This window comes from Eubacterium sp. 3_1_31 (assembly GCF_964249515.1).
In the GTDB taxonomy this organism is placed as follows: Bacteria; Bacillota_I; Bacilli_A; order Erysipelotrichales; family Erysipelotrichaceae; genus Longicatena; species Longicatena caecimuris.
In genome coordinates, this window is record NZ_CAXUBY010000016.1 from 1 (window position 1) to 57,671 (window position 57,671).

The 57,671-nt window shown below is 44.4% G+C and carries 58 protein-coding genes and 2 pseudogenes (1 of these 60 running past the window's edge); 55 read left to right on the forward strand and 5 right to left on the reverse strand.

Annotated features, from left to right (window positions below; genetic code table 11):
- Positions 1-86 precede the first annotated feature (86 nt).
- A complete protein-coding gene (locus ACESSZ_RS08070) occupies positions 87-770 on the forward strand; it encodes a transaldolase family protein (RefSeq protein WP_008689601.1) in 684 nt (227 codons plus the stop codon).
- Between the two features lie 64 nt (positions 771-834).
- Here ACESSZ_RS08070 and ACESSZ_RS08075 read toward each other — a convergent pair whose 3' ends face one another.
- From ACESSZ_RS08075 to ACESSZ_RS08085, 3 genes are all read right to left on the reverse strand, one after another.
- Positions 835-1,908, reverse strand: a complete 1,074-nt coding sequence (locus ACESSZ_RS08075) for a hypothetical protein (RefSeq protein ID WP_499842737.1) — start codon at positions 1,906-1,908, stop codon at positions 835-837.
- A 91-nt stretch (positions 1,909-1,999) separates the two neighbouring features.
- The gene (locus tag ACESSZ_RS08080; protein WP_331866659.1) at positions 2,000-2,134 is read right to left on the reverse strand and encodes a hypothetical protein; all 135 of its coding nucleotides are present in this window, start codon (positions 2,132-2,134) and stop codon (positions 2,000-2,002) included.
- A 114-nt stretch (positions 2,135-2,248) separates the two neighbouring features.
- Positions 2,249-3,193, reverse strand: coding sequence for a magnesium transporter CorA family protein (locus tag ACESSZ_RS08085; RefSeq protein WP_008689599.1), 945 nt, complete (start codon positions 3,191-3,193; stop codon positions 2,249-2,251).
- A gap of 471 nt (positions 3,194-3,664) precedes the next feature.
- Between ACESSZ_RS08085 and ACESSZ_RS08090 the strand changes: the two genes are divergently transcribed.
- Entirely contained in the window at positions 3,665-4,138 is a 474-nt protein-coding gene (locus ACESSZ_RS08090) for a GNAT family N-acetyltransferase (RefSeq protein ID WP_008978775.1), read from the forward strand.
- A gap of 71 nt (positions 4,139-4,209) precedes the next feature.
- Here the strand turns inward: ACESSZ_RS08090 and ACESSZ_RS08095 are convergent, their stop codons facing one another.
- Positions 4,210-4,746 carry a DJ-1/PfpI family protein gene (locus tag ACESSZ_RS08095; protein ID WP_331866658.1) on the reverse strand — a complete coding sequence of 179 codons (537 nt, stop codon included), beginning with the start codon at positions 4,744-4,746 and terminating at the stop codon, positions 4,210-4,212.
- 231 nt (positions 4,747-4,977) lie between these two features.
- On the opposite strand from ACESSZ_RS08095, the gene ACESSZ_RS08100 reads away from it, so the two are divergent.
- From ACESSZ_RS08100 to ACESSZ_RS08230, 27 genes and pseudogenes are all read left to right on the forward strand, one after another.
- On the forward strand, positions 4,978-6,324 hold the full coding sequence (locus tag ACESSZ_RS08100) for an alanine/glycine:cation symporter family protein (protein WP_008689593.1): 1,347 nt from the start codon (positions 4,978-4,980) through the stop codon (positions 6,322-6,324).
- Complete coding sequence (locus tag ACESSZ_RS08105; protein ID WP_008689591.1) at positions 6,325-7,464, forward strand: glycerate kinase family protein; 1,140 nt, start codon at positions 6,325-6,327, stop codon at positions 7,462-7,464.
- Positions 7,465-7,638: 174 nt separating this feature from the next.
- Complete coding sequence (locus tag ACESSZ_RS08110) at positions 7,639-8,508, forward strand: hypothetical protein (protein WP_331866657.1); 870 nt, start codon at positions 7,639-7,641, stop codon at positions 8,506-8,508.
- Between the two features lie 263 nt (positions 8,509-8,771).
- The gene (locus tag ACESSZ_RS08115; protein WP_008978771.1) at positions 8,772-9,131 is read left to right on the forward strand and encodes an ArsR/SmtB family transcription factor; all 360 of its coding nucleotides are present in this window, start codon (positions 8,772-8,774) and stop codon (positions 9,129-9,131) included.
- Positions 9,131-9,727, forward strand: a complete 597-nt coding sequence (locus ACESSZ_RS08120; RefSeq protein WP_008689586.1) for a class I SAM-dependent methyltransferase — start codon at positions 9,131-9,133, stop codon at positions 9,725-9,727. Before ACESSZ_RS08115 ends, ACESSZ_RS08120 begins: the two co-directional genes overlap by 1 nt.
- 14 nt (positions 9,728-9,741) lie before the next feature.
- The gene (locus ACESSZ_RS08125; protein WP_008689584.1) at positions 9,742-12,216 is read left to right on the forward strand and encodes a heavy metal translocating P-type ATPase; all 2,475 of its coding nucleotides are present in this window, start codon (positions 9,742-9,744) and stop codon (positions 12,214-12,216) included.
- 214 nt (positions 12,217-12,430) lie between these two features.
- A complete protein-coding gene (locus ACESSZ_RS08130; RefSeq protein WP_008689582.1) occupies positions 12,431-12,880 on the forward strand; it encodes a hypothetical protein in 450 nt (149 codons plus the stop codon).
- 152 nt (positions 12,881-13,032) lie between these two features.
- Positions 13,033-14,055 carry an alpha-hydroxy-acid oxidizing protein gene (locus ACESSZ_RS08135; protein ID WP_008689580.1) on the forward strand — a complete coding sequence of 341 codons (1,023 nt, stop codon included), beginning with the start codon at positions 13,033-13,035 and terminating at the stop codon, positions 14,053-14,055.
- Positions 14,056-14,069: 14 nt separating this feature from the next.
- Entirely contained in the window at positions 14,070-14,459 is a 390-nt protein-coding gene (locus ACESSZ_RS08140; protein WP_008689579.1) for an inorganic diphosphatase, read from the forward strand.
- Positions 14,460-14,574: 115 nt separating this feature from the next.
- Positions 14,575-15,054, forward strand: coding sequence for a DUF4358 domain-containing protein (locus tag ACESSZ_RS08145; RefSeq protein WP_026006697.1), 480 nt, complete (start codon positions 14,575-14,577; stop codon positions 15,052-15,054).
- 9 nt (positions 15,055-15,063) lie between these two features.
- On the forward strand, positions 15,064-15,882 hold the full coding sequence (locus ACESSZ_RS08150) for a YihY/virulence factor BrkB family protein (RefSeq protein ID WP_008689575.1): 819 nt from the start codon (positions 15,064-15,066) through the stop codon (positions 15,880-15,882).
- Positions 15,883-15,899: 17 nt separating this feature from the next.
- On the forward strand, positions 15,900-17,216 hold the full coding sequence (rlmD, locus tag ACESSZ_RS08155; RefSeq protein ID WP_499842738.1) for a 23S rRNA (uracil(1939)-C(5))-methyltransferase RlmD: 1,317 nt from the start codon (positions 15,900-15,902) through the stop codon (positions 17,214-17,216).
- 285 nt (positions 17,217-17,501) lie between these two features.
- A complete protein-coding gene (locus tag ACESSZ_RS08160) occupies positions 17,502-17,969 on the forward strand; it encodes a DUF6075 family protein (protein WP_096241087.1) in 468 nt (155 codons plus the stop codon).
- Complete coding sequence (locus ACESSZ_RS08165) at positions 17,956-18,120, forward strand: hypothetical protein (protein WP_004612805.1); 165 nt, start codon at positions 17,956-17,958, stop codon at positions 18,118-18,120. The genes ACESSZ_RS08160 and ACESSZ_RS08165 overlap by 14 nt, the downstream gene beginning before the upstream one ends.
- A gap of 15 nt (positions 18,121-18,135) precedes the next feature.
- Complete coding sequence (locus ACESSZ_RS08170) at positions 18,136-18,912, forward strand: ParA family protein (RefSeq protein ID WP_117802099.1); 777 nt, start codon at positions 18,136-18,138, stop codon at positions 18,910-18,912.
- Positions 18,905-19,810, forward strand: a complete 906-nt coding sequence (locus tag ACESSZ_RS08175) for a ParB/RepB/Spo0J family partition protein (protein ID WP_173725876.1) — start codon at positions 18,905-18,907, stop codon at positions 19,808-19,810. Before ACESSZ_RS08170 ends, ACESSZ_RS08175 begins: the two co-directional genes overlap by 8 nt.
- Positions 19,791-20,966 carry a replication initiator protein A gene (locus ACESSZ_RS08180; protein WP_096241084.1) on the forward strand — a complete coding sequence of 392 codons (1,176 nt, stop codon included), beginning with the start codon at positions 19,791-19,793 and terminating at the stop codon, positions 20,964-20,966. Before ACESSZ_RS08175 ends, ACESSZ_RS08180 begins: the two co-directional genes overlap by 20 nt.
- Before the next feature lie 6 nt (positions 20,967-20,972).
- Positions 20,973-21,311 carry a DUF6050 family protein gene (locus tag ACESSZ_RS08185; RefSeq protein WP_096241083.1) on the forward strand — a complete coding sequence of 113 codons (339 nt, stop codon included), beginning with the start codon at positions 20,973-20,975 and terminating at the stop codon, positions 21,309-21,311.
- Between the two features lie 109 nt (positions 21,312-21,420).
- Positions 21,421-21,777 (forward strand): helix-turn-helix domain-containing protein, encoded by a 357-nt coding sequence (locus ACESSZ_RS08190; RefSeq protein WP_096241082.1) that lies wholly within the window; start codon positions 21,421-21,423, stop codon positions 21,775-21,777.
- A 445-nt stretch (positions 21,778-22,222) separates the two neighbouring features.
- Positions 22,223-22,858, forward strand: coding sequence for a sigma-70 family RNA polymerase sigma factor (locus ACESSZ_RS08195; protein ID WP_096241081.1), 636 nt, complete (start codon positions 22,223-22,225; stop codon positions 22,856-22,858).
- Positions 22,859-22,861: 3 nt separating this feature from the next.
- Positions 22,862-23,284, forward strand: a complete 423-nt coding sequence (locus tag ACESSZ_RS08200; RefSeq protein WP_096241080.1) for an RNA polymerase sigma factor — start codon at positions 22,862-22,864, stop codon at positions 23,282-23,284.
- A 445-nt stretch (positions 23,285-23,729) separates the two neighbouring features.
- Entirely contained in the window at positions 23,730-29,675 is a 5,946-nt protein-coding gene (locus ACESSZ_RS08205) for a SpaA isopeptide-forming pilin-related protein (protein WP_499842739.1), read from the forward strand.
- A 102-nt stretch (positions 29,676-29,777) separates the two neighbouring features.
- Entirely contained in the window at positions 29,778-29,930 is a 153-nt protein-coding gene (locus ACESSZ_RS08210) for a hypothetical protein (RefSeq protein ID WP_004612794.1), read from the forward strand.
- 39 nt (positions 29,931-29,969) lie between these two features.
- Entirely contained in the window at positions 29,970-30,497 is a 528-nt protein-coding gene (locus tag ACESSZ_RS08215; RefSeq protein WP_004612793.1) for a PcfB family protein, read from the forward strand.
- 89 nt (positions 30,498-30,586) lie between these two features.
- Positions 30,587-31,516 (forward strand): annotated as a pseudogene (locus ACESSZ_RS08220) (type IV secretory system conjugative DNA transfer family protein); the annotation flags it as partial.
- A 92-nt stretch (positions 31,517-31,608) separates the two neighbouring features.
- Entirely contained in the window at positions 31,609-33,489 is a 1,881-nt protein-coding gene (locus tag ACESSZ_RS08225; protein ID WP_499842740.1) for a DUF4368 domain-containing protein, read from the forward strand.
- Positions 33,490-33,515: 26 nt separating this feature from the next.
- Positions 33,516-33,872, forward strand: coding sequence for a TnpV protein (locus tag ACESSZ_RS08230; protein WP_412264803.1), 357 nt, complete (start codon positions 33,516-33,518; stop codon positions 33,870-33,872).
- 61 nt (positions 33,873-33,933) lie between these two features.
- On the opposite strand, the gene ACESSZ_RS08235 is transcribed toward ACESSZ_RS08230, so the two are convergent.
- Entirely contained in the window at positions 33,934-34,908 is a 975-nt protein-coding gene (locus ACESSZ_RS08235) for a helix-turn-helix transcriptional regulator (protein WP_417341930.1), read from the reverse strand.
- 242 nt (positions 34,909-35,150) lie between these two features.
- Between ACESSZ_RS08235 and ACESSZ_RS08240 the strand changes: the two genes are divergently transcribed.
- From ACESSZ_RS08240 to ACESSZ_RS08365, 26 genes and pseudogenes are all read left to right on the forward strand, one after another.
- Positions 35,151-36,902 carry an ABC transporter ATP-binding protein gene (locus tag ACESSZ_RS08240; protein ID WP_412264808.1) on the forward strand — a complete coding sequence of 584 codons (1,752 nt, stop codon included), beginning with the start codon at positions 35,151-35,153 and terminating at the stop codon, positions 36,900-36,902.
- Entirely contained in the window at positions 36,903-38,636 is a 1,734-nt protein-coding gene (locus ACESSZ_RS08245; protein ID WP_412264811.1) for an ABC transporter ATP-binding protein, read from the forward strand.
- Between the two features lie 22 nt (positions 38,637-38,658).
- A complete protein-coding gene (locus ACESSZ_RS08250; RefSeq protein WP_499842747.1) occupies positions 38,659-39,213 on the forward strand; it encodes a manganese efflux pump MntP in 555 nt (184 codons plus the stop codon).
- Positions 39,214-39,240: 27 nt separating this feature from the next.
- Positions 39,241-39,468 (forward strand): FeoA family protein, encoded by a 228-nt coding sequence (locus ACESSZ_RS08255; RefSeq protein WP_173703697.1) that lies wholly within the window; start codon positions 39,241-39,243, stop codon positions 39,466-39,468.
- On the forward strand, positions 39,468-41,492 hold the full coding sequence (gene feoB / locus ACESSZ_RS08260) for a ferrous iron transport protein B (RefSeq protein WP_412264817.1): 2,025 nt from the start codon (positions 39,468-39,470) through the stop codon (positions 41,490-41,492). The genes ACESSZ_RS08255 and feoB overlap by 1 nt, the downstream gene beginning before the upstream one ends.
- Before the next feature lie 15 nt (positions 41,493-41,507).
- Positions 41,508-41,747 carry a FeoC-like transcriptional regulator gene (locus tag ACESSZ_RS08265; protein ID WP_412264819.1) on the forward strand — a complete coding sequence of 80 codons (240 nt, stop codon included), beginning with the start codon at positions 41,508-41,510 and terminating at the stop codon, positions 41,745-41,747.
- 10 nt (positions 41,748-41,757) lie between these two features.
- Entirely contained in the window at positions 41,758-42,129 is a 372-nt protein-coding gene (locus ACESSZ_RS08270) for a metal-dependent transcriptional regulator (protein WP_499842741.1), read from the forward strand.
- A 480-nt stretch (positions 42,130-42,609) separates the two neighbouring features.
- The gene (locus tag ACESSZ_RS08275) at positions 42,610-43,023 is read left to right on the forward strand and encodes an RNA polymerase sigma factor (protein ID WP_072851883.1); all 414 of its coding nucleotides are present in this window, start codon (positions 42,610-42,612) and stop codon (positions 43,021-43,023) included.
- Between the two features lie 102 nt (positions 43,024-43,125).
- Positions 43,126-43,578 (forward strand): RNA polymerase subunit sigma-24, encoded by a 453-nt coding sequence (locus tag ACESSZ_RS08280; RefSeq protein WP_087290561.1) that lies wholly within the window; start codon positions 43,126-43,128, stop codon positions 43,576-43,578.
- Positions 43,579-43,588: 10 nt separating this feature from the next.
- Positions 43,589-44,050, forward strand: coding sequence for an RNA polymerase sigma factor (locus ACESSZ_RS08285; protein WP_418713552.1), 462 nt, complete (start codon positions 43,589-43,591; stop codon positions 44,048-44,050).
- On the forward strand, positions 44,047-44,586 hold the full coding sequence (locus ACESSZ_RS08290) for an RNA polymerase sigma factor (RefSeq protein ID WP_499842742.1): 540 nt from the start codon (positions 44,047-44,049) through the stop codon (positions 44,584-44,586). Before ACESSZ_RS08285 ends, ACESSZ_RS08290 begins: the two co-directional genes overlap by 4 nt.
- Positions 44,526-44,822 carry a DUF3847 domain-containing protein gene (locus ACESSZ_RS08295; protein ID WP_087290567.1) on the forward strand — a complete coding sequence of 99 codons (297 nt, stop codon included), beginning with the start codon at positions 44,526-44,528 and terminating at the stop codon, positions 44,820-44,822. Before ACESSZ_RS08290 ends, ACESSZ_RS08295 begins: the two co-directional genes overlap by 61 nt.
- Before the next feature lie 187 nt (positions 44,823-45,009).
- On the forward strand, positions 45,010-46,455 hold the full coding sequence (mobQ, locus tag ACESSZ_RS08300) for a MobQ family relaxase (RefSeq protein ID WP_499842743.1): 1,446 nt from the start codon (positions 45,010-45,012) through the stop codon (positions 46,453-46,455).
- Between the two features lie 98 nt (positions 46,456-46,553).
- On the forward strand, positions 46,554-46,730 hold the full coding sequence (locus ACESSZ_RS08305) for a hypothetical protein (protein WP_164706778.1): 177 nt from the start codon (positions 46,554-46,556) through the stop codon (positions 46,728-46,730).
- Positions 46,711-47,109 (forward strand): cysteine-rich VLP domain-containing protein, encoded by a 399-nt coding sequence (locus ACESSZ_RS08310; RefSeq protein WP_102268791.1) that lies wholly within the window; start codon positions 46,711-46,713, stop codon positions 47,107-47,109. Before ACESSZ_RS08305 ends, ACESSZ_RS08310 begins: the two co-directional genes overlap by 20 nt.
- Positions 47,110-47,222: 113 nt before the next feature.
- Positions 47,223-47,975, forward strand: coding sequence for a phage replisome organizer N-terminal domain-containing protein (locus tag ACESSZ_RS08315; RefSeq protein WP_499842744.1), 753 nt, complete (start codon positions 47,223-47,225; stop codon positions 47,973-47,975).
- Entirely contained in the window at positions 47,972-48,835 is an 864-nt protein-coding gene (locus ACESSZ_RS08320; protein WP_499842745.1) for an ATP-binding protein, read from the forward strand. Before ACESSZ_RS08315 ends, ACESSZ_RS08320 begins: the two co-directional genes overlap by 4 nt.
- A gap of 65 nt (positions 48,836-48,900) precedes the next feature.
- Entirely contained in the window at positions 48,901-49,071 is a 171-nt protein-coding gene (locus ACESSZ_RS08325; protein ID WP_499842748.1) for a transposon-encoded TnpW family protein, read from the forward strand.
- 78 nt (positions 49,072-49,149) lie between these two features.
- Positions 49,150-49,515, forward strand: coding sequence for a hypothetical protein (locus tag ACESSZ_RS08330; RefSeq protein ID WP_006574342.1), 366 nt, complete (start codon positions 49,150-49,152; stop codon positions 49,513-49,515).
- 87 nt (positions 49,516-49,602) lie between these two features.
- Positions 49,603-50,490, forward strand: a pseudogene (locus ACESSZ_RS08335) (VirD4-like conjugal transfer protein, CD1115 family); the annotation flags it as partial.
- Positions 50,491-50,625: 135 nt separating this feature from the next.
- Complete coding sequence (locus tag ACESSZ_RS08340; RefSeq protein ID WP_005338487.1) at positions 50,626-50,841, forward strand: Maff2 family mobile element protein; 216 nt, start codon at positions 50,626-50,628, stop codon at positions 50,839-50,841.
- 23 nt (positions 50,842-50,864) lie between these two features.
- Entirely contained in the window at positions 50,865-51,734 is an 870-nt protein-coding gene (locus ACESSZ_RS08345) for a VirB6/TrbL-like conjugal transfer protein, CD1112 family (RefSeq protein ID WP_004612759.1), read from the forward strand.
- A gap of 17 nt (positions 51,735-51,751) precedes the next feature.
- The gene (locus ACESSZ_RS08350) at positions 51,752-52,126 is read left to right on the forward strand and encodes a PrgI family protein (RefSeq protein WP_118198039.1); all 375 of its coding nucleotides are present in this window, start codon (positions 51,752-51,754) and stop codon (positions 52,124-52,126) included.
- Positions 52,104-54,923, forward strand: a complete 2,820-nt coding sequence (locus ACESSZ_RS08355) for a VirB4-like conjugal transfer ATPase, CD1110 family (RefSeq protein ID WP_499842746.1) — start codon at positions 52,104-52,106, stop codon at positions 54,921-54,923. The genes ACESSZ_RS08350 and ACESSZ_RS08355 overlap by 23 nt, the downstream gene beginning before the upstream one ends.
- A gap of 95 nt (positions 54,924-55,018) precedes the next feature.
- A complete protein-coding gene (locus tag ACESSZ_RS08360) occupies positions 55,019-55,330 on the forward strand; it encodes a hypothetical protein (protein WP_096241066.1) in 312 nt (103 codons plus the stop codon).
- A gap of 32 nt (positions 55,331-55,362) precedes the next feature.
- Positions 55,363-57,671: the 5' portion of a C40 family peptidase gene (locus tag ACESSZ_RS08365; protein WP_117718949.1), read on the forward strand. The gene runs 163 nt beyond the window's last position; only the first 2,309 of its 2,472 coding nucleotides appear in the window; it begins with the start codon at positions 55,363-55,365; the stop codon falls past the right edge of the window.

Consider the following 57,671-nt stretch of genomic DNA (forward strand, 5'->3'; position numbering starts at 1 on the left):
TATATAGCTTAATGAATTCCCAAGAAAGGAAGATATTATTTAATTACCTGTTTCTTGGGTAATTAAATAATACAAGAGAAAATAACATGAAAATTTTAGTAGATAACGCAGATCTTAAGGAGATTAAAAAGATTTATGAGGTATATCCGGTAGATGGGGTCACTTGCAATCCTACCATTTTGAAAAAGACTGGACGCAATCCATTTGAGGTATTGAAAGAAATTCGTGCTTTCATTGGGAAAGATGCGGATTTACATGTACAAGTCATTTCCGCCAAAGCAGAGGATATGGTGGTAGAGGCGCATAAGATTCAGGAAGTGCTTGGGGAAAATACCTTTATTAAAGTGCCGGTGATACCGGAAGGCTTAAAGGCAATTCGTCTGTTGGCCAAAGAAGGTGCAAATGTAACAGGAACAGCTATTTATAATCAAATGCAGGGATATTTGGCAGGGAAAGCCGGTGCTGCCTATGTAGCACCATATGTCAATCGTATTGATAATCTTGGCAGCAATGGTATTCAGGTTGCTAAAGATATTCATGATATGCTGAAGAAGGCCGGTTTAAAAACAGAATTACTAGCCGCAAGCTTTAAAAATTCCCAACAGGTGCTGGAATTGGCGAAGTATGGGTTAGGAGCTAGTACGATTGCTCCGGATGTTATTGAAGGCTTGATTAAAGTAGATGCCGCAAGAATTGCTGTTGATGTCTTTACAAAAGACTTTGAAGCATTGTGTGGAGAAGACAGTACGATGCTGGATGCGGCTAAATAAAAAGATAAGAAAAATACCTACTGTGTAACCAATATGGCAGTAGGTATTTTTTATCTAAAGTTATTTATAAATCATCGTTTTGTTCATGCGTATCTTTTGAATAGGTTTTTCCATCAACGTTAATTTCTGTATCAAACGTGATGTGGGAAACTCCGTAGGAGGGATAGGTTTGTACCAAAGCATCTGGGAAACTGTTTCCTGCTTGATACGTAGTGAACTCACGGTAAGGATAAACGAATGCATCATTGCGATATAGGATGTCTATATGCAATAGGCACTTTTCCTGATAGGGCGAGTCGTATTGCATGATAAAATAACTCTTACGTTTGTTTCCTTTTTTGAAAGAGAAGGATTCATCATCATAAATTTCACTGGCATAATGGTGTTTGTTCTCTTGATAGAGCTGTACATACTTAACCATGGTGTTATCTTCTTCCAGTTTCTGCATCGTCAATTGTGCTTTCATCATGGCAGTATGTGTCGTTGGCAACTGTTTCCAATCGATGAATCCTAAGATCATGATCGCACCATCCGTACTTCTAGCAGTCACACTGATGAAAGGAAATGCAGGCAGCTCACCATAATGGATTTTTGTGGTTTTTACTTTGAAGTTCGTTGCCGTATTCAGAACAAGGGCATCTTCATTGCATAATTCTGCAGCAATAGCTTGTGGCATGCCTTTCTTGATTAGCGCTTTTTGTACTTGGGTAGAAGCTGGTGTTACTTCTTCATAGGACACGGTTTCATAGGTCATAAACATTTTGGTCATTCCATACACTCCAATGGCGAGAACGCTTGTGTAAATAAGAGCGATGGCGAAAAAGGAAACATGAGGTTGTTCTGTTTCTATTTGGATATCGGCGTTCAATAATTGATGAATGGAGTGAAACAGCTGATATGCTATATAAATAAGCAATCCCAATCCTATGATGATGGCAATAATTCCAAATAGAAGAAAGAAATAACTTAGTAATACGAAAAGGATATAGAGCAGATAAGCAATCCGTACGTTCTTCATAGGGTAGCGTTGTGTTAGCTGCGCATCGATATAAAGTGATTCTATCGCCTTTGAAAACTGTTGGATAAAATATACTTGTAACGCGATGGATACGATGGATAGCAGTAAGATACCATCCATATAAGGAGTAGCAGCTAAGCTTGTTTGTATTAGAAAGAGAATGGCCAATCCAATCTCGCTGAAAAAGGCATGCTGAAAGTATGCATTGTGTCTATGTAATGTCCATAGATGGTAGGTCATAAGACCTATACCGATCAATGGTAGCAAATTGCACCGTAAACATCGTTAAGCATAAGCCTACAACAATGCGTCGCAGAATGTGTGTCGTATGTTGTTGATTTTCCATAATTTGATTCCCCCTTGCGCTTTATTGTAGCATATATGATTTTATTTCCATATATGGCTTAAAATATCTAAAGATGTCGCATAAAAAATCCCATAGATGACTATGGGCGTATGTTTAATGGAACATATCTTTTTTCTTAAAGATAAAGGTGGCAATGACACAGGCAATAATGGCGACTAAGGTAGGGAACCACCATTGTGGAATTGGCAAACCTTCTACATTCATACCATAAAAACTGAAGATAATGTTTGGTATCGCCATGACGATGGTAATAACGGTTAATACTTTCATAACAATATTTAGGTTATTAGAGATGACGGAAGCGAAGGCATCCATCGTTCCTGATAGAATACCGGAATAAATATTACACATCTCGATTGCCTGATGGATTTCAATCATCACATCTTCTAGGATGTCCTGATCTTCTTCATATAGTTTGATCAGCTTTCCACGCATGATCTTATTGAGCGTAACTTCATCTGATTTTAAAGAAGTCGAGAAGTAAACAAGAGATTTTTCTAAGCCCAACATTTGAATCAATTCTTTATTTTTCATAGATTGGTGAAGATTACGTTCTGTTCTTGAAGATACGCGATCAATCTGACGCAGATAGATTAGGAAACGCTGTGAAATCTTCAACAGCAGCAATAATAAGAAACGCGTTTTAAGATCTGTATTCATCCCTTTAATACGACCTTTTGCCATATCTTCGATATTGAGATTATCATATAAAGAGATTGTTACGATACAACCCTTCATAATGATAACACCAAGTGGTAAGGTTGTATAAAGCAATGTATTTTCATCTGTATTTTCATCTTCATCAGCATTAGGATAATCGACAATGACAAGCGTTTGTCCTTCGTCTTCATCATGATCGATATGAGAACTTTCTTCTTCATCCAAACTCGCTTTGACGAATTCAGGGAGAACACCAATTTCTTGAATTAAATAATCACATTCTTCTTGGGTAGGCGCAATAGCGCTGATCCAGCATCCTTTTTCTGGTTTGTCGATTTTTTTGGTCATCGTGCCAAAAGTTTTGTAAAATTCAATCATACGTACCTCCTTTTTACAGGAGGCTGGTTTGTATACTGCCTCCTGTTATGTGTTTTCTTATCTTATTTTGACATGGGCTTTCCGGCTCTGGAGACATATACAACACCTTCTTTCTTCTTAGCTTGTTTATTATAGCACAGTTCGTTTCACTTGTGAGTGTCCTACATAACTTTTTTTATAATTTATATCCTATTTTAAAGGATAACCATGATAACCCAGCTGATTTCGTAATTTGTGTTTTCTTTTTCTATATGGTAAACTTAATAAAACAAAGCGATAAGCTAATTTGGAGGCGATATTTTCGATGGTGGATATTTCTGCTGTCGGCAACGGTAAATGGATAACGAGAATAGGGCATAAGGATGAATCATCCATTTTTATGTTACCTAATTTTGTCCTTGCCGTTAGGATTTTTATGCTTGCGGCACAAGGAGTGCTGTTTTTTTATGTTTATTGAAAGGAATGAAAAAAATGCGAGAAATACGTTTATTAAACATGGATGAAAAAGCGGATATCAAAACTATCTTATTAGCGTTACCTGATTGGTTTGGTCTTCCGGATTCTTTAGAAAGTTATGTAGTAGAAAGTCAAAAGCTTACTGTCCTTGGTTGTTTTGAGGAAACAAAGCTGATTGGTTTTATCACCTTAAAGCCAACGAGCGAGAAAACTTTAGAACTGTATGTGCTCGGGATTTTGCCAACCTATCATCGTCAGGGAATTGGCAACACCATGATGCAAGCGGTAGTGGCCTATGCAAAGACGCATGGTTATTATTATCTTCAGGTGAAAACATTGGCACCTGAGGCAAAAGATGAATATTATTTAAGAACCTATGCCTTTTATCGTTCGCTTAATTTTGTGGATGTAGAGGTATTACCATTATGGGATGAATGGAATCCCTGTCAAATGATGATTTGTAAAACGGAAGAAGTTACTTGTAAATAGGAAAAAAGCATATGGCTAGCGTCATTTGACAGCAATCACATATGCTTTTTATTTAGGATAATGAAAGTCTTTTAATAATAATAGATTTCGTTTTTTACTGCTTCGGCCTTTTCTTTACCTGCTAGCTTTTCAATGATAGCAAACGCAAAGTCAATTACAGCTGCTGCACTTCTTCCGGTGATCAGATTGCCATCCGTTACGGTATATTGATCTACATACGTGCCACCGAAATCTTCATTCATGCTAGTAAAGCAGGTGTAGTTTTTACCTTTTAAATACCCTTGACGGCCTAATATGGTCGGTGCTGCACAAATAGCGGCAACAACTTTATCTGCATCCATGAAGGTTTTTAAAATAGCCATGACGTTATCATTGGCTTCTAATTTCTGATAATGTGGTCCTCCAGGGAAGAACAAAACGTCATATGCATTCGGATCGATCGTATCCAGATCTAACAGATTGCTCATCGTGATATGGAAACGTCCGCATGCTTCTTTTGCGGATACGGCACTGATATCCATGTCAATTCCTGCTCTTCTTAATAAAGCAATGGTTCCTACAGCTTCTAATTCTTCATAACCATCCGTTAAAATACATAACACTCTCATAAAAATGCCTCCTTTTTTCAACATCATTATACGCCTATTTTTCATCAAGTGGGCAGTAAATGCATCTTTTATCAAAGAAGCACAGAGTACTATCTATCTGATGCAGGATAAGCAAATCATTTTCAAGAAAGAAACAGGGATATGCATAGCATAAAAAGGTCGTAAGCTGCCATCACGTCATCATTTTTCGTTTCACAAAGGAATACACTATAGCATAGGTGAGGTGTGGCTATGAACAAGCTTATGTACATCAATCAAGTGCTGAATGGCTTTGTCTGGGGCAAATATATGATTTTCTTTTTATTGTTTACAGGTATATGGCTGATGATCGTGACAAATTTTTTACCTTTTCGTAAGATCAAACTGATATTTCATAAGACCCTTGGGGCTTTAAAGAAAACCAATGCCCAAGAAGGTATTACACCTTTTCAAGCAGTATCGACAGCTTTAGCCGGTACATTGGGTGTTGGCAGTGTCGTAGGGGTTACCACTGCTTTGACCATGGGAGGACCAGGTGCCTTATTTTGGATGCTCATCAGTGCCATCCCCGGTATGATGAGCAAGTATGCAGAGATTGTCTTGGCAATTCACTATCGTGAAAGAAGTGAAGACGGCAGTTATATCGGAGGTCCGATGACGACGCTGGAACATGGCTTGCATCTGCGATTTTTTGGTGTTTTATTTGCTGTATTTTGTGTGTTTGCCTCTTTTGGGATAGGTAATCTGACACCGGCTAATACGATTGCCCACACCTTGCAAACGTATCTGCCTCTTTCCCCTATGCTTATCGGTATTGTATTGGCATTGATCATCGGCATCATCATGCTAGGCAAGGCGAAAGGAATTATGCGTTTTAATGAAATAATCATTCCCATCATTTCGATTGGCTATGTGCTGGCTTGTATCTATTTACTGCTTCTGCATATGGATGAATTGCCACATGTCTTCACGCTCATCTTTGATGATGCCTTTGATTTCATGAGCGCGGCCGGAGGTATCAGTGGCTTTGCCATTTCCCGGGCAATGCATTATGGCATATCGCGCGGCGTATTTTCTAATGAGGCTGGTATGGGAAGCTCTCCCTTATCACATGCCGCTGTTGTAAATGTGAATGCAGTAGAACAGGGCTTTTGGGGCATATTTGAAGTATTCTTTGATACGATTATCGTCTGTACATTGACAGGTCTTGTCGTTTTATCCAGTGATGCATGGGGCCAAAGTCTGGAAGGTGTTGCCTTGACCGTAGCTTGCTTTGAAGAAGGGTTTGGTTCTTTTGGTGGTATGCTGTTTGCCATTGCCATCATATCCTTTGCTTTACCTTCAATCTTAGGATGGTACTATTATGCAATCACCTGTCTTCATTATTTATTCAAAACACGTATCATGATTGTTTGCTATTCACTGCTCTTTCTTGTTTTGTTAATATATGGCTGTGGTATGGAACTGGGCTTTGTTTGGGAAGTCGCAGATACCTTAAATGGTCTTATGGCCATACCAAATCTGATTTCACTAGTGCTTTTATATAAAACTGTGGTAAAATTAACGAAAGAATACTTGCGCGTTCATAGGAGTGATTAGATGAAGATAGTAATTGCCTGTGATTCCTACAAAGGATGTATGACTTCACGACAGGTAGCCACACAAATTGAAAAGGGTATCCACCGTCTGGATACCTCTATTGAAACGGTATCCTACGTGATTGGTGATGGGGGAGAAGGTACGGTTGCGGCTTTTCATGAAACCTGTCATGGCATAAAACAGCCGGTACAGACCAGTGATGCGTATGGTAAAAAAATCATGAGCGAGTATACCATCATTGAAGATGGCCGTTGTGCGGTGATTGAAGTGGCGAATATTATCGGCTTGAATATGCATGAAAGAGAGCGCAGAGCACCATTTTTTGGCAGTAGTTTCGGTGTTGGTACGGTTATTTTGGATGCTGTAGCAAAAGGCTGTAAAAAAATCATCATTGGCTTGGGAGGCAGTGCTACCAATGATGGCGGTATGGGGCTGTTACAAAGCTTAGGCGCGCGTTTCTATGATATGAATCATAAATATTTATCTCCGCAAGCGATGAATCTGGAAAAGATTCGTTATATTGATTTGAATCGTTTAAATAAATTAGAAGGTATTGAATTGATTGCGGCTTGTGATGTGAAAAATCATTTGTTGGGGGAAAATGGGGCAACTTATGTTTTTGGGAAACAAAAGGGCTTTTTTCCTAATCAAATCAAAAAGGTGGATATGGCGATGCAGAATTATCGCGATCAGCTTTATCGTTATACCCATGTGGATATTGATACTTTTGAAGGCGGTGGAGCTGCCGGAGGAATTGGTGCTGTATTGATAGGCATTTTGCAGGCGAAGATGATGCCGGGCATTGAGTTGTTAATGAGTTATAGTGACATTGAAGATCAGATACAAGATTGTGATCTGGTCATCACCGGAGAAGGACAAAGTGATCGTCAGACGATGTATGGCAAAGTGCCGGCTGGTATTTTGAAAGTGGCCAAAAAACATGATAAGCCAATTATTTGTATCAGTGGAGCCTTAGGCATTGGTTATATGGATCTATATGAGTTAGGCTTTGTTGGTATTTATAGCATTGCCGATCGTGCCATGACGTTCCAACAAGCTTTAGAAAATGCACCCGAAAAATTAGAATTAGCTGCATATGGCATTATGCGGACAATTTGGTATTTTAAAAATCATTCTTGAATAGAGAAGGTATAAGCAAATAATGAAAGGACTCTTATGAAAATACGGAAATGGCTGATGGTCATTGGCAGCTTACTATGTAGTCTATTGCTTCTTATATAGGGAGTACAATACTTCTTTCATGATCATCTATCTTCCTATGAGATAACAGATCTAAGTAAAAAGGAGCAGCGATTGCTTAAGACTTTTTATGCGAATGATCATATCGTCAAAGGGGAATTGTTTGATATTGCATACGATTATTTTTATACATATGATGATTATCAAATAACATTGTTGAAAAAAGTGGATGGAACTATCCATGATCTGACAATTTCTGTCTTTGCTTATCAGCAAGACAAAGAAACTATCAAAGTGATGGGTCGTTATCCTTTAAATCAAGTATTTCAAGATGATCTCATGCAGGATATTATGCAAACACCACATGTCTGGAAGATGAAGGACAGAAGCCTGTTTGATGTCGCTAATCGACACATGAGTAATCGTATCAAGGTAGTAATTGCATATCGTGATGGTAAAGAACAATTTATGCTGGAAGCACCACACATAGCAATAAAGCAGCTTGTAAAGCGAAAGATAGAAAACGGACAACCATTGCAAAACAGCTATTTTCAAAACAAAGAGAAATTATTAAAAGGCGATACTGTTTGGGATAATGAATATACAGATATGTATAAGTATTTGATAGGATTGTTTTATTCATCATTTCCAACCTATCAAAAAGAATTGGATGTGATCTTTCCCCGCTATCAAAAAGAGCGCGAAGAAGATTGTTTGCGCCTCTTGCAGTTGGCTTTGATCACGGATGAACAATACGCAAATAGCGTAAAGTATTATGATGATATTAACAGTACCCAAACCAAGCGTTGGATCTTGCAGAAATTAGACTCGATGGAGCCTATCATACGCCAAGCGTATACAGAACAATCGACGAATGAAGATACATTATGTTTTCTATTAGAACTGAAACAGCAGGTGTATGAAAGATTAAACGATCAAAAGAAAGCCAAAGCGTATGCGAACGAACTGGCAACCTTAAAGTAAACTGGTTGAATGCAGAAAAAACGTTGTATAATATTATGGTAAAAAACAGGAAGTAGGATAATCATTCACGCTCTGCTTGTGATGTTCTACTTCTTTTTTTATCCATCACGAAGCAATGGAAGGATGAGAAAGAAGTCTTTTCGATTCATCGAACTCCTTCAATTTTCATAAAAAGTGTTTACAAGCATAGAAAAATGACATATAATAGGTTTGCAAAATATATGAACAATTGTTCATATGTTAGAAAGTTGAGGATGCATGTGATGGCAAAAGAAAAACTAGAATGTGAAGAACGGCAAATCCATGAAGATGTCATTGCCAGAATCAAAGCGGACATGCTGAGTGTGGAAACGGGGAATGAATTATCTGCCTTGTTTAAAATGTTTGCGGATCCCACCAGATTAAAGATATTAGGTATGTTATTTAAAGAAGAGCTTTGTGTTTGTGATATTGCTTTTCTTTTAGATATGACACATTCCGCAGTATCACATCAGCTATCGGTCTTACGGCAGAATCGTTTAATTAAATATCGCAGAAGCGGGAAAAATGTTTTCTATTCTTTAGATGATGCACATATCCAACAAATCTATGATGCAGGTTTAGCGCATATCTTAGAACATTAATGCTAAATACAATTGGAAAACAATTCGCCCATCCCAATGGCATATGTGGCAGGTTAGCAACTAAAGTAATGAATCTTATGAATCATAAGATGTATGATATGGTACTCATGCATCTGCAAACTACAGAAGCAAGAACGATTTTAGATGTTGGCTTTGGCAATGCGCAAGTACTTAAAAAAGCATTGCGTCTTCATTCTGGCACATACTATGGAGTAGAGATCAGTGAAACAATGATTAAAAAAGCCCGGCAGGATAAAGCTTTGCAAGGCACGGAACTAGTATATGGAAAGGTCGAAGAACTGCCGTTTCAAGATGAAATGTTTGCGTATCAATATAGTATCAATACGATATATTTTTGGGAAAGTCTGGATCAAGGGTTTCAGGAACTATATCGCTGTGGAAAACCTGACAGCATTTGTGTGATTGCTTTTTATTCAGCATCCTGGCTGAAACGCAAACGAAGGCTGTTTCCCATGTTTCATTGTTATGAAAAAGAAACGATCCTACAGAGCATGGAAAGTAATGGTTTTACAAAGGAATCCCTATTAACAATGGGGAAAGACAAGGGGTATTGTCTAATCGCGCGTCGTAAATAAAGGAGGTAGAGAGAATGCAGAAGATTTATGTCTTAGAAGGCTTGGATTGTGCAAATTGCGCAATGAAAATAGAGCGACAAGTAGCAAAAGTTAAGGGGGTACAAGAGACCAATGTGGATTTTGTCACAAAGAAGTTATATGTAGAGTATGAAGATGCGACAATAGAGGAAGCAATCCTTTCTACAGTGACAAGCATTGAACCTGAGGTTGTACCACGTGAAGTTAAGCAAAAGAAATCGATGGAAAATAAATCGCAGAAACATGTACATGCACAGGAAGACAGCTGTTGCGAACATGCACATTCTCATGACGAGGAACATGAACATCATCATGATCATGATGGTTGTTCTTGTACACATGCACATGTAGAAGAAGTACGGGAACTGCAAGGGGCAGACAAGTTGTATCTTACAGGGTTAGATTGTGCAAACTGTGCGGCCAAAATAGAACGCCATGTAGCGGGCATGGAAAATGTAGCTGATGCCAGCTTGAACTTTTCAAATGGGATCTTATTTGTTCAGATGAAAGATAAGATGAAAAAAGAAGAAACGCTGATGAAAATCATGGAGGTAATACCAACCTTAGAAGATGGCGTTCTTGTGGAAAAAGAAAAAAAGGTGCAAGAAATGGAACCCCAATATAGTATGTTTTCTTTTCGCAACAATGCTCAACTGTATAGTGGAATTTTCCTTTTTCTTGTAGGACTTTTCTTTCATGAAACAGCTTATAGCGTATGGATTTTTCTGGCAGCCTTTGTGTTTGCCGGTGGTAAAGTTGTTATCACAGCTATGCGTAATGTGTTAAAAGGTGAAGTGTTTGATGAAAATTTTTTGATGAGTATAGCAACCATTGGCGCCTTTGCGATACAGGATTATGAAGAAGCTGTTGCGGTTATGATTTTTTATGAAATCGGTGAGATGTTTCAATCCTATGCCGTAAATCGTTCTCGAAAATCCATATCTTCCTTAATGAATATTCGCGCCGATTATGCAAATGTGCTTGATGGAGAGCAGGAAATCAAAAAAACACCGGAAGATGTCAAAATCGGTGAGCTCATCCTTGTGAAACCGGGAGAACGCGTACCATTGGATGGGATAATTATAAAAGGAAGCAGTGCGTTGGACACGTCAGCATTAACCGGAGAAAGTATGCCTCGCGATGTCCATATAGATGATGAAGTGTTGGCTGGGGTTGTCAATTTAAGTGGTGTATTGACCATGAAGGTTACCAAACCATATGGGGAATCAACGGTATCTCGTATTTTAGAGCTAGTGGAAAATGCCAGCAGTAAAAAAGCACCAATGGAGAAATTCATCACCAAATTTGCCAGAGTCTATACACCAAGTGTTGTTGCTTTAGCAGTTGCTTTGGCGATATTGCCTCCTTTGTTTAGCAATCAAATTCATGTTATGGATATGCTGGAAAGTGCTTTGACATTTCTGGTTGTCTCTTGTCCTTGCGCATTAGTAGTATCCATTCCATTAGGCTTATTTGCCGGAATCGGTGCTGCCAGTAAACAGGGAATCTTGATAAAAGGTGGTAATTATTTAGAAGCATTGCAGAATATTGATACTGTGGTATTTGATAAGACGGGAACGCTGACCAAAGGTGTTTTTCGCGTTGTAAAGGTCGATGCACAGCAAGGCAGTAAAGAAGCATTGCTGCAACTGGCGGCATATGGTGAATATCATTCTTCTCATCCTATTGCCCTGTCTATCAAAGAAGCTTATGGAAAAACGATAGATGCATCTTGTCTAGAACATTATGAAGAAGTTGCCGGTAACGGCATACAGGTTACCATTCATGGAGAGAAGGTATTGTTAGGTAATGAGAAACTGATGCGGACACATGGCATATCGACCGTTCCATGTCCGACACCGGGCACCATCATTCACATAGCGAAAGAAAATGTGTATCTTGGCTATGTGCTGATCAATGATGAAATGAAAGAAACAAGTAAACAAGCAATTCAGGAACTAAAACGAAATGGGGTCAAACGCTGTATCATGTTAAGTGGAGATCGCAAAGAAGTTGGCGAACATGTGGCAAAAGAATTAGCATTGGATGAAGTGCATATGCAATTGTTGCCAGCGGATAAAGTAGCACGAGTTGAGGAATTGCTGCAACAAGAGGATGCCAAACATAAACTGGCATTTGTCGGTGATGGTATGAATGATGCGCCTGTGTTGGCCCGTGCGGATGTCGGTGTTGCTATGGGTGGTATCGGAAGTGATGCAGCCATAGAAGCAGCGGATATCGTGTTAATGAAAGATGATCCACTTGCTTTAAGTGAAGCAATTCGGATTGCCCGTAAAACGATGTATGTACTATGGCAAAATATCGTTTTCTCTTTGGGTGTTAAAGGAATTGTATTAGTACTGGCAGCTCTTGGTATTGCCAATATGTGGATGGGCGTTTTTGCGGATGTTGGTGTCACCTTGCTTGCTGTCTTAAATTCGATGCGGATATTACGTATGAAAAAGAAATAAGAAAGCAATATGAAAGATGTAATCAAAAAAACAGATTGCATCTTTTTCCTTTATCCAAAGCAGCAGGATGCAAAAGATTAAAGGAAAAATGTTATTCCTTGGAAGATGATGTAACTATTTGTAATATTCTATGTGAAATTATGGAAAAGATTGCAAGAGGGAATTGATTTTTGTTATAATGGGGTTTCCATTTATATGTAATTGAGGTGATGATATGAAAAAAGTTATCATATGTTTGTTTACCTTCGCCTTGGTGATGACAGGATGTGTCAGCACAACATCGAAAAAAACCAATTCTGAAAGCAAGGTTATAGAAATTGGTGTGGATGATGCCATCGCAAAAATACAGAAAAAGCAAAGCTTTGTCTTGTTGGTAACCCGTAAGCAATGTGAATATTGTGAAGCTATGCTAGAAATGCTTAAGGATACCATAAACGATCATAACTTGGTCATTTATGATACGATCATGCGAGATGATACAGTGGAGCATCTAAATGAGGATGTGGATAAGTTAAAGGCATATCTGGATCGTCCGGATCAGACACCGCATTATTATTACATCAAGAATGGCGAAGTTGCGGATGCGCAAAAAGGCTACACCCAATTTCAACCGGATCGATTTTGGGAGTGGGTCGCTAAGAACGATTTAGAGGGTATGAAATAGTGTGCAATAAGAAAGATACGCATTTTAGATGATATGAAATGAAAGAAACTGTGAAAATTTTCTAAAACTATTGATAATTTCTTTCATCACCAGTATAATATATAAGAATACGTAATGAGATCCTTTTTGATTTTAGAAAGTGATGTGTGAAGATGAAGACATGGAATGAGGTTTATGCAAACGCAAAATCACAGTGTGCCAAATGTCGATGCTGTCCTGTTTGTGATGGCAGAGCCTGTCGCGGTGAAACTCCGGGTCCCGGCGGAAAGGGCAGTGGCAGCGCCTTTGTGCGAAATAGTGAAATGCTGAAAAAGATTTTGATTCAGATGGATACAATTACTTCCAATGAAGAAATTGATACAGCTTCCGATTTTTTCGGACATCCGGTAGCTTTACCGGTGTATGCAGCACCAATCAGCGGTATTGAACAAAATTATGGCGCTAAGATGCGTGATGATGATTATACCAGAGAACTGGTTGAGGGTTGTCTGCAGGCAAATACATTAGCATTCACCGGTGATGGTATGCATGATGAAATGTTTAAAGGACCAATGGAAATTGTAAAACAACACAATGGATATGGTATCCCGACCATCAAACCATGGCAATATGAGCATATGAAATGGCGCATTGAACTGGCAAATGAAGGAAATGCATTGGCCATTGCTTCCGATATTGATGCCAGTGGTCTTTCTAACTTGCGAAACAGTGTGACGCCCGTTGGTTTTAAAAGCGTAGAGGATTTAAAGGAAATAAAAGCCATGTGCAAGGTGCCCTTTATTTTAAAAGGCATTCTCAGCGTAGCGGGAGCGCGCAAAGCTTTGGCAGCTGGGGCAGATGGAATCATCGTTTCAAATCATGGTGGACGTGTTTTAGACGATAGTCCAAGTGGTATTGAAATGTTGGAAGAAATCGTAAACGTTGTGGATGGACGTATGAAAGTCTTTGTGGATGGTGCATTCCGTAGCGGTAATGATGTCTTTAAAGCATTGGCATTAGGAGCTGACGGTGTTCTGATTGGCCGCCCTGCATCACAAGCAGTGATCGGCGGCATGGCAGAAGGTATCCGCATTTATATGGAAAAGATTCAGCTTGAATTAAAAGAAGCAATGGCAATGTCCGGTTGCAAGAGCATTCAGGATATTACCAGAGATAAAGTTATAGTTACATTTTAAATAGGAGGACGACTATGAGTTCATTTGAGAATAATGCCTTTTTCTGGCAAAAATTAGATACCTTGTATCTATCAAGCAAACTGGTCATTGACCGCCCACGCAACACTTGTCATTACAAGTATAGCAATATGATTTACCCTGTTGATTATGGATATTTAAATGATACAACAGGTTCTGATCAAGCACCGATTGATGTATTTAAGGGCAGTGAAAAAAGCAATCTGGTACAGGCAGTTGTTATTAGTGCCGATATCCTGAAAAAGGATTGTGAAGTAAAATTATTGATTGGCTGCAATGAAGAAGAGGAACATGATATTTTAGAGTTCCTGAATCAGACAGAGTTCCAAAAAGCGGTATTGATTCGCAGAGGAAACGATGTTCCAGAATGGGCCGTTAACGATTAAGCTGACATGTTCAGCTTCTTTTTTTGTTAAAAATGAAAGCGCAATAAGAAAGCGTCATCCCTTGAAAGGTATGGATAAAAACCTGATTTCATATACTGAAGCAGGAGGGATGCATATGAAAAAGATCATTTGTTTATGGCTTTGTCTTTTTGTTCTATGCGCGTGTACAAAACCAGGAAGTTTTGAAGATGGGAATATAGATATGGAAAAAGTCATAGAGGAAATAAATGAAGAGATTGCGGATGGTCATTGGAAGATGGGATTGTTACAGGATGAAGCGCTAAGCTTACAGGAAGTAGAGAAGCAATATCATATGGATATGACACAAATCAAGGATTGCCGTGTTCAACAGGCACTTATTCCGGCACAATTGAGTGAGGTAGCCCTGTTTTTAGCCAAGCCCCAGGCAGATACCATGCTGAAAAAAGCTATTCAAGAACATAAAGAAGATTTGAAGCAGCGCTATGCGGGGATACTCATGGATGGGAATACGCTAATAGATTCGGCATTGCAAGGGCGCATTGGGCAATATTATTATTTTGTTCTTGGTGAAGACGCAAAAAAGGTGGTACACTATATGCAGGAGATAAAGTAGGTGTGAGCTATGTACAAAATAAAATGTTTGTATCGTGAATTCACTTCCTTTGAAGGGAGCCTTTTTAAATACTCGCTCTCTTTTTCTCTTTTATTAGCACTGGCTCCATCTTTGCTGATATTTGCATTGATGTTTAAATTCGCTTATCTTGATGATACGATCATTCTCAACTTTATCATGAATTTTATACCGGATGGCAACTTGGAAACGATCAATCAGCTGTTTCAGTTTTTTACGAGTAAGGATTATAGTATCTTATCCTTTATCGTTACGATGTGTGTTTCCTTTTATCTGGCAAGTCGCAGTATTTTTTCTTTTCTTTTGATTAGCGCATCTCATGAAGAAGTCGATGTTCCAAAATGGTCGATTCGTATTAAATCAGTCGTACTCTTTGTCAATCTGGCGATTATTATTGTAGCTGCCATTTTTATTGCGACAAACTTTTTAGAATTTCTCCCTCTGATTTCTTCTTTGATCATGCTGATGTTCTTCTATATGATGTATCGGGCATTAAGTTTTCGCCGTCATGATTGGAGCTTTGGGTTATTGGGGGCAATGTTTTCGACGATTTGTATTATGGGATTGGCCACGTTATTTGTAACAATTGTAAAATATTTTACATCTTATCAAGACGTGTACGGACCATTGGCATCCCTTGTCACATTGTTGTTGGCAATTTATCTGATTTCCTGTATCATATACTTCGGATTCTGTTTGAATTTGGTGATGGAAGAAACATATGGTCGTGAAGCAGAATTGCCAATGAAAAATGAACGCATCTTTCACTGGGCACGAACCATCAGTGATAAAATAAAAGAAAAGCTATAGGAAATAGAGGTAAACATATGAAAGTAGTAATTAAAAAAACGGGAATCAATGGGGAAGGTATCGGCTACATTGACCGATTGCCGGTATTTGTAGCAGGGGCATTGGTTGATGAAGAGGTTGATATTCGTGTGGTAGAGCGTAAAAAGCGTTATGCCATTGGAGAAGTAAACCGCATTATAAAGAAAAGTAAGGACCGTATACAACCGAAATGTCGTATGCAGCATATCTGTGGAGGCTGTCCTTTGATGATCGCTCGCTATCCACGGCAATTGGAATATAAAAAAGATGTGTTGAAACAGTCTTTGATCAAATATGCACAGGTAAATCCAAGAAAAATACAGAATGTCTTACCGAGTGCAGATATATTTGGCTATCGCAATCAATTTAAGATGCCTTGCGCGATGGAAGAGAAGCGTTTGGGAAGCGGATTGTTTATGCCCAATTCAAATTATTTTATTGATATCCGCCGTTGTTTTGTACATGAAGATGAATTAGAAAAAATGCGCGCACGTATTATGGATATATTAAACGCTGATGGCTATCTTGGCTATGATCACCATCAGAAAAGTGGGATTCGTAATCTAGTCGTACGAGGATTTGACAATCGCTATCAATGTACGATCATTACCGGAGAAGATGAATTGTTGCCTCAGACAATTGATAAGCTGATGCGCTTACCGGGCATGTACAGCTTGTGGCAAAGCATACATACGATTAAGAAAACACCGGAAATTTTTGGTCCGAAAATGATTTTTCTGGCAGGGGAGAAATTATTGCCCTTGCATCTGGATGGTTTGGATTTGGAAATTTCACCTCGTTCATTCTTTCAGTTAAACACCAAACAGGCAATTCAGCTATATCGCACCATTGCGTCCATGATTTCAGGCAATTATGAATTCATCGTTGAAGCTTATAGTGGAATCGGTGCCATTTCTTTATACCTTAAGGATAAAGCAAAAGAAATCATCGGCATTGAAAGCATTAAGGATGCTGTTGTAAATGCGAATCGCAATGCGAAAAAGAATGGCTGTGCACATGTGTCTTTTGTGTGTGATGATGCGGCCAATAAGCTTGTCTATTTATCGAAAAAGCGTACAATTGACGTATTGGTTGTCGATCCGCCGCGCAGTGGATTGGATGATGCGATGTTGGAATGCATCTTGCGCAGCAAAATTAAAGAAATCGTCTACGTGTCTTGTAATGCAGCAACGCTTGGGAAAAATTTGGCAGTATTGCAGAGTTGTTATCATGTGGAAAAAGTAGTACCGATTGATATGTTCCCACATACTCCTCATGTGGAGACTGTGGTGGGACTACAAAGGAAAGATATCTAGAAATCCTTGAATTTACGCACTTTGTAGAGTTTTTCAGTTTCAACAAAATCGGTGAAAATCACAAGGAAAAGTTGCTTGTGCAGAGAGTCACCGTTGTGGTTGCCTTAGACCTCGGTACGGGGAACACAAAAAATCCTGAATATGAAAGTGAATAGTGGACTATCAGATATTTGATAGATTATAGGGATACTTGTTAAAAGCGGGTGTCCCTATTTTTTATGGGGCATTCCAGAAATGGAGTGTCTTTTTATACCAAAATATTAAAAATTCAGGAGGAAAATGAAAATGACAAACACAGCGTTAAGAGCAGAGAATAGCAATTCTCGCACAATTACTTTCAAGAGCAGGGAACACGAAAAATTTTATGAGGAATATCTGAAAAAATGCAGATATCAGGATGTCTACCATCGGGCTTTGGTTTATTGCCTGGGTATCGACAGAGACACAAGAAATAATGTGAATAAAATCTATAATTTTAAAACTGGATGTGTAAAAACGGAATGCCTGCTGGAAGGATGGCAGACTAGTGGAAGTTTACGGATTGTCCGTATGGCATTTAACCTTTACTGTAATGGAACACCAAGTGTCGGAGATTATGAGGCAGAGGAAGATCAGTTAAAAGAGTGTCAGTATTATACCGTAGAAGATCTGTTTTGCTGCGGATATGCCCGGTATTTTTGGGAAGCCATTAAAATCCGTTATCCAGAGTATTGTTTTTACAAAGACTGGGAGGATATGTATGCTGAAAATTAGATTACAGGGTACTTTAAAGGATATTCAATGGTTTCGTCGTATTTTGGAAAAGCATAAAGAATTGGATGTCCTGGAAGTATCTGATGCTTATGCAAATAAAGGAACAAGTAAATATTTTCGTGTTTATGTAGAAGTAGAAGAAAAACAGTAAATCGGAGGAAAGTATATGTGTAAAGTAATTGCTATTGCAAATCAGAAGGGCGGAGTAGCCAAAACAACGACAACCATCAATCTGGGAGCCGGACTGACAAAGAATGGGAAAAAAGTAGTGCTGGTAGATGCAGATCCGCAGGGACATCTGACAATGGGACTGGGATTTCCAAAAAATCTCAAAGTGACTTTAAAGAGTATGATGGAAAATATCATCATGGGACTGGAGTTTGATCCAAAGGAAGCAGTCTTGCACCATGAAGAAGGGATGGATCTGATTCCGTCCAATAAATTGCTTGCCGGAATGGATATGTCCTTATTTACTGTTGAGGATAGGGAAAAAGTACTGAAAGAGTATCTGGAACTATTGAAAGATGAATATGATTATATTCTGATTGACTGTATGCCATCATTGGGAATGCTGACAATCAATGCGTTGAGTGCAGCGGACAGTGTATTGATTCCGGTACAGCCACAATATTATGCGGCAGATGGACTTATGGAATTACTGAAAGTGGTAAAAGGAATCCATCAGAGGTTTAATCCGGAATTGCAGATAGAAGGTATTTTGTTCACAATGGATAATTGCCGTTACAATAATGCAAAGAGAAACAAACAGGCAATTAAAACTACATATGGAAATGACATTAAGATTTTTGAGCAGACGATTCCGAGAACGGAAAGTCTTGCAGAAACAGCATCTGAAGGTGTAAGTATATTTGCTTATGATGGAAAAAGCAAAGGGGCAGACAGTTACAGAGAACTGGTTCAGGAGGTGTTGAAACATGCGTAGACCGAAAAAAGAGATTCAGCTTACCTCTTATGATGAGTTACTGGGATTAGAAGAATCACCGGAAAAGAGTATGAACCAGGTTGTGGAAATAGAACTGGAAAAGCTCTATCCTTTTAAAAATCATCCATTTCGTGTGAGCGATGATGAAAAAATGGATGAGACAGTAGAGAGTATTAAAAACTACGGTGTTTTAAATCCTGCTCTGGTAAGACCCCGATCAGAAGGTGGATATGAACTGATTTCAGGTCACAGGAGAAAAAGAGGCTGTGAACTGTGTGGCAAAACAACTATGCCGGTCCTTGTCCGAAACTATACAGATGATGAAGCTGTCATAATTATGGTCGATTCCAACATTCAGCGTGAAAATATTCTGCCAAGTGAAAAGGCTCATGCCTATAAGATGAAATATGACGCTATGAAACATCAGGGAAGTAAAGGCGAAAAATATACGGCAGATATGGTTGGTGAAACAGCCGGGGACAGTGGAAGAACCGTGCAGAGATATATTCGTCTGGCTTCATTATCAGATGGATTATTGGAATATGTGGACGATAATAAAATCCCTATGATTGTGGGTGAAAAATTGTCTTATCTGAAACCACAGGAACAGGAATGGCTTCTGGAAGGAATTGTCAACAGTAATATCTTTCCGACAAAACAACAGGCAGAACAATTAAAGGAATGCAGTGCAAATGGAAAATTAACTCAGGGTTATATCTATGCCGTTTTATTGAAAAAAGAAAACAGTAAAATCAATGTAACAATTCCGGCAAAAAAAATCGGCAATTATTTTCCAGAGACATATTCTAAAGAACAGATAGAAGAAGTTATTTTTATGCTTTTGGATAAGTGGAAAGAAAACAGAGAAGGAGTAGCAGATGCAGAAGATACAGTTTGATTATTTTACGGGAATGGAAGCGGAACAATACAGCTTTTATCGTGTCCCGAAAGTGCTGTTTACAGAATCATGCTTTAAAGCTCTTTCTTGTGAAGCAAAGGTATTATACGGCCTGATGCTGGACCGTATGAGCCTGAGTATTAAGAACCGCTGGCTGGATTCAGAGGACAGAGTATATATTATTTTCACGGTGGAAGAAATTGCAGAGCTGATGAACTGTGGAACCCAAAAGGCAGTGAAGCTGGTAAAAGAGCTGGACAGTAATAATGGGATTGGACTGATTGAAAAGAAACGTTTGGGACTGGGAAAGCCTAATGTTATTTATGTGAAAAATTTTATGCTCAGAGAAGTGCCAGACCAAAAGCCGATGGATAGCTGTGCAGATTTGCAATCAGAGCAGAAAAATCATAGAAAATGTGCAGATCTGCAATCTGAGCAGGGAAACCATGAAGAATGTGCAAATCTGCAATCAGAAGCTGAGAATAGGGAAAAAACAGGCACTTTTCTGAATTGTGAAAATCATCATTCAGGAGTAGTGAAATCCACAATTCAGGATTGTGTGGAATCACAATTACAGAATGGTGAAAATCACAATTCAGGAATGATGAAAACCACAAATCAAGAATTTTCAGAATCACAATTCCAAAATGGTGAAAATCATCATTCAAGAATAGTGGAAATCACAAAACCAGAATATCCGAAATCACAATCTAATAATACTGATATTAACAAGACTGATATTAGTGAAACTGAGATAAATCAATCCTATCCAATCATATCAGGTAATCTGAAAAAGAAAAGGGATGTGATGGAGGAGATGCGGACATATCGGGAAGTGATTCATGAAAATATAGATTATCAATATCATGCCAGAGAAGATGTGGATGAACTGGTAGAACTGATGATTGAAGTTATGATGATGCCGGAGGACAGTATGATTCGGATTGCAGGGACAGAAAAGCCAGTTGCTTTGGTGAAAAGCAGGTTTATGAAGCTGAATTATTCACATATCGAATATGTGCTGTTTTGTCTGAATCGAAATACGACCAAGGTTGGAAACATTAAAGCATATCTTTTGACTGCCCTGTATAATGCCCCGGCAACGATAAACAGCTATTATCAGGCAGAGGTTAATCACGATATGTATGGAGGATAAAGGAACATGAGAAATATGATAAAAAAAGTTATTGTTCCAGCACTGGTGATTGTTGTATTGTTTGCAGTGTTGAGACCGCTTTGTATCCAGGATGGGAAGTGCAATTATTTATTGCTGTTGCTACTGATGGGGATACCATTCGGAATTGGAAAAATGTGTGTCTGGATGGTTCCAAGAGGGTTTGACCTTGGAGGAACACTGGCAGTATGGACAATGAATTTTCTGATCGGAGGATTGATAGGAAGTGTCGTTCTTCTGGCAATGGTTGGACAGGCAATCATTTATCTTAGTGTTTTCTTGCTCACAGTTATTACAGGAATACATAAAATACCGAGAATAAAATGAAATAGATCTTTTGAAAAGCAGCTAAGACAAAATTAGCTGCTTTTTTTCTGGAAACTTTGCGACACAATGTCGTAAAGCTGGGATAAATTGCAGGAAAGGAGACACCGTATTGAGCAATCGTGCAATTTCCACAGAACTTATTGAATTGGGAGAACGGATCAGAAAACGCAGGCAGGAAATGAAGTTGTCACAGGAATCTTTTGCGGAAAAAGCAGGTATCAGTGTCAATACGGTCAGCAGGATAGAAGGAGGGCAAACGGCAATGTCTGTTGAGATTTTCAGGAAGATGATTGAGATCCTGGAAACAGATGCCAATATCCTGATGGGAAAAGAGGGGGACGATGCAGAAAAAAGAAAGCAGTTTGAGGAAGTATTTTATCGTATTCAGAAGATGGAATGGAAAGAGCAGAAAATTATCATGCAGACAATAGATTCACTGATAGAAAGTTTTAATGAGTACAGGTGAAATTTCACCATATATGGGGTGTAAAACAAAAAAACTCCCCATATATGCTAAGGATAATAGTTTTTTGTGCTGTTAAAATAGCAAACAGAGAGAAAGAGACAGAAACAAGGAAGGGAGATAGGATTGATGACCAGACAAGAAAATTTAATCTATCGGAAGCAGTGTCCCTATGATGCAATGGGAGACTATTCTGTTTTAATGGAAAATGAAAAGAACATAAAAACGGAAAGAAATGCAAAGAAGTCTGACCGGGACATCAGACGGAAAATAAAATAGAGGATGCTGTAAATTAGCAGAAAGGGCAGTAAGGAAGTTTCAGGCTCTCGTTAAAAAAAACGGGTGTGCCGGAAGCTGTTTTTTACTGCCCTTTTGCCAGTAGATCAGTAATAATCCTATCCTTTCTGCTGATGGGCACCTGTTGCCAGCAGGCAGAAGGGTGGTAATCATGCTGACATTGCAGGAATTGAAACAGGTTGTAGGTAACAGGGAAGAAAGAAGAAAGGTTCCGTCCGCCAGGTATTTAAGAGAAAACGATGTGGCAGTTGTAAAGCAGAGACTGATAGATGGTGCGGAAATTATTGCGTATCAGACAGGATATGTTTTCTATTGCGTGGGTGATTATGGAACGGTTTTTCCTTTATTTACCTGTCGAGATTATGTATATGAAGCAGGAAGAAAAATAACAGTTGTTAAGGAAGATTTTTTTGATAATCAGCCCTGGTATGTGCGGTTGATATTAGAAGGTGAAGATCGGCTGTGCAGGAACAGGGAGGTACGAGAACATAATAATTGCATTTCATACAGCCATATTTCAGAAGGCTGGTGTGAATTGGTGGATAAAAGGCAGAATGTACTTGAAAAACTGATCATAGAAGAAGCTATTGGAGAATTCATGGATCTGCTGACTGACCGGCAGAGACAGGTGATCCATCAAATTTATTTTCAGCAGCGTACACAAAGAGAAGTGTCACGGGTGTTTGGAATTACAGAACCGGCAGTATCAAAATGTATTTCACAGGCAAAGCAGAAAATGAGAAGAAATGCAGGCAGACTGATCGGAGTGCTTCAGAAGGGAGAATAAAAGATGCGTGGTAAAAAACCAAAGGAAAGACAACGGTATGTGCTGCGTGTAAATGAAACTCTCATAGAAGTTACCAGAGACGTATATCTGGCATGGTACCAGTCAAGAAGAAAAGAAAGATACCAGCTTGAAAAAATGCAGAAAAATGGTGTGTGCGGAATAGAAAAAGTAGGGGAAACGAGTTACAACAGTTATTTGCATATATTATCACCAGAAGAAATAGTCATCAGGGTGTCAGAAATACAAGAGCTGCAGGAAGCACTGAAATATTTGTCAGAAGAAGAAATGGAATTGATAAGATTATTATTTTTTGAAGAGTACACAGTTAAAAAAACAGCACAGTATTTCGGGTGTTGTACAAAGACAATCAGAAACAGGAAAAACAAAGTATTGCAGAAACTAAAAGACAGGCTGGAAACTTTGTAAGTTTTTGCTGTTTCAAAAAAATTTTATAAAAAAATTTCAAACAGGTTAATTTTTGCCCTTTCACACATGCGGTTAGTGGAGGGGCAAATGTCTATTTTAATTCAAAACAATAAATTCCCCCCTAAAAGTGAACCTTGACAATTTCATATCAGCAGCAAGAGGATACCTGAATTTCCCAGCTACGCATCTGGCGGCGGGCATTCGGTGACAACGTGAAGGGCAATGGATGAGAGGCACCCTTGGCAGGAATGATTACGAATTACCTCTTGCGGCTTAAATAGCTCAATCCTGTTTTTATTTAAAAGTCAATCCAAGACATAAGGGAGGTGGTTCCTATGATTGATTCATGCAGGTGTAAGCCTGAACGAAAGTGGAGTAAATTATCGAAGAAAGAGAGGACTCAGTCAAAATGAAAATGCGATTTAAAAGATTCTTGTCAGGATTTATGGCAGTTGCAACTTTGGCGTCTGTTATCGTTCAACCAGTCACGGTTTCTGCTTCTGAATTAGAACCAGAGCCAACTTCATTTGAACAGCAATATCCGGAACTGCAGGATGTGCAGGATACTCTTGATAAAGATGAAATTGTGGAAGCAAAGGATATTGAGATTCCCTATGGAGAAGAATTTGAGGTGGAAGTCGATCTGTCCGGTATAGAGGGCGTGAATGAAAAAAAGGTGAAAGTTTTATTCCATGAAGCAAAGAGTGAAGCCGGTACAGATTTTGACGCACATACACCGGATACCTACAAAGCTGTCTATGCAGTAGATCCAGTCAGCGGTCACCCAGCTTACAGAGTAAGCAGAAACATTACGGTAAAAGAGCCAGAAACAGAAGAACAGACAAAGAGTTCTTCTGAAAATACAGTTGGTGAAGGAAATGCCGGTGAAACAGAAGATTCCGGTAATGCGGAGGAAGATGCTGATTCGGACAGGGCAAAAGAGATTGTGACTGATCTTACAGATGGACAGGAAGTAACAACAGATGAAGAATCTGGTCTGACTGTTTCAGAAGTAATGGATCAGGCAGAAAATGAAGGAATTGACTTGTATGAGATGGAGCCGGGTGAAACAGTGACATTTATGGCGGCAGCAGGAAATGCAAGAAGTTCACAACAGGTTTCAGTGACAAGAGGTGCCGAATACCGATATGCGGATTATGGTTATGGAACTTATCTGACGTATCAGTATACCGTAAAATTCGGTAATGTGTCCGCCACAGCTTATTGTGTACAGCCGTCCAAACCGGGACCTGGTACGGGAACATATACAATTAATAAGGTTGGGGATGGCAAAGCACTGGCTAAAGTATGCTACTATGGCACAAAAGCCTCTGGCGATGATGGATTTTTTACAGAAGAAAATGGCTATGGAAACCTGAGTGCAGGAGCCAGATTTATTCTGGTACATCTTGCTGCGTCATATGCGAATGGCAGTTCCGATGCTTTTTCTGGTGCAAACACTACTGCACAGAATCTTGCGAAAAAACTTTATAATTATTGTATTTCTCAGCCAGATATTCCGGATGTGGCAATGTCTTTTTCAGATGCAGATGTGACAGCTTATGTAGATGGCAACAGCCAGAGAACAAAGGAAATCACTTTTAAAGCAGATGAACTGCAGAGTATCACAATGAAACTCCCAAGTGGTGTGAAACTCCATAACGTGACAACCGGAAAGACAAGCAAAGCTGGCGAAGCAGTGGAAATCAGTGGTGGAACCAAGTTTTACTTATCTGCACCTCTTACACAGGTACAGGATGTCGCAGGAAACTGGTCTGCAACGATGAAAGGCAGTGTAACAAAAGATTATTCTGCGTATAAGATCAGTACCGGATCTAGTTCACAGGACCTGGCACTGGTATTTGGTGAAGGTGTGGATGATGAAAAATATGTGGACTTCAAAGTAACATGGGTACAGTACGCAAGTGTTAAGGTGATTAAAAGAGATGCAAAAGCAGACGCAAAGCTGGCAGGTGCCGTGTTTGGTTTATACAGTGATGCAAACTGTACAAATTTGATCACAAAGTTACCGGCAACTGATGCGAATGGGGAAGCGTCCGTACAGATCATTAAGACACAGAATACCGTATATCTGAAAGAGATTACAGCTCCGACAGGATACCGTATCAATGCAACTGCCTACAACGTAAAACTGGAAGTCAGCAAAACAGCAACTGTGACTGTTCCGGATGAAGAACAGATGGGCCAGCTGACTGTTTATAAAGAAGGTCAGGTTCTGACAGGTGCAGATGTCACCGAGAATGGAACAACATTTAAGTATGAGAAACGCAGACAGAAAGGTGCGATTTATGATGTGTATGCCGGGGCAGATATTAAAACTGCTTATGGTGCCAAGGTTTACAGCAAGGGTGATCTGGTCAAAGAGAATCTGACAACAGACTCGAATGGGGCAGTCATTCTGAAAAATCTGCATCTTGGTACATATATCGTCAAAGAAAAACAGGCTCCGACCGGATTTTATAATGCCGGGGAAGAAAAGTCTGTCACTCTTTCTTATGCAGGACAGAATGTAGATGTTGTTTTTTCTGAGACAACCTTTACGAATGACAGACAGAAAGCAGAAGTGATTGTGACAAAGCAGGATAAGGATACAGAAAATCCTCTGGATGGAGGAATTTTTGGACTTTATGCAGCCAGTGACATTAAAAATGCAGATGGAACGGTTGTTGTAAAGAAAGGCACTCTGATTGAGAAAGTGACAACTGGAAATGATGGAATGGCGAAGTTTACCGCAGACCTGCCGCTGGGATTTTCCTATGATGTAAAGGAAGTACAGGCTCCGGAAGGCTATCTGAGAAATGCGGATGATGTCTATACGTTTACTTTTTCTTATACAAACGATAAGGAAGCGAAACTGACATTTAAGCATACCTTCAGAAACGAGCGTGTGATAGCAAAGATTTCCTTACAGAAGCAGGACAAAGAAACAAAGAAGGCTGTTCCACAGGGAGATGCTACTTTAGAAAAGGCAGTCTATGGACTGTATGCCCGTGAGGATATTGTCCATCCGGATGGAGCAACTGGTGTGATCTACAAAGCAGGCGAGCAGGTTGCCACTCTCACAACAGATAAGAATGGACAGGCTTCCGTAGATGGATTATACCTTGGTAATTACTATGTAAAAGAGATTACTCCGCCAACGGGTTACCTGGCAGATGAAGAAGAACATGATCTGGTCTGCAACTACGAGGGTGATCTTGTAGCGGAAGTGAAGCGTGACTGTCTGTCTCTGGAACAGGTGATGAAGCAGCCATTTGAGATTATCAAGGCAGCGAACAACGGAAAGACAGATGCCGATTTACTGAAAGGTGCAGGATTTACCGCTTATCTGGTATCATCCCTGACAGTAAAAGAAGATGGCAGCTATGACTTTGATTCTGTCAAGCCGGTAGTGATAGGGGAAAATGGTGCAACAGAGATCTTTACGGATGAGAAAGGGTATGCCCGCAGTATTGCACTTCCTTATGGAACTTACATCGTCCGTGAAACAACCACGCCACATAATTACACTCCGGTCAATGATTTCATCGTGCAGATTACGGAAAATCATCCGACTACACCGCAGGTATGGAGAGTGCTGCTTGACAAAGAGTTTGAAGCAAAGCTGAAGATCATCAAACAGGACGATGAGACAAAGAAAGCAGTGCTTCAGAAGAATACAGAGTTTAAGATTTTTAACCTGGATACAGAAAAGTATGTGGAACAGGTAACAACCTATCCGACGACGGTAAAACACAAATCTTATTTTACAGATGAGCAGGGATACTTAATCCTTCCACAGAATCTGAAAATTGGACATTACCGTATTGAGGAAGTGAACGCACCTTATGGATATACGCTCAATGAGAATTACTATGAGGTGAATGTAGATTCCAATACAGCATATCAGATGGACGGAACTTCCGGCGATGTGATCATCGAGATTGCATACGAGAATCATCCGGTTAAGGGAGAACTGAACATCGTAAAACAGGGTAAGGTCTTAAATGGTTATAAAGATGACTTTACTTATCAGAAAGAAACTCTGGAGGGAGCAGTCTTTGAGATGTATGCTGCAGAAGATATTTATACAGCAGACTTCCAGAAAGATGATAACGGAAACCGTATCCTGGAGTATGCTTCCGGGGAACTGGTAGGAACTGTTACCACGGATAAGGATGGAAAGGCACAGATCACCGACCTTCCACTTGGAACCTATAAGATTGTTGAAAAGACAGCACCAGAGGGCTTTGTGTTAAACGAAGAAGCACAGACAGTAACATTTGAATACAAAGACCAGAAAACACCAGTCATCGAGCAGACAGCAACTTTTGAGAATGACCGTCAGAAAGTGGAAGTGTCCGTAGTAAAACAGGATGCAGAGACAGAAACGGTTGTGGCAGGTGCAGAGTTTGGCATCTATGCAAAAGAAGATATTCTGACACATGAAGAAGTGATTGTGAAGGCAGATACCTTACTTGGAAAAGCAGTCAGTGGGGAAGATGGAAGGGCAGTATTTGACGTTGACCTTCCATTTGGTACTTACTATATCAAAGAACTTGCAGCTCCGGCAGGGTATGTCTCTTCTTTTGAGACTTTGGAAGTGACTGCCAAATATCAGGGACAGGATGTGAAAGTGGTAGAGCTGGAATCTGTATTTAAGAACCAGCCGACAAAAGTAACCTTTACGAAGTCCGATATTACGACAGGCGTGGAACTTTCCGGGGCAACGCTTACGGTGCTTGATAAGGATGGAAATGTGGTAGATACATGGAAGTCTGTAAAGGGTGAGGAACATCTGATTGAAAGACTCACAGCCGGGGAGACGTATACCCTTCGTGAAGAAATGGCTCCTTATGGCTATCTGATGGCGGAAGAAGTTTCTTTTACTGTGGACGATACTGCCGAGATCCAGAAGGTAGAGATGAAAGATGCAGTGCCAACCGGAACACTTATCATCAATAAAAAAGGTGAGTTCCTGGAGAAAGTATCTGCACTGGATTCCATTGGCGGGTGGATGAAGCATCTGTTTGAATATCTTTCCGGTTCCCTGAAAGAGGTTACTTTTGAGGTTTATGCCTTAGAAGATATAAAAGCAGCGGATGGCGAGAGTGAAGATTACTACAAGAAAGATGCACTGGTAGCAACGATCACGACGGATGAAACAGGCGTGGCAAAACTGACAGACCTTCCTCTTGGCAAATACTATGTCAAAGAGAAAGAGACAGCAAGTGGATATGTCTTGGATGGAGAAACTCGTGAAGTAGATTTGACTTACCGTGACCAGAATACCGCAGTTGTTACTTATTCCGCTGACTGGCAGAACAAACGTCAGAAGGCAGAAGTGAACGTGCTAAAGAAAGAAAAAGATTCCGACCGTGTACTGGAAGGGGCTGTATTTGCCCTGTGCAATAAAGAAGATATTGTCAATGCAAAAGGCGATGTGATCCTGAAAGCAAATACGGTTATTGAGGAGCAGGCTACGGATAAGGAAGGAAAACTGACCTTTACGGCAGATCTGCCACTTGGCTATACCTACTATGTGAAAGAAACTTCCCCGGCACCGGGATTTGCGACAACAGACCAGGTACAGGAATTTACTTTTGAATATGGTGGGGCAGATAAGGAAACACTGTCTTATGCGTTCACTTTTGAAGATGAGCCGACAACCGTAGAGTTTACCAAAACATCCCTGACAGACGGAAAGGAGATTGAGGGAGCAAAACTAAAAGTCACAGATGAGAGTGGAAACACTGTGGATGAATGGACTTCCGGTAAAGAAGCACATATCATCAAAGAACTGACCGCTGGCAAGAAGTACACCATGACAGAAACACTTCCTGCGGACGGTTATGTGACAGCAGAGAGCATCACTTTTACGGTGGAAGATACCAGTGAAGTACAGAAAGTGGAAATGAAGGATGATGTGACAAAAGTGCAGATTTCCAAGACCGATATTTCTGGTAAGGAGCTGCCAGGAGCGAAACTGACAATCCTTGACAAAGATGGAAAGACCGTAGAAAGCTGGACATCTGAAGAAAAACCACACTATATTGAGATGCTTCCAATCGGGGAATATACCCTTCGTGAAGAAACTGCACCGGACGGTTATCTGGTTGCAGAGGATGTAAAGTTTACGGTCAAAGATACTGGAGAAATCCAGAAGGTTGTGATGAAGGATGAGGCGAAACCGGAGGAAACTCCAACAGAGACACCGACGGAAACACCAGAAACCACACCAACGCCGGAGACGAAAACCACAAAAGAAACAAAGAAATCGACTTCACCAAAGACAGGAGATAATACTCCGATTCTGTTCTGGATTCTGCTTGCAGGGGCTGGAATGGCTGGTCTTGGTGGCACAGTGATTCTTCGCAAAAAGAAAAAATAAGAGATCATAGGATTTTTCAGTAATGGATGAGGGCATTTATGGACACAGGATTCATAGATGCCCTTTTGAAAAATTTCAAGAGATGTGAAGGGAGAAAAGAAGATGACAAAAACAGTATTGATCGTTGCTGCGGCTGCAGTATTTCTGGTATATGGATTTGTCCTTTGGTGCTGTATCAAAGTGGGGGCGGAATCAGAAAAAGAATATATGAAACTGGCAGAAAAGAGAGGAAAGGAGCAGCAATGTGATAAATGAGGATAAGACAGCAGTGAGAGAAGAAAGGGCGTGGTGTGATTGCAGGATGAAGTGAATGAGAAAACAGTCTCACTTTGTATCCGCTGTGGCAAGGTCACTGCCAACTTGCTGAAAGCTGCCATGGTAAAGGCTCTTGCAAAGATGGAGCAGGAGAAAAAACAGCAGGGACAGAAAACAAACCAGAAGCAGCCCCAGAAGGAAAAGGAGGATAAGACCTACAAGGGAAAACAGAGCCTTGATAAGCTGATGAAGCAGAATGTACAGCTGTCCAACATTGAGATCACAGATGGAAACATCAAGTCTTTTGAACGGGTAGCAAAGAAGTACAGCATTGATTTCAGCCTGAAAAAAGATGTGACTGCGGACCCGCCAAGATACTATGTGTTCTTTAAGGCAAGGGATGCTGATGTGATGACTGCCGCTTTTAAGGAATACACGGGCAAGTCTCTGAATAAGGACAAAAAACCATCTGTGAGGAAGAAGTTACAGCAGGCAATCACCAAATCGCTTGCAAAGCACAGGGAACTGGAGAAAACAAAAGGAAAGGAGAAGGAGCCGTCATTATGAGCAGATTACAGAAGTTGCTTGGTGTAGGAAAAGGATACCTGGAGAGATTACCGCCGGTGGATGTACATAAGCTGCTTCGGATTGTTCTGATGAATCTTCCATATATCGTGATCTTTTATGTGGGAAATAAGCTGGCATGGTTATATCAATACTGTGTAGGTGATTCCATGATAGAAAGACTGATGGTACTGATCTTAAATTTCCAGATGGCATTTAGCAGGATTCTCCCAAGTATGCATAAAAATGAATTGCTGGTTGGGATTACTGGAGCCGTGGCAGTGAAGCTCATGGTCTACATGAAAGGAAAAAATGCCAAAAAGTTCCGGCAGGGAGTGGAGTATGGTTCGGCAAGATGGGGGACGGCAAAAGACATTGCACCCTTTATCGACCCGGTATTTGAAAACAATATCCTGCTGACCATGACGGAACGGCTGACCATGAATGGCAGACCAAAGAATCCGAAATTTGCGAGGAACAAGAACGTGATCGTGATTGGCGGATCTGGCTCAGGAAAGACACGTTTTTATGTAAAACCCAACTTGATGCAGATGGGAAAATACATCAGTTATGTGGTCACGGACCCGAAAGGGACGATCATCATTGAGTGCGGAAAGATGCTGGTACGGCATGGATATAAAGTGAAAGTATTGAATACGATCAATTTTTCCAAGAGTATGCATTATAACCCCTTCCACTATATCCATTCGGAAAAGGATATTTTGAAACTGGTAAATACGATCATGGTGAACACGAAAGGGGAAGGCGAGAAGTCCAGTGAGGATTTCTGGACGAAAGCAGAGAGACTTCTGTACTGTGCCCTGATCGGCTATATCTGGTATGAAGCACCGGAAGAAGAACAGAACTTTGCGACCCTGCTTGAGTTTATCAACGCTTCCGAAACAAGGGAAGATGATGAGACATTTAAAAATGCAGTAGATATGCTGTTTGAGGAACTGGAAAAGGAAGAACCGGAGCATTTTGCAGTACGTCAGTATAAGAAATATAAGCTGGCGGCAGGAGATGTATGCTCTAAGTGACTTCTTAATCATGGTTTTTTGTCATGGTTAGTGAAGCAGTCACTTAGAGCATTTTCATTTCAGGAGGTACAGCCATGAGAAACGAGAAAATCACCCCTCTGTATGAGCGTTTGAGCCGTGATGATGAATTACAGGGCGAGAGTAACTCCATAAGCCATCAAAAGCAGATGTTAGAGGAGTTTGCCCGCCGGAACGGTCTGCCGAACCCCACCCACTTCACCGATAACGGCGTATCGGGAACCCGTTTTGACCGCCCCGGCTTTCTGGCGATGATGGAGGAAGTCGAGGCCGGACGGGTGGAGGCCATTGTTATCAAAGACATGAGCCGCCTGGGGCGTGACTATCTGAAAGTCGGCCAGGTTATGGAGATTTTGCGGCAGCGCGGCGTCCGGCTGATCGCCATCAACGACGGTGTGGACAGTCTGAAAGGCGATGATGATTTTACCCCGTTCCGCAACATCATGAACGAGTTTTACGCCCGCGACACCAGCCGGAAAATCCGCTCCGTGTTCAAATCCAAAGGCATGAGTGGCAAGCACCTGACCGGCACTGTCATTTACGGCTATCTGTGGGACGAAAAACGGGAACACTGGCTTGTAGACGAAGAAGCCGCCGAAGTGGTACGCCGTATCTTTTCCCTGACGATGGAGGGCTACGGCCCCTATCAAATCTCCAAGCTGCTGTCCGAGGCAAAGGTTGAAAGCCCCGCTGTCCATCTGGCACGCTTTGACGAAGGAGTAAACAGGACGAAGCCGGTCAAAGACCCCTACGGCTGGGGATCATCCACCATTGTGAACATCCTGAAAAAGCGGGAATACCTGGGCCACACCATCAATTTCAAGACCCGCAAGCACTTCAAGGATAAGAAAAGCCACTATGTTGACGAAAGCGAGTGGACGATTTTCGAGAATACCCATGAGGCCATCATCGATCAGGAAACCTTTGACAATGTGCAGCGCATCCGGGCAAATGTCCGGCGCTACCCGGACGGCTGGGGCGAGGCCCATCCCCTGACCGGCCTGATGTACTGTGCCGACTGCGGCGGCAAGATGTATGTTCACCGCACCTACAACGGAAAACGCGACCCGCAGTTTACTTGCAGTCAGTACACCAAAGTCCCATGCGGGACGCTCTGCGGCACACAGCACCGCATCCGAGCCGAGGCTGTCCTGACCCTGATAACCGATATGCTCCGGGCCATCGCGGAGTATTCTAAAAATGACCGGGCTGAGTTTATCCGCACCGTCCAGGAAACGCAGGCCGCCCAGCAGACCGCCGATATATCCAAGAAGCGGAAACGGCTGGCCGCCGCCCAAAAGCGGGCCGGGGAACTGGAAAAGCTGATTTGCAAAATCTATGAGGACAATGCCCTGGGCAAACTGCCGGACGCCCGGTATGAGGCCCTGGACACGCAGTACGCCAAAGAGCAGGACGCCCTCAATGGGGAAATCGCTGAACTGGAAAAGGCCGTTACCGGCTACGAGCAGAGCCGGAAATCTGCGGAGAAGTTTATTGCCCTGATTGACAAGTACGAGAATTTCGACACGCTGACAAACACCATGCTCAACGAGTTTGTAGAGAAAATCCTTGTCCATGAGCGCGCCCGGAAAGGCAGCCAGGACACCACGCAGGAGGTTGAAATCTACTTCAACTTTGTGGGCCGGTATATCCCGCCCGCCTTGCAGCCGGTTCCCCTGACCCCGGAGGAACAGGAAGAACTGCGGAAGAAGGAGGAACGCAAGGACAGGCTTCACCAGAACTACTTGCGCCGCAAGGCAAACGGCAAGCAGAAGGAATGGGAAGAACGCTACAACGCCAAACGCAAGGCCCAGGTGGAGGCGGCAAAGGCCGCAATCCGGGCCGAGGACATGGAGAAAGGCATTTTTACCACCGTTAGCCAGTTGCCCAGGCAGGAGCCGCGCAAGGCCACCGTATCGGCCAGCGCCGCAATTTAACCATTACAGTGCAAAGGAGAATGAACATGAGCGAATTGACTTACACCCGCTGCGGGGATTACTACATCCCCGACCTGAAACTTTCCGAGCAGCCGGAGGCCCCCATTGGCAAGTATGGCCGTATGCGGCAACGCTACCTGAAGGAATACCGGCCCGGTCTTTACAGCAGCTTGATTTTGAGCGAAAAACTGTACCCGCACCTGTTGGAGATTGACCGGGCGGCGCGTGAACGGATGGACGCCATGCTGCCCCGGATGATGGAGGCAGCGGGCGTCACCGAGGAACTGAAAGCCCGTGACCCCATGCACTGGGTGGGGCTGATGAACACGCTGAAAGCGCAGGCGGAGGAAATTATTAGGAACGAGTTAATATTGCAAAAATAAAAAAATGATAATAACTTTAAAGAGATGATTGCACACAGCAACATCTCTTTTTTTGTAGTAATTATTTAATTCCCTGTACCATTCTATATTCTCTCGGCCCCATGCCATAAGCATTTTTAAATAATTTTGCAAAATGACCCGAACTATGATAGCCAACTTTTGCGGCAATCGTGGCAATCCCATAGTCAGAATTTTTCAGCAAAAACAATGCCTGATTTAATCGCATTTCTTTCAAATACTCATACGGAGATGTCCCGTAATATTTCCGAAAGGCAAGCTGATACCGGGCGTAGCTCATACCTGCAATCTGCGCCAATTCCTCGCCAGATGGATAGGCAGACAAATCCTTTTTCATGTGTGTAACTGATTTTTTCAAGCCACGAATATCTTTGTAATCTAACTTGACAGAAATATGATTTTCTTTTTTTTCCATCCCCTTAATAACAAGTGACAGTAATTCCAGTACCTTGCTTTCCAGATACAAGTGCAGCGTTTGTCCTACTGCCTGACAATCCCTGATCTGTTGAAAGACAAAATTAAGCTCCGGCAGATTTGGGTTTTTAAGCAAGTATTCCTTTGCCATTTTGGATTGTTCATAATCTTTTCCATAATGCACCCGAAAATAGGTATCGAAATACTTTCGTGTCAAAATAATTTTTGTAAACCTTACTGGCTTTCCTTTTTCACAGTAGACGTAGGTGGTTTTTTGGTTATTTACATAACAATAAATCCCCTTGCCTACGGGCTGCGTTTTCCTCCCTCCGATTTTGAAAGAACTGCTGTCTGTTTCAAACTGGCTGATTTCCATATATTCTTCGGAAATAGTTGCAATTTTTTCAAAGGTTTCCTTTGGCGTGTAGTCCGCAATCAGAATCATTAGCAGATCATTCTCAAAGCGTATGAACTGAAACGAGCCACTTCCGTAGTCGGAAAGCATACGATAGTAAAGTGTGCCATCCCCTGACAATTCCTGTACTTTTGCAAAGTGCATATTTTCTGGAAGCTGCAACAAGTAGTCTGCAATCGAAAGAGCCATTTTTCATTCCTCCCTACATTTTCTTAAAAAAGGTCACAATCCAATTTTTATCAGTCACGATTTTATAAAAAATCGCATTATAAAACTCCTAAAAGTGGCGAAAACACAGCACTTTACGCTGCTTTCAAAAATGAAGCTCAAAAATAGCATGGCTGTTGATTTTTCAATTCTAACCTGTAAAATGAATTGTGTCAAGGTTAGTGATTGCTAACCTCAAAAAAGAGAAAGGAGGTTCGTTTCTTATGGAACAAAAACGAACCGGATTATCCTATGTTTTCACCCTTGCGAAAGGGGAACGTGGAAAGCTGGGTGTAGGAATGTTACTGGCTGTCCTTTGCTCGGCGTTATCGCTGATCCCCTATCTGGTGGTGTATCAGATATTGCTTCTGATTATCCAAAATGAGGTAACATTTGGCGCTATGGTAATGTGGGCCTGCATTGGGATTGCGGCTGCCATCTTACAAGCCATCCTCATGTCTTTTGCGGGGATCTGCTCCCATGTGGCAGCGTTCAATACCATGCACAAAATCAAAGTAAAGGTGCTGGAACATATATCCAGATTCAACCTGGGCTTTTTTCAGGAACACTCTCCCGGACAGATCAAGACAACGCTTTTTGACGATGTGGACAGAGTAGAACAATTTTTAGCGCACAGTACATTGGAACTGGCACAGGCGATTGTCGTTCCTCTTATGATGTTTCTTTTCATGCTGCGGCTGCACTGGGTTATGGCCCTTGTTATGCTGATTCCTATGATTTTGGGAATTGCTGTTCCGATGATGATGGTTAAGAATTACCCGGATATGTCGGCGGAACTTGCGGAAGATACGGAAAAACTTAATGCTTCTGCTAATGAATTTATCACGGCCATGCCAGTCATCAAAATGTACCACTTGACAGCGGAAAAATTCGAGCAGTATCGGAACGCACTTCACCTTTATACGACCTGTTGGAAAAAGATGTGCGTGTCCTCCTGCAATCCTCTGTCGATTGCCCTTGTAGTATTAGATTCCGCCATTCTCTTTACGCTGCCCTTTGGCGGCTGGCTATACTTAAAAGGTTCTCTGCCGGTAGCTTCTTACCTGCTGTTTATTTTGCTTACCATGTGCTTTTTCACTTCGTTCCTAAATCTGGTTACGATTGTTATGCAGTCGATGGAGCTTGGCAGCGGTTTGGACAATATCAAAAAGATTATGGATATGGATGAAATGAAAAGTGGGAGCAAGACCCTGAAAAAAGACGGCTGCTATGGAATTGATTTTGAGAATGTGACCTTCAATTATACCGGCGGAGGAAAAGACGCGCTCACTTCTGTAAACCTGCACTTGGAGCCGGGAACGGTCAACGCCTTTGTCGGCCCGTCCGGGGCTGGAAAGACAACGGCGGTTCAGCTTCTTGGGCGATATTGGGACACCACAGGCGGAACCATCAAAATAGGTGGAGTACCAATTACCGACCTGAAAACGGAAAATCTGATGGATTTGACGGCTTTCGTCTTTCAGGATGTTTTTCTTCTGGAAGATACCTTACTGGAAAATATCCGTATGGGAACCAATGCCAGCGAAGAAGAAGTGCGGCAAGCAGCAAGGGCAGCACAGATTGACGATTTCATTATGGGCCTGCCGAAAGGCTATCAGACGCGGATTGGCGACGAGGGCGTAAAACTCTCCGGCGGCCAGCAGCAGCGGATTTCGATTGCAAGAGCAATTTTGAAAGACGCTCCTATCGTCGTTTTCGACGAGGCGACTTCCTACTCTGACATTGAGAATGAACATAAAATCCAGCTTGCCCTGCAAAATCTTCTGAAAGGAAAAACCACAATTATGATCGCCCACCGGCTCCATACCATCCGGGACGCAGATAAAATTGTTGTTTTTCAGGACGGTACCGTGGCCGAACAGGGAACCCATCAGGAATTAGTAAAAAAAGGCGGCGTATATGGCCAGATGTGGGAAATTTATACACAGGCCACTATCGGAAAGGAGGCGGTTTAAATGCTGCGTACCATTAGGAAGCTGCTTGGAGAAAAAAGCAAACAGATTAAGTTTCCGATTGCCTTAATGGGCGCGGACGCTGTTCTTAGTATCGTTTTATATATTGTTCTCTATATGACAGTCATTCAGCTTTTAAGCAACACGCTTACGGCAGGTAAAATTGTTACCTACACGGCGATTTGCTTTATCAGTGTGATTGCCCGGCTGGTGATCTATCGGAGCGCCTATTATCTTTGCTTCGCAAGGGGCGCAGAAATGTGTGGGGAAATGCGGCTTGACCTTGCCAATCATTATCGCTCATTAAGTCTTGGCTATTTCAACCAGAACAGCAGCGGCTATCTTCTTGGAACACTGACAAAGGATTTAACCAATTTTGAGCTTGTGATTACGCATACACTCCCGTCTATTGTAAAAACCGTAGTAATGGCGGCTCTGGTGCTGATCGGCACATTCTTTATTAACTGGAAACTGGCGATTGCAGAATGTGTTGTGCTTCTAATTGCCATGCCGGTCCTCTCTTGGGGCAACCGTCTTGTGGAAAAATACGGGACACAGAAAAGGAATCTCACCGCAAAAATGATTTCGATTGTCTTAGAGTATGTCAAAGGGATGAAAGTTTTTAAATCCCATAACATGACAAGCTCCCACTTTTCCAGAATGACAGATACGCTGAACGCAATTCGCAAGACAAATGTAAAAGCAGAGGTAAAAATGGCGGCTCCCACCAGTATGTATTCGATTGTAGCCAATTTCCTGCTTCCTCTTGTTCTGTTGGTTGGCAGCTATCTGTTTCTTGGAGGTACGATTGCCCCCGATCAGCTTGTGGCCTTTATGCTGATGAGCCTTGCGCTGTCTGCTCTGCTGATTGCTTTTGAACACTCTTATAATCTGTTGAAAGACCTGAACTTGGCGGCACACAATCTGGAACAGGCGTATGACACGAAGCCGCTTTCTTACAAGGAAGAAGATGTAAAGCTGTCGCATTTTGATATTGCCTTTGAACACGTCGATTTTTCCTATAATAAGCAGTCTGATGTTTTGACGGATATTAGCTTTTTTGCAAAGGAAAATAGCGTTACCGCCCTGATCGGGCCGTCTGGCTCCGGGAAATCCACAGTTGCAAATCTGATTGCCCGGTTTTGGGATGTGTCAAAAGGAACTATCCGCATTGGCGGCAAGGATATAAAAGATTTAAACCCGGACGGGCTTCTGCACTATATCAGCGAGGTGTTTCAGGAAAATACGCTTCTGTCGGACACGATTTATAATAATATCAAGGCTGGCCGGGAGAACGCAACAGAGGAAGAAATCATAGAGGCAGCAAAGGCGGCACATTGCCATGAATTTATCGAAAAGTTGCCGGAGGGGTATCAGACCCGGCTTTCCGAGGGTGGCAATACGCTTTCCGGCGGCGAAAAACAAAGAATTGCTATCGCAAGGGCCATTCTGAAAAATGCACCTATTCTGCTTTTGGATGAATCGACGGCTTCCCTTGACGCCGACAATGAGGCAAAAATCAATCAGGCGTTAGACCGCCTGATGAAAGGGAAAACAGTATTTGTAATTGCCCACCGGCTGAATACGATTCAAAATGCAGACCAGATTATTCTGTTAAATCAGGGGCGTATTGAAGAAATGGGAACCCATGCGGAGCTGCTTGCGAAAAAAGGCCATTACTATGAAATGGTTCAGGAGCAGGAAAAAGCAAAGAAATGGATTGTAAAGGGGGCATAAGTAGAAGCTGGTAAAGGAGGCGATACCGATGGGGCTGCTTGATCTATTACTGGTTGCTGTTGGGTTATCAATGGACGCTTTCGCTGTTTCAGTCTGTAAAGGCTTGAATACCAAAAAGCCCCCGGCAAAAGCAGGGCTTATCGCAGGAATATATTTTGGCGGGTTTCAGGCGCTTATGCCTACGCTCGGATATATCTGCGGAGGAACAATTCGCCAGTATATTGAGGCGGTTTCTAAATATGTCGCTCTGTTTCTTCTGTGCATAATCGGTATCAACATGATTCGTGAAAACCTAAAAGGTGAATGTAAAGGGACAAGCGGGGCCTTGGGCTTTACCGTTATGATTCCGGCTGCGATTGCTACAAGTATTGACGCTTTCGCAGTCGGCATAACACTGGCGGCCTTAAATGTCAAAATTCTTCCCTCGGTCGCATTGATAGGAACTACGACATTCTTAATTGCACTGGCAGGTGTATGGATTGGACATTTTTTCGGAGATCGGTTAGGAAACCGAGCCGGAATATTAGGCGGCGTGATTTTAATTTTAATCGGAATACGAATTTTTATTATGGGCTGACAAAAAGGATTGGAGGAATTAGAACGAATGAAAAAATTAAATGAATTGGGTGATGGCTCCTGCGGAACGATTGTCGCAATCACCGGGGATAGCCATTTTCAAAGCCGGATAACTTCTATCGGGCTTACCATAGGAAGCAGGATTGAAGTTATACAGAATCCTAAAAAGCAGCCGGTTCTTCTGTATAACAGAGATACAATGGTTGCGCTTAATAAGAATGAAGCAGAAAAAATCATGGTGGAGGTGAGGCAATAATGGCTGAAAAAACGATTGCCCTGCTGGGGCAGCCTAATTCTGGAAAATCAACTCTTTTTAACGGATTGACCGGCTCCCGTCAACACGTTGGAAATTGGCCCGGAAAAACTGTGGAGCGTAAAGATGGCTTCTTTTCCCATAATGGCATAACCTACAAAATCGTGGATTTGCCGGGTACATATAGCCTTTCTGCTAACTCCGATGAAGAAGTGGTAACGAGAAACTATATTTCCAGTGGAGAGGCCGATCTTGTATGTATTCTGGCCGACGCTTCACAGTTAAACCGAAGCCTATTTATGCTGGCTGATTATGCTGGAATCCATGTTCCTGTCGTATTGCTTTTGAACATGATGGATGTAGCCGAGGGACAGGGAAAGAAAATCAATGTAACGGGATTGCAAAAATCCTTGGGGATTCCTGTTGTTCCTATGGTTGCGGCAGACAAAAAGCAATACCAGCCGTTCTTTAACCTGTTGGAAAATCTTGATAAAAGGGCCTCTTTTCTAAATGCTGCAAAGTTGGAGCAGCTTTGCCGGAAAAATATTGGCGATGAATATTCTGCAATTTTAGAATTGCTCCCAAAGCAGGGAATTGAAATTTACTCTGCCTCGTGGTTGGCTGAAAAGCTGCTGGAACAGGATAAGCTCGCACTCTCTTTTGTTCAAGGGAAAACAGAACCGGGGATATTTGAAAAAATAAAGAGTTTAATCAGTCGTGTAAAAGATGGAAATTTGCGGACGGCAGATTGTAAATTTAAGTGGATTGACACACTGATTCAAGAAAATGTGGCAAGTAGCAAAAAGAAAACCAGCCGCAGCCGATTTGATAAAGCAGCCACCAGCAAGCGGTGGGGAAAACCTATTGCTATTGGTATGATTGTGTTGGGGCTGATCGGTTCCATGCTGATTGGTATGCCCCTTATGGAACTGGTAGGGGCGCTGATCTCCGGCATTTCAACGCCGCTGGCAAATTGGCTCCTTAGTGTTGGAGTTGCCTCTGTCATTGTATCGCTCTTGTGTAATGCTGTATTAACGGCTGTTACGTTTGCCTTGCAAATGGCTTGCTATGTATTTGGAATCAGCCTTGTTTTCGGATTTATGGAGGACATCGGGTATATGGCCCGTATCTCCTATGTGTTTGATAATACTATGACGAAACTTGGTTTGCAGGGGAAAGCGATTATGCCCTTTCTTGTTAGCTTCGGCTGCAATATAGGTGGTGTCACCGGCACAAGAGTTATTGATTCTTGGGGACAGCGTATTTTAACGATTGCCCTTTCTTGGGTAGTTCCCTGTGCTTCTACCTGGGGTGTAGTTGGTCTTATCAGCGGTACATTCTTTGGAGGAAAAGCCGTATTTGTAATATTGTCCTTGTTTGCTGTGGCCTTTTTGCACATTTACATTACCTACAAAATTTTTGGACGTTCTTTAAACAAGGAAAATGACCGTACCGGCCTGATTATGGAATTACCACCATATCATAAGCCGCACTGGAAAACCCTGTTCGGCTCTGTATTCAACAAAATGGGAAGTGTTCTTAAACGGGCGCTTAGTATCATCATTTGCATTTCCGTAATATTCTGGCTCCTTTCCTATACGCCGGATGGAAATGTGACAAACAGTATTATTTATCGCATTGGAACTTTTATTGAGCCGGTAACAATGTTCTTTGGTTTGCCGTGGCAGTTGTTTATGGCCTTTGTTGCTTCTGCGATGGGAAAAGAATCAGCCCTCGGTGTTATGGCCTCCCTGTTCAATACGGCTGGCATTTGGGGCGCGATCGAGGGAACAAGTGCGGTAGATACAGCGGCGCTTAGTACAAATCTGCTGGCTACAATATCTCAACCGGAAGCTCTGGCTTTCCTGTTTGCGTTTTTCTTCAATATGCCTTGTTTGATGGCATTGGCGTCAACTGCACAGGAAACTCATTCTATGAAATGGACAGTAAGGATTGCCCTTTATTATATTCTTTCTGCATTGATTTTGGCAACAATCGCATACCATGTTGGCCTTGTCATTTTCTAAAGGAGAGGAGATATTGTGCTGATTCAATTATTAGATTACCTGCAAAGTGGAAAGACGTACAGTATTCAGGAATTGGCTGATCTCTTGCATAAGGACATAGACAGTGTGTGGGCGGAACTTGAATATCTGGAAAATCAAGGCTATATACGAAAAGTAACCAGTCAACCAAACTGTACCCAAAATTGCAAAGGGTGTCATGGCTGCGATCAGCCTGCTATAACCGTTGACACTTGGGAAGTGGTAAAGCAAGGATAAGGAGGGACAAATGAAACTTCATGCGTCGGGTGAAGATTACCTGGAGGCCATCCTTGTTCTCCGAAAGAAACTCGGTATGGTGCGCTCCGTAGATGTGGCCCGGCACATGGAGGTGTCAAAGCCAAGCGTGTGCCATGCGGTGGCTACCTTGCGGGACGGCGGCTTTCTTACAATGGACGAAGATCGCTTTCTCCATCTGACCGATGTGGGCCGCGAGGTTGCCGAAAAAATCTATGAACGCCATTGTTTCTTTACCGAGCAGCTTATCGCCGCAGGCGTTGACCCCAGGATTGCGGAGGCCGATGCCTGCCGGATTGAACACATTATCAGCGATGAGAGCTTTTCACGGCTGAAAGAGGCAGCCGCACAAGAGCAAGAATAAACCGAATAAGACAAGCTATCCTGCCCCGCTAAACGGGGAAAGAAAAAAACCGTTGCGGGGCAGGTGGCTTTGTGCGCGCAATTTACATTTTCACCCCGGCGGCGGTTTTGAAATACATTTCAAGGCCGCCGTTCTCCATGCCCTTATGAGGATGACGACCCTGTGCTGAATGATACGGCGGCTTTAGGAGGGAGCCGCCATGAAGCACACTGACCGCCGACAAATTCAGACGATGTTTGCACTATCGTCAAAAAAATCCCGGCCACCGGACAGGCCCCGTCTGGCAGCCAGTGCGAAAATTGTCACAATGTAACTGAATACCGTGTTTTTTGCGCTCGAATAGCTTCATGCTGTCCGGGCGTTTTTTCATACCTATGGGGCCGGAACATCGGGCCAACATGGCCCGAACCCCGTCCCCGGTGCCGTTCCCCGCCGCCCCGTTCAGATTTTCCCGCAAAAATCTGAACGGAGGAAAGGCAGATGGAAGTCACCATCAATTACAACGGACAAGCTGTGGCCGTGGAGGTCACGCTGGAAGTCTATGAATTTCTTGACCGGGCCGACCACAAGACCGAGAACCTGTCCCATGAACAGCGGCGGCACTGGGATGGCCGGGAGTTTGACGAATACATAGTTGCCACCGAGGGCGTGGGTATCTACGGCGAAACGCCGGAGGACTACCTTTGCCGCATGGAAACGCTGGGCGAGCTGATGGCCGTCCTGGACACCTGCACCGAGGCCCAGCGCCGCCGGTTCCTGCTCTATGCCCTGGACGGGCTGACCCTTGCGGAGATCGGGACGGTGTGCGGCTGCTCCAAAGTGGCCGTGTATCAGAGTGTGGAGGCAGTCAGAAAAAAATTTATAAAATTCTTTGAAAACAGGCTTAACGAATGACCTGTTTTCGGGCTACCAAGTGAAAGGGATTGTTCCCTTATCCCAGCGGGAGGCGGACAGCGGACAAGCTGCCCGCCTCTCCCATTTTCAGGAGGTAAGCCTATGAAAACCATCAATCTGCGGTGGATTTATCCCCACTACCGGCACGATGAATTTGTGGAGGTCAGCGACGAGGTTTGGGAGGCCATGCGGCAGGCCCAGCGCGAGATGAACAACTATGAGCGCCGGAAGGTCTACCACCGCGCCTGGTACTCTCTGGACGCATATAGCTGGACAGAGAACTATGCGCTGGAACACGGCAGATCGCCGGAGGAAATCCTTTTGGAGCGCGAGGAACGGGCCGCCCGCCTGCGGCTGGTTGCCGCCTTGCCAGAGGCCCTGGCCCATGCCACCCCTACACAGGCCCGCCGCGTCCGGGCCTACTATATCGCCGGTATCAACCAGCCGAAAATTGCCCGGATGGAGGGCGTACACAGCAGCAAGATCAGTATTGCCATCCGGCGGGGCCTGCGGAATATGCGCCGCTGCTATGACGGCCTTTTCCCGTCAGAGTGAGGGCGGGCCTATGCAGACGATCAACCTCAAACAGTATTACCCATTCTGCACCGAGGACACCTTTGTGGAGGTGTCGGATGAAATTGTCGAGGCGTTTCTGCTGGACAAGCGGGCCGAGGCTGCCAGGGAGCGTAAGATGTACCGCTACAAGGCCCATTACTCCCTTGACTGTGACGATGGGATTGAAAAAGCTGCCATCGGCTGGGCGCAGCCATCGCCAGAGGACTACATCGTGCAGAAAGAGGAACAGGCCGAACACGCCGAGCTGATCCGGCGGCTCTATGAGGCCCTTTCCACTCTTACCCCAACGCAGGCTCGCCGTGTCCATGCCCGGTATATGCTGGGGATGAAAGTGAAGGATATTGCCGCGATGGAAGGTATCACCCCATCCCAGGCGGGAAAGTCCATCTATGCGGCGCTCCGGCGGCTGCGCCGGTACTTCATGCGCCGGAAACGGACAAGCGGCCTATGAAAACCATCAACCTAAAAAAATACTACTACCCGATTTGTAAGAAAGACACCTTTGTGGAAGTGCCGGACGAGGTGGCAGACGCCATTGTAGAGGAAAGCCGCGCAGAGGACGCCAATGACGCCAAACAGCATTATCACTGTTACTCTCTGGACGCATCCCCCGGCATGGAAAACCATTTCCCGGAGCAGGCCGTTTCCCCGGAGGATATTCTGATGGAGAAGGAAACGGAACGGGAACAGGAGGCCGCACGCGCCCTGATGATGGAACGGCTCCGGGAGGCCCTTGCCACCCTGACGCCCCGGCAGGCGAGCTGCCTGCACGCCCGGTTTTGGGAGGGAAAGCCGTTCAAAGAAATTGCCGAGGCCGAAGGTTTTACCACATCGGCGGACATTGTCACGGTACGCAACGCCATCATCAAGTTGCAGAAATATTATATCAGGCGCGGCTGGATGGAGCCGCCAAAGGAGAAAGCGATATGCACAAAGACCACACCACCCAAGCGAAACCGAAAAAGGACGAGCGCGAAGAAGTCCTGAAGGAGATCCGGCAGCTTGAGAACCGCCAGAAGATTTTGGAGAACAAGCAGCGTAACGAGGAACGCAAGGCCCGCACCCGTCGCCTGATTGAGCGCGGGGCCATTTTGGAGGGCGTGTTCCCTCTGGCCCCCGGCCTTCCCGGCATGGAGGTCAAGGCATTTCTGATTGCCCTGTCCCATCTTCCGGGGGCGGCGGAACTGGCCGCAAAACTGCCGAAATCCGGGGACAAGCCATAAGTCCCTTGTTTACAAGGGCGCACTTATACACCGTTGCCGGTGTCGTGCGCCCTGCCGGGGGCTGTTGCGTACTTCGTCCGCGATGGGGAGCTACACTCCCCAAACCCCTTGTGCGCCCCGCGCAGCCAAACACCCGCTTCGCGTCTGTTCGGCTCCACGGAGCCTGAAATATCCCCGCCGAAAGGAGGTGCCACCCATAGATTTTTGTCATATCCCCGTCAGTATCATCAAGCGCAGCGAGGGCCGTTCCGCTGTTGCCGCAGCCGCCTACCGAAGTGGAACCAAACTGACGAATGAATGGGACGGCCTGACCCACGATTACACCCGGAAGGGCGGCGTTGTCCATGCGGAAATCATGCTGCCCGCCCATGCCCCGCCGGAGTTTGCAGACCGTTCCACTCTCTGGAACAGTGTGGAGCAGATCGAGAAAGCCAGGGACAGCCAGCTTGCCCGTGAGATTGAGGCGGCTTTGCCCCGTGAACTGTCCAGGGAACAGCAGCTTGCCCTTGTCCGGGCCTATGTGAAGGACAACTTTGTGGACAAGGGGATGTGCGCCGACTTCGCCATCCACGATAAGGGAACCGGCAACCCCCATGTCCATATCATGCTGACCGTCCGGCCCCTGAAAGAAAATGGCGCATGGGGCGCGAAGTGCCGCAAGGCATACGACTTGGACGAAAACGGCCAGCGCATCCCGGATGGGAAAGGCGGCTGGAAGAACCACCGGGAGGATACCACCGACTGGAACGACAAAGGGAATGTGGAGATTTGGCGGGCGGCATGGGCGGCTTATTCCAACCGGGCATTGGAAGCCGCCGGTCAGCCTGCCCTGGTAGACCACCGCAGCTACAAGCGCCGGGGCATTGATAAAATTCCCTCTGTCCACCTGGGGCCAGCGGCCAGCCAGATGGAGAAGCGCGGCATCCGCACCGACAAGGGGGAAGTCAACCGCCAGATCGCCGCCGACAACAAGCTGCTCAAGGAAATCAAGGCCCGCATTACCCGCCTCTACAACTGGTCGAAGGCCGAGGCGGAGAAGCCGGAGGGCCAGCAGCCCAGCATGATGGACTTGTGGGAGGCCCAGCAGCAGCTCAAGCGGCCTGACACCCGTACCGGAAAAATCCGGGCATTGCAGGAGAGCGCCGCCCTGTTCAGCTTTTTGCAGGCAAACGGCATCCAATCCATGCAGCAGCTCCATGAAAAAATCGCAGATATGAACACCCGCTACTATGACCTGCGGCGAGAGATCGTCAAGGCCGAGCGCCGGATCGCTGTCCTCACCGAGCGCGGGGAGATGTGGGCGCAGTACAACGAGTACAAGGCCATTCATAAACAGCTTGCCAGGATGAAGCCGGAAAAGCGGGAGCTGTTCGAGCAGCGCCACAGCCGGGAGCTGATCCTCTATGACGCGGCAGACCGGTATCTGAAGGAACTGAAAGCCAGCGGAGAGGAACTTTCCCCGAAGGAATGGCGGCGCGAGATCGACCTGCTGACCGCCCAGAAGCAGGTGGACAGCATCGACATGAAGGCCATGCGGGAGGAACTGAAAGCCGTGGAACGGCTCCGCAAGGCCGCCGACCAACTGGCCCGCCAGGAACGGGACAAGCCCCGCGACCGGGGGCCGGAGCGGTAAAGGGTACGGTGTTTTGCCGACCCCTTGCGGTGCGTCGCGTTTCACGACACACCTTTGCACAGAATTGTCAACATTCACTCATGGAAGGAGATTGCCTTATGAAGCAGATTATTTTACCCGTCACTGTCCACCTGAATATCCGCCTGCCCCTTGCCCTCTTGCAGCCGGAACCGGCAGACGCGCCCACCGGCCCGGAGCCGGAGGCCCATGCCTGCCAGGGATGCGGTAACTGCGGCGGGTGCAGGAAGTGCCAGCATGAAGAAAAGCAAGCCTGAACCCATCCCCGTCATGGACTACCGCCAGTACCGCAGAGCGCGGCGGCTGGTACATGAGTGCTGCAACTATGACGGCGGTAACTGTATCGCGCTGGACGATGGGGAGGAATGTGTCTGCGTCCAGTCCATTTCCTACTCCCTGCTGTGCCGGTGGTTCCGGGCGGCAGTGCTGCCGCTGGACAGAGAACTGGAAACGGCTCTGTTCCACCGCCTGGACGCCAAGCGGTGCGCCGTCTGCGGGGCGCTGTTCACACCCGGCTCCAACCGGGCCAAATACTGCCCGGAATGTGCTGTTCAGGTACGCCGCCGCAAAGAGGCAGAACGACAGCGGAAAAGATACTACCTTTCTACGCATTTAGGAGCTGAAAAGCCCTTGTAAATCAAGGCTTTTTTCAAGGGTGTCGCTGGGGGCCTGATAGATTTATCCTTTGGCCCCCAAAACGGCCCTCTAAAGGCGTACAGACCCCTGAAATAACCCCAAGGAGGAACCCTATGTCAGATAACCGAAAATATTACTACCTCAAGTTGAAAGAAAACTTCTACAACAGCGAAACGATGGTCATTTTGGAGAGTATGCAGGATGGCCTGCTGTACTCCAATCTGCTGCTGAAAATGTACCTCATGTCCCTCAAAAACGGCGGTATCCTCATGCTTAACGACCATCTGCCCCACACGCCCCAGACCATCGCCACCTTTACCCGCCATCAGGTGGGGACGGTGGAACGGGCCTTGAAGGTGTTCGTTGAATTTGGCCTTGTGGAGATTTTGACCGACGGAGCCTACTACATGGCTGACATCCAGCTGCTGATCGGCCAGTCCTCTACCGAGGGGGAACGGAAAAAGAAAGAGCGTATGCGGTTGAAGCGTCAAAAACTGCTCCCATCCGGCGGGGCGGACATTTGTCCACCAAATAGCCGGGGGGACATTTGTCCACCAGAGATTAGAGATAAGAGATTAGATATTAGAGATAAGAGTATAGAGAATAGAGAGAGTGAGCGCGCCCGCGCCTATGGCCGTTACCAGAATGTTTTCCTGACGGACGGGGAACTGGCAGACTTGCAGGCCAGCTTTCCCACCGTATGGGGCCAGTACATCGAAAAGCTGTCCGAGTACATGGCCTCTACCGGCAAGCGGTATCAGAGCCATGCTGCCACCATCCGGCGCTGGGCCGGTGAGGACGCGAAAAAGGCGGCCCCGCCCACCCGAAACCGGGATTACAGCGTAAAGGAGGATGAAACCGTATGATGGAGATTACCGCAGAAATCCGGGCGCTGATCGACAAGGCAGCCGCCGGTGTGGAGCTGGCCGGGGACGAGTACATAGACCCGGCAGACGGCCTCATTCACTGTAAGAAGTGCGGCGGCCAGAGGCAGACCGTTGTGCCATGCTTTGGGAAACCGGGCTACTTCATGCCACGCTGTATCTGCCAGTGCCAGCGGGAGGCCGAGGAACAGCGCAGGGCCGCCGAGGAACGGCAGCGCCGCATGGAGCGTATCAGGCGCCGGAAGGCCCAGGGCCTGCAAGACCGCTATCTGTACGACTACACCTTTGCCAACGACAACGGCCAAAATCCCCTGATGGACAAAGCCCGCGCCTATGTGGAGAACTGGAAGGAAGCTTATAAGGACAACACCGGCCTGTTGCTGTTCGGGGATGTGGGAACCGGCAAGTCCTTTTTCGCCGGTTGTATCGCCAACGCCCTGCTTGACCGGGATGTGCCGGTGCTGATGACGAACTTTCCCACCATCCTGAACCGCCTGACAGGGATGTTTTCCGAGGACAGGGCCGACTTTATCGCCAGCTTTGACGAGTACGACCTGCTCATCATTGACGATTTGGGTGTGGAGCGCAGTACCGAGTATGCGATGGAGCAGATGTTTTTCGTCATTGACAGCCGCTACCGCAGCCGCAGGCCCATGATAATCACCACCAACCTGAAGCTGGCCGAACTCAAGAACCCGCCTGACCTGGCCCACGCCCGTATCTATGACCGTATCCTGGAACGGTGCGCCCCGATCCTCTTTGCCGGGAAAAACTTCCGAGAGGAAAACGCCGGGGCCACCAAGCAGGCGGCGAAAGACATTGTGAACCGTAAGAGCGACTGATTGTTTTGCCGGACGGCGCAGCCCCGCCCGGAGAAAGGAGCGCCATGAACGAAGAAACCCGTACCATGCAGACCGCAGACACCACTCCGGCCAGAGCGTCGGAGGACGCCCCCGCGCTGGTAAAGAAAATCGGCAAGACCACCTACAAGGTGCGCGTCCATTTCAGCGACACCAGCACCGAAACCATGAGCGACAAAATCAAGCGTATGCTTAAAAACGAGATACAGCAGATGTGACCGGCTGATAAAGCCAGCCGCCTTGTGTTAAACTGATGATGGTACACACCAAAACTTTTAGCCAAGGAGGACATGAAAATGCTGTACACAGAAAAAGAGAAAAATGAGATTGAGCGCGTCCGCAAAGTGTTTGAGAAACATATCCAGCAGATGACCGCTTATGATTTGGTTTGGTCGGACAAGGTCGGCTATGTGTGGCTGGCAATATCTATCGACCCGGTCTATATTGATACCGGCAACTGGATAGAGTCCGCTACTGGCCTTTGTTATGAGTGCTTGAATGATATAGCACTGGATGTTTTTGGAATGACCGGAAACGACCATGACTTCGAGGACGCCGATCCGCTGGAACTGGCCGAGATTAAGCGGCGCTGGAAACCCTATATCGACCAACTGCCGGAATATGCGTACCTTTGCGACGAACTGTTAAGCAGGAGAAAATAACCCATCCGCCAAAGTGTCAGGAGCTAAAATCTGCTTCCTGGCACTTTTTTTGTGGCTTTTTTGTGAATTTGATTAAAAAGTCCTTGACAACTCGTTTCGGGAAAGACAGCAAAGAGTATTTTGATTTCCTGTGGTGCAAGGCTTGCACCGTTCGACATTGCAGAGCTTCGTGAGATCATGAGCTATGATGAGATGGAACTGGATATGGTAGGTGACCAGAGGACAGCACTGTTTATTATCATTTCCGATACGGATGATACCTTTAACTTTGTTGTGGCGATGATGTACAGCCAGTTATTCAACCTGTTATGTGACAGGGCGGACGATGTACATCATGGCAGACTGCCATATCACGTCAGAATCCTCTGTGACGAGTTCGCAAATATCGGTCAGATTCCAAAGTTTGACAAGCTGATCGCAACCATCCGTAGCAGGGAAATCTCTGCATCCATTATCCTCCAGTCGCAGTCCCAGTTAAAGACGATCTACAAAGATGCAGCTGAGACAATCCTAGGCAACTGCGATACGATGTTATTCCTTGGCGGTAAGGAAAGTTCGACCTTAAAGGAGATTTCCGAGACGCTGGGAAAAGAAACGATTGATTTATATAACACTTCGGACACCCGTGGACAGAGCCGTTCTTACGGGATGAACTATCAGAAAACAGGAAAGGAATTGATGAGCCGGGACGAACTTGCGGTCATGGATGGCAGCAAATGTATCTTGCAGCTTCGGGGTGTAAGACCATTTTTCAGTGACAAGTTCGATATTACCAGACACAAACGGTATAAGGAGCTGTCAGACTACGATAAGAAAAATGAGTTTGATGTGGAAGCGTATATGCGGCATCGGATGGAAGTGAAACTGACGAGGACACAGGAATTTGACCTGTATGAGTTTTCGGAAGAGAGTCTGGCAGAAGAATTAAATACAGAAAACAAGGAAGCAGAGCATGTGAAAGATTCAGACACATAGCTCTTTTTTCTTTACCCTTTTGGGAGGTGATGGATTTGAGAGATCATGAAAGGCCGCCCGTAAGGGCAGAGCCGGAAAAGACTTCTTAAAGATAGAAACCAGAGAAATACAGAGATTTGAAAGGAGACAACGAATATGGCGTTTTTTAATCAGGCAATCAATATTTTACAGACACTTGTGGTGGCGATTGGAGCCGGACTTGCAGTATGGGGTGTTATCAACCTGTTAGAAGGATATGGAAACGACAACCCAGGTGCAAAGTCCCAGGGGATCAAGCAGCTGATGGCAGGAGGCGGTGTCGTTCTGATCGGCACCCAGCTGGTACCGTTACTGTCCGGATTGTTCAGCTGAGAGAAGCAGGAGGGAGATGACTCATGGATCGGATATTTGAAGCGATTGAAGAATGGATGAGGAATCTTCTGACAGGCATGGTAAGTTCCAACCTGACAACAATGTATACCGATGTCAATGAAAAGACCGGTCAGATTGCTGCTCAGGTTGGGCAGACACCGCAGGGCTGGAATGGCAGCATTTACAGCATGATACAGAATCTTTCCGAGTCGGTCATTGTACCGATTGCCGGTATGATTATCACATTTGTACTTTGTTATGAGCTGATCTCCATGTTGACGGAAAAGAACAACATGCACGACATTGACACCTGGATGTTCTTTAAATACTTTTTCAAGATGTGGGTGGCAGTCTGGATCGTCAGCCATACCTTTACGATCACGATGGCGGTATTTGATGTCGGGCAGTCCGTAGTCAGCCGGGCAGCTGGGGTTATCAGTTCTGATACAGCGATCAATATAGATACGATGATCTCCACGATGGAGACAGCGATGGAATCTATGGAGATTGGTGAACTTGTCATACTGGCACTGGAAACGATGCTTGTAAGCCTGTGTATGAAGATTATCTCAGTCTTTATTACAGTGATTTTGTATGGACGTATGATTGAGATTTATCTCTATTCGTCCGTTGGAGCGATCCCGTTCGCAACCATGTCCAACCGGGAATGGGGGCAGATCGGGAACAACTATCTTCGTGGATTGTTTGCACTGGCATTCCAGGGATTTTTTATGATGGTCTGCGTGGGAATCTATGCGGTTCTGGTCGCAAACATCCAGATGTCAGATAACATACATTCTGCATTGTTCGGCGTGATGGCATACACGGTGATCCTGTGTTTCAGTCTGATGAAAACAGGAAACTTTGCCCGCAGTATCTTTAACGCCCACTAAGAAAGGAGGAACTGGCAATGGCATTTGTATCTGTGCCTAAAGACTTAACCAAGGTTAAGAATAAGATCATTTTCAATCTGACGAAACGGCAGCTGATCTGCTTTGGGGTTGCGGCGGTGGTAGGGCTTCCGTTTTATTTCTTAAGCAGGGGAATCATTGGTTCCAGTAACGCAGCGACCGGGATGTGCCTTCTGATGCTTCCGGCATTTTTGTTTGCCATGTATGAGAAGGATGGACTCCCGTTAGAAAAGGTCTTAAAAAATATGATTACCGTAAAATTTATCCGTCCTCCGGTACGCAAGTACCAGATGGAAAATATGTACGAGAAAAAGTATACCGTGGTCAGAAAGAAGAAAGGGGGAACGAAGAGTGTTAAAAAGAAAAAACGATAGACAGCCGCCACAGAGTTTAGACGAATTATATCCGGATGATTACTGGCTGGATGAGGAGGATGGAGAAGAAGAACTTCCAGACCCCGCAATGAAAAGAAAACCAGTAAACGGCAGGCTGCACGATGAGCCAATGGTAACAGGGTATGAAGCACTGGAACGCCAAAGAGGTGTCCGCAGACCGAACCGGAAACTGACACGCAGGGAAAAGAAAGCCCTCAAAAGGGCACAGAAATATGAAGAAAAACTGCATAAGGAACATGAAAAAGCGGATAAGAAAAATGCAAAAAGGGAAGCAAAGCTGGCAGCCAGAGCAGAAAAGCAGGCAGTGCGTGACGCAAAGAAAAACGCAAAAAAGAAAAAGAGAAGATCTGTCGCAGCACCGTCGGGGCAGCGTCCGGCAGGAAAAGTGGTTTCCGGAACGAAAGGCAGTGGGACAGGAAAGAAAACACCGGATAGTGCCAGAGATAAGAGGATCACTGCACAGCAGTCGATTCCATACCATGAGATGGGAAGGGACGGTATCTGCCGGGTGCAGGACAAGTTTTATTCCAAGACGATCCGTTTTTATGACATCAACTATCAGCTGGCACAGAATGAAGATAAGAACGCCATCTTTGAAAACTGGTGTGATTTCCTGAATTACTTTGACAGCACAATTCATTTTCAGCTGTCTTTTATCAACCAGCACAGCAACATGGCAGAGTATGAGAAGGTCATCCATATCAATCCGCAGGAGGATGAATTTGATGACCTACGTATGGAGTTTGCCCAGATGCTCAATAACCAGCTGGCAAAAGGAAATAACGGGCTGATGCGTACCAAATATATCACATTTGGGATTGAAGCGGAGAATATCCGGGAAGCACGGCCAAAACTGGAACGTATCGAGTCGGATATTCTGAATAACTTTAAGATCCTTGGGGTATCTGCCTATCCGCTGAACGGAGAGGAACGGTTACAGATCATGTATGAAACCTTTAACCAGGACAGCAAAGTTCCGTTCCATTTCTCTTATGACGATGTACTTCGGACAGGGCTTAGTACCAAGGATTATGTCGCACCGACCAGTTTTGTATTTAAGAATGGAAAAGATTTTGAGATGGGCGGCACGATGGGAGCTGTTTCCTATTTACAGATCCTTGCACCGGAACTTACCGACAAGATGCTGGCAGAGTTTCTGGAGATGGACAGCAACCTGATGGTGAATTTCCATATCCAGTCCATCGACCAGATGAAGGCGATCAAACTGGTAAAAAGCAAGGTGACGGATATTAACCGTATGAAGATCGAGGAACAGAAAAAAGCAGTCCGGGCAGGCTATGACATGGACATTATCCCTTCGGATTTAAATACATACGGTGGGGAGGCAAAAAGGCTTCTGGAAGATCTGCAGTCCAGAAATGAGCGAATGTTCCTTGTGACAGCATTGTTCTTAAATACCGCACCGACCAAACAGGAACTGGAAAATGTGGTGTTCCAGACTGCAGGTATTGCACAGAAATATAACTGTGCATTGAAACGGCTGGATTACCAGCAGGAGCCGGGACTGATGAGCTGTCTGCCGCTTGCGATGAATTTCGTACCGATCAAGCGGGCACTGACAACGACATCCACGGCGATTTTTGTCCCGTTTACCACACAGGAATTATTTATGAGTGGGGAGTCCATTTATTATGGATTAAATGCCCTGTCCAATAACCTTATCATGGCAGACAGGAAGAAGCTGAAGAACCCGAACGGACTGATTCTTGGTACACCGGGTTCCGGTAAATCGTTTGCGTCAAAACGAGAGATTGCAAACGCATTTATCGTGACGAAAGATGACATTATCGTATGTGACCCGGAAGGGGAGTATTATCCGTTAGTCCGGGCATTTCATGGACAGGTGATCCGTATTTCCCCGACCAGCCACGATTATATCAATCCGATGGATATTAACCTGGATTACGCTGACGATGATGACCCGCTTTCCTTAAAATCGGACTTCATCCTGTCCCTTTGTGAGCTGGTAGTTGGCGGAAAGAACGGACTGGAGCCGGTTGAAAAGACCGTCATTGACCGATGCGTAAGGCTGGTCTATCAGGATTTCCTTTCTGACCCGGTACCGGAAAAAATGCCGATCTTAGAGGATTTATATAATCTTCTCCGTAATCAGAAAGAGCAGGAAGCACAGCGTCTGGCAACGGCACTTGAGATCTACGTCAATGGTTCCTTAAAAGTGTTTAACCATAGAACCAACGTGGAACTGAGTAACCGTATCGTATGTTTTGACATTAAGGATCTGGGAAAACAGCTGAAAAAACTGGGTATGCTGATCGTGCAGGACCAGGTGTGGAACAGGGTAACGATCAACCGTTCTGCGAATAAGAGTACCAGATATTATATTGATGAGTTCCATCTGCTCTTAAAAGAGGAGCAGACAGCAGCATACAGCGTGGAGATCTGGAAGCGATTCCGTAAATGGGGTGGTATCCCTACGGGTATCACGCAGAACGTAAAAGACCTGTTAGCCAGCCGGGAGATTGAGAACATCTTTGAAAACTCTGACTTTATCCTGATGCTCAACCAGGCATCCGGTGACAGACAGATCCTTGCAAAACAGCTCAACATTTCCCCACACCAGCTTTCTTATGTAACGAACAGCGGGGAAGGTGAGGGACTGGTCTTTTATGGCAGCACCATTATCCCGTTCAAGGATAAGTTTGATAATTCCCTGATGTTGTATGCCCTGATGACTTCCAAGCCGGACGAGGTGGAGAAACGGAAGAAACTTGGTATCGGAGAACGGGACGATTAAAGAAATAAACGAAACAAAATAAAACAGAGTAGAGGATGAGCCGGGGGGAATACTTCCGGTAATTTTTCTGCCCGGAAATCATGGAGGATTACAAGATGGAAGATTACAGAAACATGGAGAGATGCAGCGGTGAGCCTTGCTGCGTATTTGCAGAAAGAATCTGTGCAGACAATGAAAAGGAGATTTTGAAAATGGAAAAGGACAGAAAGGAAAAAGTAATGGCTGATGAGATGGTGGATGACCTTATCTATCTGGCAGAACTGATTGACTTTACGGGAATTGTATCTTGTCTGGCTGTAAGGGGGACTTTAAGTGAGCGAATGACAGACAAGCTGACGGATTCCATTGCAGGGATGGCAGATGAAGTGTTGGAAAAATGGGAGGACTATCAGGATAAGACAGAATAACCGGTACAAAACAGTAAAGGGGATGGTCAAAGTTGCAGGAGCATGAGTATAAGGCGAGAGATAAAACCGTCCAGAAGATGAGCCGGGATGGTCTGCGGGAAGAAAACCTCCGGAACAAGGAAGAAAAAAGGATCACCGGACGGGATACGGATACCGAGATTTCCCGCAGTGAGAAGAAAGAGGAACTGGATTTTAGTAAACGCAGACATGAACGGCTTAAAGAAGAACGGGAGATGGAGCAGCCAGAGCAGAGTTCCAGAAAACCCAGATATAGCAGGGAACATGTATCCGACCAGGATATAAACTCAGATATGGGTGAAGAGGTAGAAATAGAGGGAGATATTTCCGTTGAAAATGGAGAAAATCCCAAATCTGCCTTTCGCACAGAGAGTATCCGTGGACAGCCAAGAGGGGAACGGGCATATCTGGAGACAGTTGCAGACAGCCGGGATCTTCGGAAGAAAAAGATGGTCAGGGATTATGCTGCAAAGGAAAGAAGGAAGGAAAAGGAGACTTCCAGAGAAGAAAAAGCAGCCAAAAGAGAATCTGCCCGTTACCGGGAAACTTCCGAAGTGATGGAAGATTCCCTGGATAAGTTCCACGAGGAGATCAAAGGCAAGTCCAAAAGGGAACGGGTGCTGAAGGAACAGCGGAAAAAAGTTTCCCGTCTGTCTTTTGGTGATGAGGGTGACGGCATGGTACATGGTGCCGGGATCGGTATCCGGAATCCGGCATCGGCAGTCAAAGATGCGGCAGTCACAGCAGCACACTGGAAAACGCACGAAGAAGAGGATGAAAATGCGGCAGTGGAAGGGGCACACCGGGCAGAGCTTGTCGGGGAAAGTCTTGCAAGGAAATCCATCTACATGCGGGAACGGCTGAAAGGGCGAAGGGAAGAATCTCGGAGATTAAAAGAAAGCGTCCTGGATGAAGCAGAAAGGAGCAGGCTGATATTTGAGACTGCCTATGGAAATGAAGCGAAGGACGCAGTGAAAAGAGAAGCAGAGAAGAAAAAGAAATCTGCCCTGCAGAAACTCTTTCAGAAGAAGCGTTACCAGAAGCAGTATCAGGCAGCCAGACAGAGTAAAAAAGTAAAGGATGCAGCGATCACTTCCGCACAGAAGTTTACGGAAAAAGCGAAAGATGCCGTCAAGATGGTGGCGGCACAGAACCGGGGGATTTTTGCCACGGTAGCTGTCTTTGCTCTGATCTTTGTGCTGATCGCAGCCAGTTTTACCAGCTGTACGGCATCTTTGCAGGGAGCTTCTTCAGCAATCATCTCTACCAGCTATTCCAGTACGGATGAAGATATTTATGCCGCTGAAAATGCGTACCGTGCCTTGGAAGAAGCACTGAATACACAGATCAATCAGATGGAATCCACCCATCCGGATTATGACGAATACCGGTACCAGATTGATGAGATCGGTCATAACCCATATCAGTTGATTTCTTATCTTACGGTAAAATACGGCGGCTTCACTTACGATGAAGTGGCAGAGGAGATTAAGGAGATCTTCCGACAGCAGTATGGAATCACCACAGACTCTACCAGAGAAACAGTTACAGAAACCAAGACTGTCCGGGTAGGGGAGTCCTTGGGACTGGTTGTGACAAGTGGGTACTGTAACTGCCCGATCTGCTGTGGCCAGTGGAGTGGCGGACCGACAGCCAGTGGGGCAATGCCGACAGCAAACCATACGATTGCCGTGGATGCGGCGAATCCATTTGTGCCGATCGGAACCCATGTAGTCATGAACGGTGTGGAATATGTAGTAGAAGATACCGGAGCGTTCGCAAGATATGGGGTACAGTTCGATGTTTACTATGACAATCATGCGGCGGCATCCGCACATGGACACCAGACATGGGAAGCCTACATAGCAGACAGCAATGGAAACCAGGAAGTGCAGGTCACGACTACAAAAGAGGTGAACCGTCTGGATGTGACGATGACAAACCACAGCCTGGATGCCGTGTTAAGGAGCCGTATGACAGAGGAAGAACAGGAACGCTACGATGCGTATAACAAATATTATGGCAACCGTGATTATCTGTTTGATCTAAACAGCATACCCACCGGAAGCAGTGGATTTGGTTACGACATACCGGCAGATGCTTTATCTGATCCACAGTTTGCAAAAATGATACAGGAAGCAGAAAAATATCTGGGTGTTCCATATGTATGGGGCGGTTATTCCCCAAGTGGTTTTGACTGTTCCGGCTTTGTAAGCTGGGTTATCAATAACTGTGGAAATGGATGGAATGTCGGAAGATGTACTGCCGATGAGCTGCGGTCACACTGTTCGCAGGTATCACCATCGGAGGCAAAACCGGGAGA

Excerpts from the sequence above, each read along its gene's own strand:
- ACESSZ_RS08175 (WP_173725876.1), top strand. The coding sequence starts at position 18,905 with ATGCGTAGACCGAAAAAAGAGATTCAGCTTACCTCTTATGATGAGTTA.
- ACESSZ_RS08195 (WP_096241081.1), top strand. The coding sequence starts at position 22,223 with ATGCTGACATTGCAGGAATTGAAACAGGTTGTAGGTAACAGGGAAGAA.
- ACESSZ_RS08310 (WP_102268791.1), top strand. The coding sequence starts at position 46,711 with ATGAAGAAAAGCAAGCCTGAACCCATCCCCGTCATGGACTACCGCCAG.
- ACESSZ_RS08140 (WP_008689579.1), top strand. The coding sequence starts at position 14,070 with ATGAGTTCATTTGAGAATAATGCCTTTTTCTGGCAAAAATTAGATACC.
- ACESSZ_RS08280 (WP_087290561.1), top strand. The coding sequence starts at position 43,126 with ATGAAAACCATCAATCTGCGGTGGATTTATCCCCACTACCGGCACGAT.
- ACESSZ_RS08095 (WP_331866658.1), bottom strand. The coding sequence starts at position 4,746 with ATGAGAGTGTTATGTATTTTAACGGATGGTTATGAAGAATTAGAAGCT.
- ACESSZ_RS08315 (WP_499842744.1), top strand. The coding sequence starts at position 47,223 with ATGTCAGATAACCGAAAATATTACTACCTCAAGTTGAAAGAAAACTTC.
- ACESSZ_RS08295 (WP_087290567.1), top strand. The coding sequence starts at position 44,526 with ATGCACAAAGACCACACCACCCAAGCGAAACCGAAAAAGGACGAGCGC.
- ACESSZ_RS08145 (WP_026006697.1), top strand. The coding sequence starts at position 14,575 with ATGAAAAAGATCATTTGTTTATGGCTTTGTCTTTTTGTTCTATGCGCG.
- ACESSZ_RS08115 (WP_008978771.1), top strand. The coding sequence starts at position 8,772 with ATGGCAAAAGAAAAACTAGAATGTGAAGAACGGCAAATCCATGAAGAT.
- ACESSZ_RS08170 (WP_117802099.1), top strand. The coding sequence starts at position 18,136 with ATGTGTAAAGTAATTGCTATTGCAAATCAGAAGGGCGGAGTAGCCAAA.
- ACESSZ_RS08105 (WP_008689591.1), top strand. The coding sequence starts at position 6,325 with ATGAAGATAGTAATTGCCTGTGATTCCTACAAAGGATGTATGACTTCA.
- ACESSZ_RS08270 (WP_499842741.1), top strand. The coding sequence starts at position 41,758 with ATGAAACTTCATGCGTCGGGTGAAGATTACCTGGAGGCCATCCTTGTT.
- ACESSZ_RS08130 (WP_008689582.1), top strand. The coding sequence starts at position 12,431 with ATGAAAAAAGTTATCATATGTTTGTTTACCTTCGCCTTGGTGATGACA.
- ACESSZ_RS08160 (WP_096241087.1), top strand. The coding sequence starts at position 17,502 with ATGACAAACACAGCGTTAAGAGCAGAGAATAGCAATTCTCGCACAATT.
- ACESSZ_RS08305 (WP_164706778.1), top strand. The coding sequence starts at position 46,554 with ATGAAGCAGATTATTTTACCCGTCACTGTCCACCTGAATATCCGCCTG.
- ACESSZ_RS08075 (WP_499842737.1), bottom strand. The coding sequence starts at position 1,908 with ATGGATGGTATCTTACTGCTATCCATCGTATCCATCGCGTTACAAGTA.
- ACESSZ_RS08210 (WP_004612794.1), top strand. The coding sequence starts at position 29,778 with ATGACAAAAACAGTATTGATCGTTGCTGCGGCTGCAGTATTTCTGGTA.
- ACESSZ_RS08225 (WP_499842740.1), top strand. The coding sequence starts at position 31,609 with ATGAGAAACGAGAAAATCACCCCTCTGTATGAGCGTTTGAGCCGTGAT.
- ACESSZ_RS08205 (WP_499842739.1), top strand. The coding sequence starts at position 23,730 with ATGGCAGTTGCAACTTTGGCGTCTGTTATCGTTCAACCAGTCACGGTT.
- ACESSZ_RS08100 (WP_008689593.1), top strand. The coding sequence starts at position 4,978 with ATGAACAAGCTTATGTACATCAATCAAGTGCTGAATGGCTTTGTCTGG.
- ACESSZ_RS08275 (WP_072851883.1), top strand. The coding sequence starts at position 42,610 with ATGGAAGTCACCATCAATTACAACGGACAAGCTGTGGCCGTGGAGGTC.
- ACESSZ_RS08070 (WP_008689601.1), top strand. The coding sequence starts at position 87 with ATGAAAATTTTAGTAGATAACGCAGATCTTAAGGAGATTAAAAAGATT.
- ACESSZ_RS08080 (WP_331866659.1), bottom strand. The coding sequence starts at position 2,134 with ATGGAAAATCAACAACATACGACACACATTCTGCGACGCATTGTTGTA.
- ACESSZ_RS08345 (WP_004612759.1), top strand. The coding sequence starts at position 50,865 with ATGGATCGGATATTTGAAGCGATTGAAGAATGGATGAGGAATCTTCTG.
- ACESSZ_RS08125 (WP_008689584.1), top strand. The coding sequence starts at position 9,742 with ATGCAGAAGATTTATGTCTTAGAAGGCTTGGATTGTGCAAATTGCGCA.
- ACESSZ_RS08350 (WP_118198039.1), top strand. The coding sequence starts at position 51,752 with ATGGCATTTGTATCTGTGCCTAAAGACTTAACCAAGGTTAAGAATAAG.
- ACESSZ_RS08330 (WP_006574342.1), top strand. The coding sequence starts at position 49,150 with ATGCTGTACACAGAAAAAGAGAAAAATGAGATTGAGCGCGTCCGCAAA.
- ACESSZ_RS08230 (WP_412264803.1), top strand. The coding sequence starts at position 33,516 with ATGAGCGAATTGACTTACACCCGCTGCGGGGATTACTACATCCCCGAC.
- feoB (WP_412264817.1), top strand. The coding sequence starts at position 39,468 with ATGGCTGAAAAAACGATTGCCCTGCTGGGGCAGCCTAATTCTGGAAAA.
- ACESSZ_RS08240 (WP_412264808.1), top strand. The coding sequence starts at position 35,151 with ATGGAACAAAAACGAACCGGATTATCCTATGTTTTCACCCTTGCGAAA.
- ACESSZ_RS08360 (WP_096241066.1), top strand. The coding sequence starts at position 55,019 with ATGGAAGATTACAGAAACATGGAGAGATGCAGCGGTGAGCCTTGCTGC.
- ACESSZ_RS08320 (WP_499842745.1), top strand. The coding sequence starts at position 47,972 with ATGATGGAGATTACCGCAGAAATCCGGGCGCTGATCGACAAGGCAGCC.
- ACESSZ_RS08235 (WP_417341930.1), bottom strand. The coding sequence starts at position 34,908 with ATGGCTCTTTCGATTGCAGACTACTTGTTGCAGCTTCCAGAAAATATG.
- ACESSZ_RS08285 (WP_418713552.1), top strand. The coding sequence starts at position 43,589 with ATGCAGACGATCAACCTCAAACAGTATTACCCATTCTGCACCGAGGAC.
- ACESSZ_RS08200 (WP_096241080.1), top strand. The coding sequence starts at position 22,862 with ATGCGTGGTAAAAAACCAAAGGAAAGACAACGGTATGTGCTGCGTGTA.
- ACESSZ_RS08165 (WP_004612805.1), top strand. The coding sequence starts at position 17,956 with ATGCTGAAAATTAGATTACAGGGTACTTTAAAGGATATTCAATGGTTT.
- ACESSZ_RS08340 (WP_005338487.1), top strand. The coding sequence starts at position 50,626 with ATGGCGTTTTTTAATCAGGCAATCAATATTTTACAGACACTTGTGGTG.
- ACESSZ_RS08255 (WP_173703697.1), top strand. The coding sequence starts at position 39,241 with ATGAAAAAATTAAATGAATTGGGTGATGGCTCCTGCGGAACGATTGTC.
- ACESSZ_RS08090 (WP_008978775.1), top strand. The coding sequence starts at position 3,665 with ATGCGAGAAATACGTTTATTAAACATGGATGAAAAAGCGGATATCAAA.
- ACESSZ_RS08185 (WP_096241083.1), top strand. The coding sequence starts at position 20,973 with ATGAGAAATATGATAAAAAAAGTTATTGTTCCAGCACTGGTGATTGTT.
- ACESSZ_RS08150 (WP_008689575.1), top strand. The coding sequence starts at position 15,064 with ATGTACAAAATAAAATGTTTGTATCGTGAATTCACTTCCTTTGAAGGG.
- ACESSZ_RS08120 (WP_008689586.1), top strand. The coding sequence starts at position 9,131 with ATGCTAAATACAATTGGAAAACAATTCGCCCATCCCAATGGCATATGT.
- ACESSZ_RS08135 (WP_008689580.1), top strand. The coding sequence starts at position 13,033 with ATGAAGACATGGAATGAGGTTTATGCAAACGCAAAATCACAGTGTGCC.
- ACESSZ_RS08290 (WP_499842742.1), top strand. The coding sequence starts at position 44,047 with ATGAAAACCATCAACCTAAAAAAATACTACTACCCGATTTGTAAGAAA.
- ACESSZ_RS08245 (WP_412264811.1), top strand. The coding sequence starts at position 36,903 with ATGCTGCGTACCATTAGGAAGCTGCTTGGAGAAAAAAGCAAACAGATT.
- ACESSZ_RS08325 (WP_499842748.1), top strand. The coding sequence starts at position 48,901 with ATGCAGACCGCAGACACCACTCCGGCCAGAGCGTCGGAGGACGCCCCC.
- ACESSZ_RS08180 (WP_096241084.1), top strand. The coding sequence starts at position 19,791 with ATGCAGAAGATACAGTTTGATTATTTTACGGGAATGGAAGCGGAACAA.
- rlmD (WP_499842738.1), top strand. The coding sequence starts at position 15,900 with ATGAAAGTAGTAATTAAAAAAACGGGAATCAATGGGGAAGGTATCGGC.
- ACESSZ_RS08085 (WP_008689599.1), bottom strand. The coding sequence starts at position 3,193 with ATGATTGAATTTTACAAAACTTTTGGCACGATGACCAAAAAAATCGAC.